Consider the following 56,404-nt stretch of genomic DNA (forward strand, 5'->3'; position numbering starts at 1 on the left):
GTCGTCACGGTGGCGCCCGCGCGCAGGATGCCGTGGAACACCGTCGCGAAGGCGGGAACGTTGGGGCAGAGGAGCCCCAGCACGGTCCCGACGCCGACGCCGCGGGCGGCGAGCGCGCCCGCGAAGAGGTCGATCTGCCCGCGCAGCGCGCCGTACGTGGTTTCGGCCCCGGTCGCGGGATCGATGAGCGCGATGCGCCCCAGCTCCTCGTCTCTCAGGCTCGCGAAGAGGTAGTCATAGACGTCGAGTTCGGGAATCTCGATATCGGCTTCGGGACTGGTGAACACCGGATCTCCTTCGATCGGGCGGCATGACGGTCGTCGTCGGCGGGCTGAGCCCGGCCGTGCGACCATCATGCCATCCGCATCGAGGATTGTGGAACGCGATTCCGCAATCGGTGGGACGCAGTCTCAGCCCGGCAACGCACCCGGCCATCCCCTCCGGCGGCCGGGCGCGTGCCGGTTCAGTGCGCGAGCGCGGGCTGGCGACCGCCGGCGGCCAGGCGCTCCGCGGCGAGGCCCTCGGCGGCCTCGAGCGGCGTGACGCCGCGCGAGGAGGCCTCGTCGAAGATGCGGCGCACGGTGTCGCCGATCTGGCCGACGCGATCCATGATCTCGGCGCGCGTGCCGACGTGCTTCGCCTCGAGGTCGAGGTAGATCACGCCGCCCGCGTTGACCACGAAGTCGGGGGCGTACAGGATGCCGCGACCGGCGAGGCGGGCGGCGCCGCTGTGGTCGGCGAGCGGGTTGTTCGCAGGGCCGCACACGGCCTTCGCGTCGAGGGCGTCGATGACCTCGTCGGTGAGCAGCCCGCCGATGCCGGCCGGCACGAACACGTCCGCGGGGACGAGGTGCTCCTCGCCCGGGGCGATCCACTCCGCACCGAGTTCGGTGGCGAGGTCGCGCTTGGCGGGGTTCACGTCGGTCACGGTGAGGCGCGCGCCCTCGGCCGACAGGCGCACCGCGAGACGGCTGCCCACCTGGCCGAGGCCGGAGATCGTGATGCGGCGTCCCTCGACGTCGGCGGTGCCTGCGACGCGCTCGAGCGTCGCGCGCAGCGACTCGTACACGCCGAGGCTCGTGGGGCCGGCGGGCTCGCCCGAGCCGCCCACGGCGTCGGGCAGACCCACGACGTGCTCGGTGCGCTCGCTGACGACGAGCATGTCCTCGGTCGTCGAGCCGACGTCCTCCGCGGTGCGGTACAGGCCGTGCAGCGACTCGACGGCGTCGCCGAGGTCGAGGAACGCGGCGCGGCGACGGTCGGTGTCGAGCGTGGTGCCGGGAGGCAGGGCGATGACGGACTTGCCGCCGCCGGCGTCGAGGCCGGCCGCGGCGTTCTTGAGGGTCATGGCGGCTGACAGGCGCAGCGCATCGCCGAGGGCGTCGCTCCAGTGCGGATACGTCCACAGGCGCGCGCCGCCGAGGGCGGAGCCGAGCACGGACGAGTGCAGCGCGACGGCGATGAACAAGCCGCTCCGGCGACCGGTGATCACCTCCACCCGCTCGTGTGCGAAATCGGGCAGGGGCAGGGTGTGCGTCATCGCGGTTCTTCCTTCGGCGGGCCTCGTGGGCAGTGCGCTGCGGACGCCTCGGCGTTGCGGCATCCACTCTCATTGGACACCGATTCTGCGAATTGTTCAACCGTGTCGACGGCGAGTGGGCACATTGCGTGGTCGACGGCGTGAGTTCTGCGCACGCCTCAGCAGTGTGTCTGCCGTCGATAGCATCGACGAATGCCAGACGCCTACACCCACGGCCACCACGAGAGCGTTCTGCGGTCGCACCGCTGGCGCACCGCCGAGAACTCCGCGGCGTACCTTCTGCCGCACCTTCGGCCGGGCGTTTCGATCCTCGATGTGGGCAGTGGCCCCGGCACGATCACGGCGGACCTCGCGGCCCGCGTCGCACCCGCTCGGGTGGTGGGGACGGATGCCTCGGCCGACGTCGTCGCGCAGGCGGCGGCCGACCATTCGGCGCCGAACCTGTCGTTCGAGGTGGGCGACGCGTACGCGCTGCCGTACGAGGACGGCGGCTTCGACGTCGTGCACGCGCACCAGGTGCTGCAGCACGTGGATCGTCCGGTCGACATGCTGCGCGAGCTCGGACGCGTCGCCGGCCCGAACGGCTTGGTCGCCGCGCGCGACGTCGACTACGAGGGCGTGATCTGGTACCCGCTGATCCCCGCGCTCGACGACTGGCTCGCGCTGTACCTGGCGACGCACCGCAGCGTCGCGGGCGAGCCGGCGGCCGGACGCCGGCTGAAGGCGTGGGCGCAGGAGGCCGGTCTCGCCGACATCCGTGCCACCGCCTCGCTGTGGCTCTTCGAAGACGAGGCCGACCGCGCCTGGTGGGGCGGGATGTGGGCGGACCGCGTGCTGCAGTCGGCGTTCGCCGATTCGGCGCGCGCGACCGGCGCCGACGACGCGCTGCTGCAGCGCATCTCGGATGGCTGGCGCGAGTGGGCGGCATCCGACGACGGCTGGCTCCTCATGCCCCACGGCGAGATCCTCGCGCGCGGGCCGCGTCGTTAGGCTGAGCCGGTGACCATCCCCGCCTCGCTTCCCGCCCGCAGCCGCCTCGTCCACGATGCGATCCGCGCCGCCGGCATCCCCGGCGACATCGTGGTGCTTCCGGATGCCGCGTCCACCGCGGTCCTCGCCGCCGAGGCGCTCGGGGTCGAGGTCGGTGCGATCGCCAACAGCCTGGTGTTCTCCAGCGACGGCGCACCGCTGCTCGTGATGACGAGCGGCGCGCACCGCGTCGACACCGCGGCGCTCGCCGAGCGCCTGGGCGACGGCAAGATCCAGCGCGCGACGCCCGAGCAGGTGCGAGAGGCCACCGGCCAGGCCATCGGCGGTGTCGCGCCGACGGGGCACCCGGCGCCCTTGCGCACGATCGTCGACGAAGACCTCGCCGGCTACCCCGAGATCTGGGCCGCCGGCGGCACGCCGCACACCGTGTTCCCGATGACCTACGACGAACTGGTGCGTCTGACGGGCGGCACCGTCATGAAGGTCGACTGAGCTCGCGCGTGCTCAACGGGCGGTTGCGGCAGGTTCGGGCGCCGCGGTGAGCGGCGCACCGCGGGGGAGCCAGAGCAGGGCGATGACTCCGCTCAGCAGGTAGAGGCATCCCTGCAGCTCGACCAGAGGCAGCAGGCCGATCGGGCCGTCGGAGAGGGCGCCGAGGAGGATGCCGGCCGCCTGCCCGAGCGCGCTCACGAGCCCGACCGCGGCGAACACGGCGCCGCGCTGCCACGGGTCGGAGTGTTCCTGCAGCACGCTCATGAGGCCCGCGATCATGATCACGCCTGGCGCGCCGACGGCGGCGAACAGCACGATGTAGGGCCAGATGTCGGTGGTGAGCGCGGGAAGGTTCCACGTCACGAGCGAGAGCGCGCCGAACGCGAACAGGCTCAGCGCCGTGAGCGCTCGCGGCGAAGACCCGCGCACGAGGAACCCGAGCACGATACCGGCGACGACGGCGCCGATCGCCTGGATGCCGCGCAGGAGGCCGACGTCGGCATCCGATCCGCGCAGCGGGCCGAGCGCGAAGAGTACGAAGAGGACGAGGAACATCCCCTGCGCCACGCTCGACACGAAGATCACGGCGAACGCGCCCCGCAGCCGGGGGAGGCGGAAGGCGGTGAGGAGTCCGGCCGGCCGTGCGGCGGCTCCTTCCTCGGGGCTGTGCGTCTCGGCCGGTGCGGCGACGGCCGGAAGGGTCGCGATGAGGATGGCCGACACGACGTAGGTCAGCGCGTCGACCGCGACGATCAGGCCGAGGTCGCCGACGGCCAGGAGCACGCCGCCCAGCGGGCCGCCGACCAGGCGCCCGAGGTTCTGGTTGAGGCCGATCAGGGCATTGGCCGAGACCAGGCGGCCGGTGTCGACCAGCTCGGGAAGGAGGGTGTTCTTCGCCGGCTCGAACAGTGTGCTGAGTGAGGCGTGCACGAAGATCACCGCGTACGCGAGGGGGAGATCGCCGAGCTCGTCGACCCAGAGCAGGGGCAGCAGCGCCAGCGCCTGCCCGACGTTCACGGCGACCATGATCCAGCGGCGGTCGAACCGTCCGACGAGCCGGGCGGCCAGGGGCGCGAGCGCCACGGCGGGGATGAGCTCGAGCAGGAAGGCGATCGAGGTGCCGAGCGCCGATCCGGTGAGCTGGAACACGACGAGCGGCAGCGCGATGAAGAGGAGCCAGTCGCCGGTGTCGGAGATGAGTCCGGCCGTCCACAGCCGCCGGAAGGCGGGGATCGCGAAGGCGCTGCGCGAGGTCATCGCGGTTCCTCCCCGAACGTGGGGCGCGGAAACGCCAGCAGGGAGAGACTGGCGACCGCGGCATCCTGGGGGGCATCGGCGCGGGTCGCGGCGATGTAGGGGCGGACGATCGCGTCGATGCGCTCCACGATCGACTGCAGCTCGCCGGGCGTCACGCGCAGTCCGTATTGGGCGTGGGCGTCGACGTCGCGCCACTCACCCTCGATGCGATCGCGCCGGCGGACGTGCTCGCGCGCCAGCTGGTAGTCGAGCTGGAGGGACGCCTCGAGCATCGCGGTCGCGCTCGCCGCCACCGACGGGTCCTCGGAGTCGAGGTCGAGGCTGAGTCCGGTGACCGTCGCCTGCCACGGCCGTTCGCGGCCGTCGTCGGAGGCGGTCGGTTCGACGAGTCCGTGCTTTGCGAGCACCCGCAGGTGGTAGCTGCAGTTCGACGGGTTGTCGTCGACGGCCCGCGCGCACTCGGACGCGGTGGCGGCGCCGTGCGACATGAGGAAGCTCAGCAGGTCGAGGCGCACCGGGTGGGCGAGCGCCTCGAGTGCCGCGGGGTCGCTGAGCGTGCGTCGGATCTCGGGTGCGGCCATCATCATCCAATCTGAAAGACAGTTTCAGATTAGATCGGATGATGAAAACCTGCAAGAGTCTTTCAGGGTTTCGACGCTGTCGGACGTGTGCCGCCGATGCGTCTGCCGAGCTCGGCCGCCACAGGGGCCACGATCTCCGCGATTTCCGCGGCCTCGCGTGCGCCGTCCTCGGGGAAGGTCACCGCGATCGCGGCGATCGGCCAGCCGACGTGGTCGAGCACCGCGACGCCGACGGACCCGAGCCCGAGGGTGACTTCCCCGTCCTCTGAGGCCCACCCGCGCTCCCGCACGCCGCGGAGCAGCTCCCGCAGCTCGCCGGGCCGCTGGGGGCCCCGGCCCGTGCGGTCCGCGAAGGCCGCGGCATCCGGGAACAGCGCCCGCACCTGCTCGCGCGGAAGCGCCGCGAGCATCGCCCGGCCCGTCGCGGTGAGGTGCGACGGGAGGCGGACGCCGACATCCGTCACCAGTGCGGGCCGGCGCGGCGCACGCTCCTCGACGATGTACAGCACGTCGCGCCCGTGCATGACGGCGAGGTGCGCGCTCTCGCCGGCGCGATCGACGAGGTCGGCGAGCACGGGGCGGCCGAGCCGCGCGAGCGGCTCCTGGCGCGAGTACCCGCCGGCGAGCTCGAACGCGGCGATGCCGAGCCCCCAGCGCCGATCCTCGGGCAGATGCACGACGAACTGGTGCTCCTGCAGTGCCGCGAGCAGGTGGTACACGGTGGAGCGCGGCAGGTCCAGCGCCGTCGCGATCGTGCGCGCCGGAACCGGCCCGCGCTGGCGTGCGAGGTACGACAGGATCCGCAGCGTCTGGTCCGCGGCGGGCACCTGAGGCCTCGTCTTGCTGTCTGGAATCACAGACAGAGGATGCCACGACCCGCTGTCGCGCGCCACGGCCCGGGTGTGGAATCGGAGCATGACCATCGTCACGCCCACCTCCGCCACCGACGTCGTCGTCGTCACCGTCGGCGCGGCGCCGCTGCGTCCCGACGAGGTCGTCGCCGTCGCCCGTCACGGCGCCCTCGTCGAGCTCGCCCCCGAGGCCGTCGCGCGCGTCGCAGCGACCCGCGCCCTCGTGGAGGGCCTCGCCGACGACCCCGAGCCGCACTACGGCATCTCGACCGGCTTCGGCGCCCTCGCCACCACGTTCATCGCCCCCGAGCGACGCCTGCAGCTGCAGGCCAGCCTCATCCGATCGCACGCCGCGGGCACCGGCCCCGAGGTCGAGCGCGAGGTCGTCCGCGCCCTCATGCTGCTGCGCCTGCAGACGCTGGCGACGGGTCACACGGGCGTCCGCCCGGTCGTCGTGGAGACCTACGCCGCGATGCTCAACGCCGGCATCACGCCGATCGTGCGCGAGTACGGCTCGCTCGGCTGCTCGGGCGACCTCGCGCCGCTGTCGCACGTCGCGCTCGCCGCGATGGGCGAGGGGCGCGTGCGCACAGCGACCGGCGAAGAGGTCGACGCGGCGGAGGCGCTGGCGGCAGCATCCGTGTCCCCGCTCGTCCTGCGCGAGAAGGAGGGGCTCGCGCTCATCAACGGCACCGACGGCATGCTCGGGATGCTGCTGCTCGCGCTCCACGACCTCTCGGTGCTGCTCGACACCGCCGATGTCGCCGCGGGCATGTCGGTCGAGTCGCAGCTCGGCACGGACGCCGTATTCGCAGCCGATCTGCAGGCGCTCCGGCCGCAGGTGGGGCAGGCCGTCTCGGCCTCGAACCTGCGGGCCGTGCTCGCGGGCTCCGGGATCATGGCGTCGCACCGCGACCCCGCCGTCTGCACCCGCGTGCAGGACGCGTACTCGCTGCGCTGCTCGCCGCAGGTGCACGGCGCCGCCCGCGACACCGCCGACCACGCGCTGCTCATCGCTTCGCGCGAGCTCGCCGCGGCCGTCGACAACCCTGTGATCACCGACGACGGGCGTGTCGAGTCGAACGGCAACTTCCACGGCGCACCGGTCGCATACGTGCTGGACTTCCTCGCGATCGCCGTGGCCGACGTGGCATCGATCTCGGAGCGCCGCACCGACCGCGCCCTCGACCGCGCGCGCAGTAACGGCCTGCCGCCCTTCCTCGCCGACGAGGTCGGGGTCGACTCGGGCTTCATGATCGCCCAGTACGCCGCGGCGGGGATCGTCTCGGAGTTGAAGCGGCTGGCGGTTCCGGCATCCGTCGACTCGATCCCGTCGTCCGCGTTGCAGGAGGATCACGTGTCGATGGGGTGGGCCGCCGCGCGAAAGCTGCGTCGGGCGATCGACGGGCTCTCGCGCGTGCTCGCGATCGAGGTGCTCACCGCCGCGCGCGCCCTCGACCTGCGGGCGCCGCTCGAGCCCGCCGCCGCCACCGGCGCCGTGCGCGACCTCGTGCGCACCGTCGCCGGAGGACCCGGCCCCGACCGCTATCTGTCGCCCGAGATGGAGGCCGTGACCGTGCTCGTCGCGTCCGGCGCCGTCGCGGCGGCCGCCTACCAGACCACCACGAAGGAGTGACGATGTCCGTTCCGACAAGCTCAACGACCGCGCCGGCCGCGCGCGGGCTCGGCGAAGGCGCCGTGCGCGCGCCGCGAGGCCCCGAGCGCACCGCCAAGAGCTGGGGCGCCGAAGCCGCCAAGCGCATGCTCATGAACAACCTCGACCCCGAGGTCGCCGAGCACCCGGAGGACCTCGTCGTCTACGGAGGCACGGGACGCGCGGCCCGTTCGTGGGAGGCGTTCGACGCCATCGTCCGCACGCTCGACGAGCTCGAGCCCGACGAGACGCTGCTGGTGCAGTCGGGCAAGCCGGTCGGGGTCTTCCGCACGCACGAGTGGGCGCCGCGCGTGCTCATCGCCAACTCGAACCTCGTGGGGGACTGGGCGACGTGGCCCGAGTTCCGTCGTCTCGAAGAGCTCGGCCTCACGATGTACGGCCAGATGACCGCGGGGTCATGGATCTACATCGGCACGCAGGGCATCCTCCAGGGCACGTATGAGACGTTCGCCGCGGTGGCGCGGTCGCTCGGGCGCGACGACCTGTCGGGCACGCTCACGCTCACCGGCGGTGCCGGGGGCATGGGCGGGGCACAGCCGCTCGCCGTGACCCTCAACGGCGGAGCGGTGCTCATCGTCGACGTCGACGAGTCGCGCCTGGCACGCCGTGTCGAGCACGGCTACCTCGACGAGTACACGACCGACCTCGACCAGGCGCTCGCACGGGTCATGGCGGCGAAGTCCGCCGGCGAGGCGCTGTCGGTGGGCGTCGTCGGCAACGCCGCCGAGGTCTTCGGCGACGTGCTGCTGCGCCACCGCGCGGGGGAGGTCGCCGTCGACATCGTCACCGACCAGACCAGCGCCCACGACCCGCTGGCGTACCTGCCGGTGGGCATCGCGTTCGAGGACTGGAAGGCCGAGGCGGCACGTGACCCCGAGGCTTTCACCGCCCGCGCGCGCGGCTCGATGGCCAAGCACGTCGCGGCGATGGTGGGATTCCAGGATGCCGGGGCCGAGGTCTTCGACTACGGCAACTCGATCCGCGCCGAGGCGCAGCTCGGCGGCTTCGACCGGGCGTTCGCCTTCCCGGGATTCGTTCCGGCCTACATCCGCCCGCAGTTCGCAGAGGGGCGCGGACCGTTCCGCTGGGTCGCGCTTTCGGGAGACCCCGAGGATATCCGCAAGACGGACGAGGCCGTCAAGGCCCTGTTCCCCGACAACGCGGGACTCGTGCGCTGGCTCGACAAGGCCGGCGACGCGGTCCACTTCGAGGGCCTCCCGGCGCGCATCTGCTGGCTCGGCTACAAGGAGCGCCATCTCGCTGGACTGAAGTTCAACGAGATGGTCGCCTCAGGAGAGCTGTCGGGACCGATCGTGATCGGCCGCGACCACCTCGACGCGGGCTCGGTCGCCTCGCCCTACCGCGAGACCGAGGCCATGGCCGACGGGTCCGACGCGATCGCCGACTGGCCGCTCCTCAACGCGCTGCTCAACACGGCGTCGGGTGCGGCGTGGGTGTCGATCCACCACGGCGGCGGCGTCGGCATCGGCCGCAGCATCCATGCCGGTCAGGTCACCGTCGCCGACGGCACCCCGCTCGCCGCGGAGAAGCTCGAGCGCGTGCTCACCAACGATCCCGGCACCGGCGTGATGCGCCACGTCGACGCGGGCTACGACCGCGCGAAGGAAGTCGCGCGCGAGCGCGGCCTGAACGTGCCCATGCTCGGTGACTGACGGACGGATGCTGTGACCACCACGCTCATCACGAACATCGGCGAACTGACCACCAACGTCGCCTCCGACGGCGATGCCCTCGGCACGCTGCACGACGCCGCCGTGCTGATCGTGGGCGACCGGATCGCCTGGGTCGGCCCCGCCTCCACCCTCGACCGCGAGAGTGCTTCTGGTGGACGAGAGGTGGGGAACCAACCCGCATCTCGGCGACCAGCTGTTCTCTCGCGGGAAGAGGGGGTCGAGGTCGTCGACGCCGGGGGCCGCGCGGTCATCCCCGGGTTCGTCGACAGTCACACGCACCTCGTGTTCGGGGGCGACCGCGCCGACGAGTTCGAGGCGCGCATGACCGGTACGCCGTATGCCGCAGGGGGCATACGGCGTACCGTCGGGGCGACGCGCTCCGCGAGCGACGAGGACCTGCGGGCGCGCCTCGCCGGCTTCGTGGCCGAGCTCCACGGCCAGGGGACGACGACGTTCGAGATCAAGACCGGGTACGGACTCACCGTCGCCGACGAAGAGCGACTCGCGCGCCTCGCCGCGGAAGTCACGCCCGAGGTCACGTTCCTGGGAGCCCACGTCGTGCCTGCAGAGTACAGCGAGCGACGCGACGAGTACGTCGAGCTCGTCTGCGACGCGATGCTCCACGCCTGTGCTCCTCACAGCCGGTGGATCGACGTGTTCTGCGAGCGCGGCGCCTTCACCCCTGACGAGTCGCGGCGCATCCTCGCCGCGGGCGTCGCGCACGGCCTCGAGCCGCGGGTGCACGGCAACCAGCTCGGACCGGGCGAGGGGGTGGGTCTCGCCGTCGAGCTGGGCGCAGCATCCGTCGATCACTGCACGTATCTGTCCGACGACGATGTCGCCGCGCTCGCGGGATCGACCACGGTCGCGACGCTGCTGCCGGGCGTGGAGTTCTCGACCCGCCAGCCGTACCCCGACGCGCGGCGCCTGATCGACGCGGGAGCGACCGTCGCCCTCGCGAGCGACTGCAACCCGGGGTCGAGTTTCACGAGCTCGATGCCCCTCATGATCGCGCTCGCGGTGCGCGAGATGGGGATGTCGCCCGCCGAGGCGGTGTGGGCCGCGACCGCCGGCGGAGCGAAGGCGCTGCGCCGCGACGACGTGGGCGCACTGGCCCCGGGGATGCGCGCCGACCTCGTGATGCTCGACGCGCCGACCCGCGTGCACCTCGCCTACCGCCCCGGTGTGCCGCTCGTGCACACCGTGTGGATCGGCGGCGGCGCGGTCTGAGCTCTCACGGCCCTGGTCGCCTGTCTCGAACTGTCGCGCGGTCGGGCATGTCGTGACAGGCGAGGGGCGAGCCCGACTGCTCACCTGTCATGAAATGCCCGGAGACACGGCACATCGTGACAGGTGAGCAGGCTCGCACGCGGCTCGCGGCTCGCGGCTCGCGGCTCGCGGCTCGCGGCTGCGGGCGCGTCAGCGGGGCGGCGTGTCGAACGTCCAGTTGTCGGGATCGACGGAGCTCGCGACGTCCCAGTCGTCCTGCGCCCAGATGAACGTCGCGACGGCGCACGTCGGCATGTGGTCGATGTCGTCGTCCGAGAGGCTCGCCGCGAGGGCGCTCATCCCGGGATCGTGCGCGACCACCATGACCGTCGCCGCACGCGTGGCCGCGGCCGCGGCGAGCAAGGTGCGCGCCGGGGCGCCGTACAGCTCGAGGTCCAGCGAGACCGCCACGCCGAGCTCGGCGGCGAAGGCTTCGGCCGTCGTCCGCGCGCGCACGGCTGTGCTCGAGAGGATGACGTCCGGTCGGAACCCGGTCGCCGCGAGCCGCGCGGCCATGCGCGGCGCATCGCGCCGGCCGCGATCGTTCAGCGGGCGGTCGTGGTCGTCGAGGCCGGGGTTGCCCCATTCGGACTTCGCGTGCCGCACCAGTGCGAGACGGATCATGACGTCACCTTTCCTGAGGCCTTGGCGGCGAGGAGTTCGAGTACGCAGAGCGCCGCGAGGCGCACGGTGCGCCCGTCGGGGGCATCCGCCGTGGCGTCGACCTCGGCGATGTCGGCGCTGTGCAGACGGGAGTCGGCGGCGAGGGCGCGCACGAGCGCCCGCAGCTCCCAGGCGGCCAGTCCGCCGGGGACGGATGCCGGGCACCCGGGCGCCACGGACCGGTCGCACACGTCCACATCGATGTCGAGGTGCACCGGGCCGCCGCCGGCGCCGGCGATCTCGAGCGCCTCGGCTGTGACGTCGGCGGCGCCGCGGCGGCGCAGGTCGTCCATCGTCACGACGGTGATGCCGTAGTCCGCCGCGCGCTGCGCGTAGGCGACGGAGTTGGCGAAGTCGGCGATGCCGAGCTGGACGATCCGCCGCCCGTCGAGGCCGTCCTCGACCAGCCGCCGCACCGGCGAGCCGTTCGAGACGCCGTCGCGAAGATCGAAATGCGCGTCGATGGTGATGAGCCCTGTCGCCCGGGCGCCCTGCGCCACCGCGTAGGTGAGTGAGTTGTCGCCGCCGAGCGCGACGACGAGATCTGCGCGCTCGCGCAGCTCCGACACCGTGGAGCGGACGGATGCCTCGCCCTCCGGTCCGTCGGGATCGGCGACGTCGCCCGCATCCGCGATGCGCAGCACGTCGTTCAGGTCGATCGGCGGAGGGCCCAGGAGCGTCGGGCTGTAGCGTCGCAGCGCCTCGCGGATCGCCGCGGGCGTCGCGTGTGCGCCGGTGGGGGACAGGGAGGTGCGGAATGCGGGAACGCCGAGGATCGCGGCATCCCAGCTCCCGTCTTCGAGCGGGGGCCACGCACCTGCGCGTGGCCACGAGGGATCGTGGGAAAGCGTCACGTGTCGACGCTACCGGGCGCTCACGCCGCGACGTAGACCCACGCGGAGCGACCGCTCGCGAGCACCACGGCGCAGCGTCGATACAACGCCACTTCGTACTCGTCGGCCGCGTCCAGCTCGTCCTCGGTCACGAGCAGCGCCTTGCCCACGACCTTGTCGAGGGGGTTCCCCGTCTCGCGCACGATCGGGTGAACGGTCAGACCCGACAGGTCGACGACGCGTGTGTCTTCGATCTCGGCGTAGTCGACGGTGTACCCGGGCAGCGCGTCGGGCTCGCTCTCGACCAGGCGGCCGAACGTGTCGAGCTGCACGTCGGCGTTCTGCAGCGTGCCGTAGCTGAAGAGGTACTGGGTGGGCTCGTCCGCGGACACGGCATCAGGGTAACTCTCGGCGGCCTCGATCGCCCCGGACTTCACGCACTCTTAACACGGGCCGCCGCCACGCGTCACCCGAGCAGCGCGTGCGCGATCGAGAAGATCGCGAGGCCGGCGAGCGCGCCGACGATCGTGCCGTTGAGGCGGATGTACTGCAGGTCGCGCCCGACCATGAGCTCGATCTTCTCCGTCGTCTCGACGGGGTCCCACCGCTCGACGGTGTCGGTGATGATCGAGGCGATGTCGTGGCGGTAGCGGTCGACGAGGAACACGGCGGCGTCCGTCACCCAGGTGTCCACGCGGCGCTGGAGCGCAGCATCCGTCGTCAATCGCTCGCCGATCTCGACCAGCGCCTCCACGCCCCGTCGCCGCAGTCCGCTGTCGGGGTCGGCGAGCGAGCGCAGCAGGCCGGCCTTGGCGGTCGCCCAGGCCTCGCCCGCCAGCTCGCGGACGCGGGGGCTGTCGAACACGGCGAGCTTCGCGTCTTCGAAGCGTCCGATCGTCGCGGGGTCGTGCTGCAGGTTGCCGGCGAGACGCGCAAGGTAGCCGTCGATCGCGACGCGGGCCGGATGCCGTGGGTCGGCCTGCACGGCGGCGACGAACTTCACGGCCTCGTTGTACACGGTGTCGTCGACGAAGCGATGCGCGACCGACGGCACCCACGCCGGCAGGCGGCGCGACACGACGCCGGTGAAGGCGACTTTGTTGGCGGCGAGCCACGCTGCGATGGTGTCGGCGGCGAGGTCGACGGCGCCGTGGTGCGCGCCGGCGTCGATGATGCGCTCGAGCCATTCGCCCAGCGGCGGACCCCACTCCGGTGCGATGAGGTGCTCGCGGGCGAGCTCCTCGATCACGTCGCGGACGTCGTCGTCGCTGAGCGCCCGCAGCACGCTTGCCGCCATCACGGATGCCTCGGCGGCGACCCGCTCCGCATGCACCGGCGCGCTCAGCCATTCGCCGAGGCGGGCGGCGATCGCGGTCTGGTCGAGCTTCGTGCGCACGACGTCGGCGCGCAGGAACTCGGTCTCGACGAACTCGCCGAGGTTGCGCCCGATCTCGTCCTTGCGGCTCGGGATGATCGCGGTGTGCGGGATCGGGATCCCCAGCGGATGGCGGAAGAGCGCCGTCACCGCGAACCAGTCGGCGAGAGCGCCGACCATGCCGCCCTCGGCCGCCGCGCGCAGGTAGGCGAGCGCCGGGATCTCCTGCTGGAACGCGAACGAGAAGGCGAACAGCACCGCCATGAAGATCAGCGCGCCGAGGGCGACGCCCTTCATCGTGCGCAGCCCTCGGCGGCGCTCCTGATCGGCGGGGCTGAGGAGGCGTGTCGGCGTCGACATGTCTCAGTCCTCGATCGGCCCGAGCCAGGCGGTCGCGACGGTCGAGTGCGCCGATTCCGGGTCGGAGGGGTGGAACAGGCCGGCCAGCACGTCGCGGTAGAGGCGGCTCAGCTCGTTGCCCGAGAAGTACGAGGATCCGCCGGCGACGAGCACGGCCTCGTCGACGATCTGCTTCGCGGCCGTCACGGCCCGATGTTTGACGCCCGCCAGCAGCGAGAACCACCTCGCCCCGTGGTCGGCGAGGTCGTCGACGTCGTGGGCGAGCGCATCGATCTGCGGCGGAAGGGCGTCGTAGGCGAGCGCCATGCCGGCGATGCGCCAGCGGATGTCGGGATCCTGGCTGTACGCCTTGCCGGTGCGCTTCGACGTGCGCGTGCCGGCCGCCGCGACCGCGAGGTCGAGCGCCCGCCGCCCGACCCCCGTGTACACCGATGCCAGGAGGATCTCGAAGACACTGAAGATGCCGAACACCAGCGGGTCAGGGTTGGGGCCCGGGGCGAGCCGCCGCACGATCCGGTCGGCGGGCGCCACGGCGTCGCGCAGCCGGGTCGTGCGCGATTGCGTGCCCCGCATGCCGAGGGTGTCCCAGTCGTCACGGACGACGACGCGCCCGGCCTGCACCTCGGAGCGCGGCACGAACGCGTAGACCATCTGCGGGGCGTCCTCTGACGACGTGTCGAGGCCATGGAGGCCCAGCTGCGTCCACACCGGCGCGAGCGACGTGAAGATCTTGGTCCCGGTGAACGAGTATCCGCCGTCGGGGAGGGGCGCAGCATCCGTCCCGCTCCCGAACAGCACGAGGTCGTTTCCGGCCTCGCTGATCCCGAACGCGAAGACCTCGCCGGCCGCCGCGCCCTCCTGTACGAACCTCAGCGCGTCGATCCCGCGGTCGGCGAGCACCTTCGCGACGCCCGTCCACACCAGGTGCATGTTGATCGCGAGGGCCGTCGCAGGGGCCGCGCCCGCGAGGCGCTGCTGGAGGACGGATGCCTCGGCCAGCCCGAGACCCGATCCGCCGAGCTCTTCCGGCACGAGGATCGCGAGGTACCCGGCAGCTTTCAGGTCGGCGAGGTCGTCGTCGGGGAAGGTGTTCTCCCTGTCGTGCACAGCCGCCCGCGCGCGGAAACGCTCCAGCAATTCGTCGTTCAGGATCTCGCTCGGTTCGAAGGACGCCACCACGCCATTCTTACGCGATGATGTGCGCATGGCGACGCTCTCGGAGATGCTCCAGGCGCTTATCCCACCGACGCAACGGCAGACCGCGGCCGAGGTGACCGAGGCGCTCGACCTCGGCTCGGGTGACCGCGCCGGCAAACGCAGCGGGTTCCTCATCATGCTGACCCTCGCCGGCATCATCGCGATCGCCGGCGTGCTGACCGACTCCACCGCGACGGTCATCGGCGCGATGATCATCGCGCCGCTCGGCACACCGATCCTCGCGATCGGGCTCGGCATCGTCACCGGGCACCTCAGCCTGGTCGTCCGGTCGATCATGTGGGTGCTGCTCGGGCTCGTCATCGTGATCGTGCTGGGCCTGGCGTTCTCGCTGTTCGTGGCGACCCCGGAGAGCCTCGAGACCAACTCGCAGGTGGTCGGCCGTACCTCACCCAGCTTCATGGACCTCGTGGCGGCGCTCGCCACCGGCTTCGCGGGCGGCTTCGCGATGTGCCGGAAGGACCTGAGCGCCATCCTTCCCGGTGTGGCGATCGCGATCTCGCTCGTGCCGCCGCTGGGTGTCGTCGGCGTCTGTGCGGGGCAGGGCCTCTGGGCCGACGCGCTCGGTGCGCTGTGGCTGTTCCTCTCCAACGTCGTCGCCCTCGTGATCGCCGGCAGCATCGTCTTCACCGTCGCCGGGTACGCGCGCGATCCGGGATCGTCGCCCGTCGCCAATCGGCGCCGCGCCTACGTGATCGTCTCGGTGCTCGCGGTGGTCATCGCCGTGCCGCTGGCGGTGAACTCGGTGGTGTCTGTGGGGCTGGCACGGTGGTCCGTGGCGATCCAGGACGCTGCGACCGACTGGCTCAGCGTCGACGACGGCGCTCGGGTCTACGGCGTGGACTGGACGGGCGCCACCGCCACCGTCGCGATCACGACGGACGACGGCCAGACCCCGCCGGTCGACGACCTGCGCGACGAGCTCGCGAGCGTGCTGCCGTCCTTCGTGGGTGTGGTCCTCGACGTCGGCCAGGGCGTCGAGATCACGGTGCAGTAGCCGTGCCCGCCGGATTCAGGCGAGTGCGGCGAACAGTGCCTCGATGGTCGATTCCGGCTGATCGCGGTGCGGGGAATGGCCCGCGTCGGCGACGACCGACACCGTGAAGTTCGGGTTGGGCGCTACCGCCGCCTCGGCCGGCTTGCCGCGGAAGATCGAATACACGCCCGGATCGGACGCGATCACGTGGGTCGGCACCGCTATGCGAAGCGCAGTATCCGTGACGTCCCATTCCGCGTTCTGAGCGCTCGTCTGCTCCACCGCCCAGCGGCTCGCCTGCTGCGCGGACAGCGCCTTCAGTTCGATGTCGTGCGGGTGCCAGTGCGGGTGCTCTGCGCGCACGGCCGCCTGCGACGGGTCGTCGAACGAGCGGGTCTGGCTGTCGCGGACGATGTCGCGGTCGTGGTCGGTGAGCAGGAGCGCGGGGTCGACGAGGATGAGACGGCGCGTCCACGACGGATCAGCTGCGGCGGCGAGAACGGATGCTGCGCCCCCGAGCGAGTGGCCGATCACGAGGTCCCACGGGCCGGCGTCGACCGGACCGGTCGCAGCGACGTCGGCGGCATAGGCCGCCAGCGTGTAGTCGAGCGTGCGCGGGGCCGTGCCGTGCCCGCGGAGGTCCACAGCATCCGTCCGCCATCCGGCATCCGCGAGAGCCGAGCCGTACCGCCACATCAGCGCGCCGTTGGACCCGAGGCCGTGGATGAGCAGCGCGCGACGATCGGCCGAGGCCGACCCCCACGACAGGCGGGGGAGAGTGACGGCAGTGGGCATACGCTCAAGCCTAGGAGGGCGACCCGGTGCGCCCGCGCGCACGGCAGGATGGGAGCGGAGGTTGGCATGATCTCGACGGAGCTGGCCCTGGAGCTGCGCGAAGCCGGCCTGGTGTGGCACCCGCACTCGGGCGACCGCTTCCAGCTCGACGAGCCGGAGTTCGAGGCAGACGTCTTCACCGTCAGCGAGATGACCATCGAGCCCCGCGAGTACCCGACCGGGCGCATCCTGGCCTTCAACGGCACGACCGAGTGGGCGCTGGATTCCGTCGCCCTCGAAGACGCGCTGTGGCTGCCGTACGAGCACCAGCTGCGCGAGATGCTGCGCGGTGCCTTCCGGTCGCTGCGGCGGCTTCCGGACACCCACGAGGTCGAGATCGTGCTCGGCGGCGAGCGGCGGGTGTTCGAGCACCCCGAGCCCGCCGACGCCTACGCGCTCGCGCTGCTGGAGATGCTCCGCCGACTGGCGTGACGGCGGCCCCGCGAGAATCGGAGGTCCCGCGACGATCGGCCGCTTCGCGCCCGATGGGCCGATTCTCGGCGGATCTCCGACTTTCCCGGGTCACACCCCGATCGTGAGGGCGGCGGTGTAGCCCGCGGTCACCGAACCCGACATGGTGGCGAGCTGGTGGACGGCGCCGTCGTCGCGGAACACGTTGTCGCTCTGCAGCGACACCTGTGATGCGTTGCGCACGCTCTGCTCGTACCCGCTCGTCGCGTAGACCGCGTCGTTGGTCTCGGGCGGCAGCGCGATCTGGCTCGTCTTCACGATCGGGCCGCTCGCGACGGCGGTCGCGATGTCGTCGTACACCTCGAAGTGGATGTGCGGCCAGCGCCCCGAGTAGCACGCCGGGTAGATCGACGTGAAGGTGACAGTGCCGTTCGCGTCGGTCTCCTGCACCCCGCGCAGGTAGTTCTCGTTCTCGACCCCACGGCTGTACAGCGAGTAGTCGCCGCCGCGGTCGCAGTGCCAGAGGTACACCCCGCGGCCCGCCAGCGCCGCGCCGGTCGCGGCGTCCCTGACGGTCAGCGCGATCGTGAGCGGCACGCCGTCGGCGACCGTCGTCGACGACCCGAAGCTCGAGCGGATGTCTGCCCGCACGATGCCGGAGTCGTCGAGCACGTCGATGCCGTTCGACCCGTCCGCCGGGTAGGGCCCGGCGGTCTCGTCGGGAACCTCATCGAGGGGGACGGATGCCTCGGCCTCGGTGGTCGCCGACGCAGACGGCGCCGCGCTCGGCGAGCTCGAGCCGGTCGATGACGGCGTGGCCGAGGCATCCGTGTCGTCCGTGGCGCCGCAGGCGGCGAGCAGGCTGGTGAGCGCGACGCCGCCGAAGATGCCGAGCGCGCGTCGCCGGTCGACGAGGGTGCGGATGTCGTAGACCAGGCCGCGGTGGTCCTCGTCGATCGGGTTGCCGTCGGCATCGAGCCACTCGCGATCGCGCCGGGCGGTGGAGTCGTCGGGGTTCATGCCTTCGAGTAGAGCGCGCGCGACTATGCGACGTCTATGACACGGCTATGCGTGTCGGGTCGGCTCAGCCGATCGTCGTGACCGGCTCGGTGTCGGGGATCGGGCTCGCACCGCGCACACGCAAGTCGGGAAGACCGCGCGCGAACACGATCGCGACGAGGAGTCCGAGTGCGCAGAACGCGGCGGCGGAGGTGTACGCGGCCGCCACGCCGCCCGGGCCGTCGATGAGGATGCCGGCGACGGCCGAGCCGGCCGCGGCGCCGATGAGCTGACCCGTGCCGACCCATCCGAACGCCTCGGCGGTGTCGCTGAACTTGACGCTCGCGGTGGTCACGGCCGACAGCACAGCCAGCGCCGGCGCGATGCCGATTCCGGCGAGGAACAGCGTGGCGCCGATCCACCACACGTTGACCCACAGCGCGGTGAGCGCGAGCCCGATGGCCACGACCGTCAGGCGGCGCGCCATGGCCCAGCGGCCCATCGGCAGGTGCCCGAAGGTGAGCCCGCCGGCGAGACTGCCGATCGAGAAAACGGCGAGCACGAGTCCCGCCTCCAGTCCGCCGTGATCGAAGGTCGCCACGACGCTCGCCTCGACGGCCGCGAACGAGCCGATGAGGAGGAAGCCGATCACGGTCGCGAGCAGGATCGGCGGACGGGTGAGCACGGTGCCGAAGGAGCGCTTGCTGCGCGGGATGCGCACGCGCCCGACCTCGGGGGAGAGGATGAACCAGGCCCCGCCGGCCACCAGGATCACCACGACCAGCATGAGACCGACGACGGTGCCGGCCTGCGTCGCCACGAAGGTGATGAGCACCGGCGCGAGGATCCAGATGAACTCCTGCAGCGAGGCGTCCAGGGAGTACAGCGCCGTCAGCTGCGTGGAGTTGACCATCTTGGCGTAGATCGTGCGCACCGCCGCGACGATCGGCGGCGTCGCGGCGCCCGCGATGAACCCCAGGACGATGTAGACCGGCACCGGGGCGACGAGGAGCGCGATCGCGGTGAGGGATGCCGCGGCCACGACGGTGGTGAGGGTCAGCACGCGGCGCATGCCCCAGCGCCCCATCCAGCGGCTCGTGACCGGACCGGCGAGCGCCTGGCCGATCGACACCGCCGCGAGGACGATGCCGGCGGCGCCGTACGAGCCGGTGATCCCCTCGATGTGCAGGAGGATCACGAGGCTGATCATCCCGTTGGGGAAGCGCGCGGTGAGCTGCGCCGCGATGATGCGGGCCACCCCGGGGGTGCGCAGAAGTTCCCGGTAGCCGGCCACCCGACAACGTTACGGCACGCCCGGGGATCTCCTCGCACGGCCCCGACGACGACCTCGACGCACACTCGTGCGCGACACGCCCGCGACACGCCCGCGACACGCCGGGAGCGTTGTCCACAGGCGAATCCGGTGTCGGAGGCGCTGGCTAGCCTGCACCCTGTGGACGGATGCGGCCGTGGCGTTCGAAAGCCCCGTGATCCTGGCCTTTTCCAGACCCTGGCGGCTGTGGATGAATCCGTGGACAACCTGTGTTGTACATGGGGAGAACGGTGGAAAATCACACCGATGTAACTACTAGCCCTTGTGGTGCTATCGAATGTCGGTACCCATATGTAGTATTGGACTCCCGGTGGGGGGACTGCCGGGAAAGAGCACCGGATGCCACCGGGGGAAGCACTGAGGAGACGGAATCGACATGGCGATCACGGTTTACACGAAGCCCGCGTGCGTGCAGTGCACGGCGACGTATCGAGCACTCGACTCCAAGGGGATCGAGTACGAAATCCACGATCTCTCGGAGGACCCCACGGCCCTCGAGCAGGTCAAGGCGCTGGGCTACCTCCAGGCGCCGGTCGTCATCACCGATGAGGACCACTGGTCGGGCTTCCGTCCCGACAAGATCGACGAGCTCGCCTCGCGTCTGGCCTGACATGTCGGCGGTCGTGACGCAGCGCGTCGCGACGGACGCGCCACTGCTGGTCTACTTCTCGAGCGTGTCGGGCAACACCGCACGCTTCATCGAGAAACTCGGCGCTCGAGCGGTCCGGATCCCACTTCACTCCACGGATCCGGCGCTCGTGGTCGACGAGCCGTACGTCCTCGTGACACCCACCTATGGCGGAGGCCAGGGCAGGGGAGTCGAGAAGGGCGCTGTTCCGAAGCAGGTCATCCGCTTCCTCAACGACGAGCGCAATCGGGGCCTCATCCGCGGAGTCATCTCCGCGGGGAACACCAACTTCGGCGAGCATTTCTGCGTCGCCGGCGACATCATCAGCCGCAAGTGTCACGTGCCGCACTTGTACCGGCTAGAGGTATTCGGCACGCCTGAAGATGTGGAACGCGTGAGCGCGGGATTGGAACGCTGGTGGGAACTCTGACGGAGACCGACTTCAAGACGCAGGCACGCTTCGAGGGCATGGACTACCACGCTCTCAACGCGATGCTCAACCTGTACGACGCGGACGGCAAGATCCAGTTCGACGCCGACAAGCGCGCTGCGCGGGAGTACTTCCTGCAGCACGTGAACCAGAACACGGTGTTCTTCCACTCCCTCAAGGAGCGTCTCGACTACCTCGTCGAGAAGGAGTACTACGAGCCCGCCGTGCTCGAGCGGTACTCGTTCGCGTTCATCCAGCAGCTCAACGACTTCGCGTACGGCAAGAAGTTCCGCTTCGAGACGTTCCTCGGCGCGTTCAAGTACTACACGAGCTACACGCTCAAGACCTTCGACGGCAAGCGCTACCTCGAGCGCTTCGAGGACCGCGTCGTCATGACCGCGCTCGCCCTCGCCGACGGCGACGAGCTGCTGGCCACCAACCTCGTCGACGAGATCCTCTCGGGGCGCTTCCAGCCTGCGACGCCGACGTTCCTCAACGCCGGCAAGGCGCAGCGCGGCGAGCTCGTCTCGTGCTTCCTGCTGCGCATCGAAGACAACATGGAGTCGATCTCGCGCGGCATCAACTCGTCGCTGCAGCTGTCCAAGCGCGGCGGCGGCGTGGCGCTGCTGCTGTCGAACATCCGCGAGGCGGGTGCGCCGATCAAGCAGATCGAGAACCAGTCCAGCGGCATCATCCCCGTGATGAAGCTCCTCGAAGACTCCTTCTCGTACGCCAACCAGCTCGGCGCGCGTCAGGGTGCGGGTGCGGTGTACCTCAACGCCCACCACCCCGACATCATGAAGTTCCTCGACACCAAGCGCGAGAACGCCGACGAGAAGATCCGCATCAAGACGCTGTCGCTTGGCGTCGTCGTCCCCGATATCACGTTCGAGCTCGCGAAGAACGGCGAGGACATGTACCTGTTCTCCCCGTACGACGTCGAGCGCGTCTACGGCGTGCCGTTCGGCGACATCTCGGTGAGCGAGAAGTACCGCGAGATGGTCGACGACCCGCGCATCAAGAAGACGAAGATCAACGCGCGCGAGTTCTTCCAGACCCTCGCCGAGATCCAGTTCGAGTCGGGCTACCCGTACATCATGTTCGAGGACACGGTGAACAAGGCCAACCCGATCAAGGGCCGGATCAACATGTCCAATCTGTGCTCCGAGATCCTGCAGGTGAACACGCCCACCACGTACAACGAGGACCTGTCCTACGCCCAGATCGGCAAGGACATCTCGTGCAACCTGGGCTCGCTCAACATCGCCCTGGCGATGGACGGCGGCGACCTCGCGAAGACCGTGGACACCAGCATCCGTGCGCTCACGGCGGTCAGCCAGCAGAGCCACATCGCCTCGGTCCGCTCGATCGAGGACGGCAACGACCGCTCGCACGCGATCGGCCTCGGCCAGATGAACCTCCACGGCTACCTCGCCCGCGAGCACGTCTACTACGGGTCGGAAGAGGGTGTCGACTTCACGAACATCTACTTCTACTCGGTGCTGTTCCACGCGCTGACCGCGTCGAACAAGATCGCGATCGAGCGCGGCGAGACCTTCGACGGGTTCGAGGACTCGACGTACGCATCGGGCGCGTTCTTCGACAAGTACATCGAGCAGGAGTGGGTCCCCGCGACGGCCAAGGTCGCCGAGATGTTCGCCGGCCACCACATCCCCACGCAGGACGACTGGCGCGCGCTGAAGGCCTCGATCCAGCAGCACGGCATCTACAACCAGAACCTGCAGGCGGTGCCGCCGACCGGCTCGATCTCGTACATCAACAACTCGACGTCGTCGATCCACCCGATCGCGGCGAAGATCGAGATCCGCAAGGAAGGCAAGCTCGGCCGCGTCTACTACCCGGCGGCGTTCATGACGAACGACAACCTGGAGTACTACCAGGACGCGTACGAGATCGGCTACGAGAAGGTCATCGACACGTACGCCGCCGCCACGCAGCACGTCGACCAGGGTCTGTCGCTCACGCTGTTCTTCAAGGACACCGCGACCACGCGCGACATCAACAAGGCCCAGATCTACGCCTGGCGCAAGGGCATCAAGACGATCTACTACATCCGCCTCCGCCAGATGGCCCTGGAGGGCACGGACATGAGCGAGTGCGTTTCTTGCACGCTCTGATCAGGATTCCGAGAGAAGAAGGACGATGAGCGAGAAGCTCCAGCTCCTGGACCACGTCCAGGCCATCAACTGGAACCGCATCCAGGACGACAAGGACCTCGAGGTGTGGAACCGCCTCGTGAACAACTTCTGGCTGCCCGAGAAGGTGCCGCTGTCGAACGACATCCAGTCGTGGAACACGCTCACCCCCGAGGAGCAGACCCTCACGATGCGCGTGTTCACGGGGCTCACGCTCCTCGACACGATCCAGGGCACGGTGGGCGCGGTGTCGCTCATCCCCGACGCCATCACTCCGCACGAGGAGGCCGTCTACACGAACATCGCGTTCATGGAGTCGGTGCACGCGAAGTCGTATTCGTCGATCTTCTCGACGCTGTGCTCCACGAAGGAGATCGACGAGGCGTTCCGCTGGTCGGTCGAGAACGAGAACCTTCAGAAGAAGGCTCAGATCGTCATGGAGTACTACCGCGGCGACGAACCCCTCAAGCGCAAGGTCGCCTCGACCCTGCTCGAGTCGTTCCTCTTCTACTCGGGTTTCTACCTCCCGATGCACTGGTCGAGCCGCGCCAAGCTCACCAACACGGCCGACCTCATCCGCCTCATCATCCGCGACGAGGCCGTGCACGGGTACTACATCGGCTACAAGTTCCAGCGCGGACTCGAGACGGTCGACCAGGCCAAGCGCGACGAGATCAAGGACTACACGTTCTCGCTGCTCTACGAGCTCTACGACAACGAGGTGCAGTACACGCAGGACCTCTACGACGGCGTCGGCCTCACCGAGGACGTCAAGAAGTTCCTGCACTACAACGCCAACAAGGCCCTCATGAACCTGGGCTACGAGGCGATGTTCCCCTCGACGGTCACGAACGTGAACCCGGCGATCCTGTCGGCCCTGTCGCCGAACGCCGACGAGAACCACGACTTCTTCTCGGGGTCCGGCTCGTCGTACGTCATCGGCAAGGCCGAGGCGACGGAAGACGAGGACTGGGACTTCTGAGACCCGAACCATCGAAAGCCCGCGGTTTCCGCGGGCTTTCGTGTTTTTCAGCCCGCCCCATCCTCGTGCAGCGATCTGATCTGTGACGCCGGCATCCTGCGGAACGCTGATCGCCGTACGGGTGTCACAACTGCGCGCTCTGCCCGGTCTTTGTGTTCAAGCCGGTGAATGCCGGCGGATCCGACGAACCGATCACCACACACAGATGGGCCTGCGACATGACTGAACACATCCTGCAACCGGAGGCACGCGCGTTCGCAGAGGCGGCTGCGGTTCCGCCCACGCTCGTCGAACGCGGCGTCGACGGGGCGCGAAAGCTGCTCGACGACGTGCAGTCGGGGCCGGTCGACCTTCCCGATGTCGAGGACGAGTGGATCACCGTGCCGGCTGCTGTCGGCGACGTCAGGGTCCGGATCGTCAAGCCGGCCGGCACGACGGGGTCGCTTCCCGTAGTGCTCTACGTCCACGGCGGCGGCTGGGTTCTGGGCAACGCGGGCACCCACGACCGCCTGGTGCGCGACCTCGCCACGGGCGCCCGCGCTGCGATCGTGTTCGTCGAGTACACGCGTTCGCCTGAGGCGCAGCATCCCGTCGCCATCGAACAGGCGTACGCGACCGCCCGATGGATCATGGACAACGGTAGGCAGAAGGGACTGGATGCTGCGCGACTGGCCGTCGCGGGAGATTCGGTCGGCGGCAACATGGCCGCGGTGCTCGCGATCCTCGCGAAGAAGCGCGGCGATGTCAGGTTCATCCACCAGTCGCTGTACTACCCGGTCACCGATGCGCGGCAGGATACGGCCAGCTACCGCGAGTTCGCGGAGGGCTTCCACCTGCGTGCCGACGCGATGGCGTGGTTCTGGGACAACTACCTCCCCGACGTGCGCAAGCGCAGCGACGTGACCGCGTCACCGCTTCAGGCGCCCGTCGACGAGCTCAAGGGGCTGCCCGAGACCCTGCTGATCGTCGACGAGAACGACGTGCTGCGCGACGAGGGCGAAGCCTACGGTCGCAAGCTCATCGAAGCGGGTGTGCCGACGACGCTCGTGCGCTACGACGCCACCATCCACGACTTCATGATGCTCAACCCGCTGCGCCCATCGGCCGCGACGACCGCCGCGATCGACCAGGCGATCCACACGCTCCGCACGGCGTTCGCCCGCGACTGACCCCACCGGACCCGACCCACCCTCCGAGGAGTTCCTCATGATCGATGCGAACGTCCAGATCCGCCATGTCCCCGCCGGCGTCCTCGACGTCGCCTACTACGACCTCGGGCCTGCAGACGGCGAACCCGTCGTGCTGCTGCACGGATTCCCGTACGACGTCCACAGCTACGCCGACGTGGCTCCGCTCCTCGTCGAGGCGGGCTTCCGCGTTCTGGTGCCCTACCTGCGCGGACACGGTCCGACGCGCTTCCTGAGCGCGGACACGCCCCGAAGCGGACAGCAGGGGGCGCTCGGAGCCGACCTGCTCGCCTTCCTCGACGCTCTCGGACTCCACGAGCCGATCCTCGCGGGGTACGACTGGGGTGGACGTGCCGCCGGGGTGGTGGCCGCCCTGCACCCCGATCGGGTCGGCGGGCTCGTCTCGGCAGGCGGCTATCTCATTCAGGACATCGCCTCCGCGAGCACCCCCATCGATCCGGACCGCGAAGCCGGCTTCTGGTACTTCTGGTACTTCGCGACCGCCCGCGGCCGGGCGGGTCTGGAGCACAACCGGCGCGAGATCGCCCGCGTGATCTGGCGACGCAACTCGCCCGAGTGGGACTTCGGCGAAGGGCAGCTGGTCCGTGCTGCTCGTGCGTTCGACAACCCCGACTACGTCGACGTCGTGATCCACTCCTACCGGCATCGACTCGGCCTCGCCGAGGGCGCCGATGCCTACGCGGACGTCGAGGCGCAGCTCGCCGCGCTTCCGCCGATCAGCGTGCCGACGATCACCCTCGACGGGACAGCGGACGGCAACTTCCCTGCATCCGACGGCAGCCACGACGCCCATCTCTTCGCCGGTTGGCGCGAGCACCGCAAGGTTCCCCACGCCGGTCATCACCTGCCCGCCGAGGCGCCGCGGGCGTTCGCCGATGCGATCCTCGCCGTCGCCGAGACCCCCGGTGACGGCGCGGGAACGCCCTGACCGCAATCGCAGGACACCGGTCCGCGTCAGCCTCGCAGCGGGGCGGTCGATGAGCGGACGACCAGCGTCGTAGACAGCTCGGTGCGCGCTGCGGGGTGGGGGTGGCGTCCGGCGCGCACGCGGACGATCACGTCCACGGCGGCGCTGCCCATCTGGGCGAGCGGCTGGCGGATCGTCGTCAGCGGCGGGTCGATCCAGGATGAGTGCGGCAGGTCGTCGAAGCCGATCACCGACATGTCGTCGGGGATGCGCAGGTCCGCCTCGCGGAGGGCGCGGATGGCGCCGAGCGCACTGTCGTCGCTCGCGGCGAAGATCGCGGTCGGCCGCGAGTCGCGGGTGAGGAGGATCCGCGTGGCGTCGTAGCCCTGGTCGATGCCGTAGTGCGTGCGGATGATCAGGTCGTCGTCCACGGGAACGCCGGCCTGCTGCAGCGCCGCCTGGAAACCGGCGAGCCGGGCGATGCCGTTGTCCTGATCGAGGGGACCGGTGATCGTCGCGATGCGGCGGTGGCCCAGTTCGATGAGATGCTGCGCGGCGTCGAAGGCTCCCTGGAAGTTCGTCGCCGCGATCGAGAACGTCCCCTCGGGCATCCGGTGCAGAGGGTCGACGACGACCAGCGGGATGCCGGCTTCCGCGAGCTGCTGACGTGCCTCGGGGCTCGGCACCGCGACCACGCTGAGCAACCCGTCGGAGCCCCGCTCCAGCGCGTGCATCACCCATTCGTCGCAGTCCTCCGGGTCGGGCTCGACGGCGAGGACGAGGTCCTTGCCGTGCGCCTTCGCCGCCTCGGCGGCACCGCGGACGACGGCCTCCGACCATGCCTGGTCCAGGTTGACGACGCGCATGTCGAGGAATCCGGTCGCCATCCTCGGGCGCATCCGGATCTCGTAGCCGTGGCGCTCGAGGACCGCCGCCACACGATCTCGGGTGGCGCGGGACACATCGGGCCGGGAGTTGAGCACCTTCGACACCGTCGGGATGGAGACTCCTGCCTCGGTCGCGATCTGGGCCAGCTGGACTGCCATTGTTCCTCCGGATCAACTTTCCGAAAATGCTAGCGGCAATCGACGACGATCGGTGGCCCATTCTGCGAACTTCGCTGGACTCGCCCCCATTCGTCGCTCTATAGTCTCACTCTGAGGCACGAAATTTCGAGCTTTCGTATCGAAATCACACGAAGGAGTGAGCATGCAAGGGATGCGAGTCATGGCGATCACGGCGATGGCGCTGGGCGCCGTCCTGGTCCTGTCCGGTTGCGGTCGCAGCGCGGAAGGCAGCGCCGAGGGATCGTCGGTCGCCCCGGCCGAGGAAGGCAAGGCGTCCGGCGTCGTCGAGATCTGGACGGCAGGCGGCCACGCCGACAACCTGGAGAAGCTCACCAAGGACTGGCTGAAGGCCAACCCGGACGCCAGCATCAAGGTCACGGACGTGCCGTGGGACCAGGTGATCACGAAGGCGCAGACGGCGACCGCCGCCGGCAAGGGACCGGACATCATCATGACCGGCGCCGACCAGACCGCGACCGTCATTGGTATGGGCGCCTTCGATGCCGTCCCGGACGGCGTCTACGACACCGAAGACTTCTACCCGGCCGCCGTGGACTCGGTGACCGGCGAGACGGACCTGTACGCGATGCCGTGGTACGTCGAGACCCGCTTCCTCTTCTACCGCGCCGACATCGCGGCCGAGCTCGGCCTGTCGGCACCCACGACGTGGGAGGAGACGCAGGCGATGTCGGCGGCGTTCGCCTCGCGCCCCGGCGGCACGTTCGGCTTCAGCCTGCCCAAGCCCACCGAGCAGCCGGCGCAGGTCATCGTGCCGTTCGACGCCCAGGCCGGCGGTTCGATGACCGACGGTGACGCGTGGACGATCGACACCCCCGAGTTCGTCGAGGCGCTCGACTATTACGGCGGCTACTTCCAGCGCGGCGAGGCGCCGATGGGTGACACCGACGCGACGTTCGAGAACGGCGGGACGCCGATGTTCATCTCGGGTCCGTGGATGCTCGACATCTACCAGGAGGAGATCGAGAAGGGCACCGCTCCCGAGGGCTTCACGATGGACTCCGTCGGCTACACCGTCTCGCCGACCGGTCCCGGCGGGAACAACGACCAGTACATCGGCGGTGGCAACCTGGGCGTGTTCTCGGCATCCGACAACAAGTCCGCGGCATGGTCGCTGCTGTCGTGGATGAGCGCGCAGGAGCAGCAGGAGGCCTGGTACGACCTGCAGGGTGAGCTCCCGGCCAACATCGCGGCGGGGGACTACGCACCGATCCAGGACAACCCGGTGACCAAGACGCTCACGCAGCAGCTGCAGAACACGGTGGCGACGCCGAACTACCCGGCGTGGTCGCAGATCTCAGACCTCATCAGCAAGTACTCCGAGCAGGTCGCGCGTGGCGAGATCTCGAGCGCCGACGCGGCGAAGGAGATCCAGGCGCAGGCCGACACGATCGGCTTCGGGTGGTGACATCCGTTCAGGCGGCGCGGCCGGGGAAGGTTCCTTCCCTGGCCGCGCAGCGGCGGCGCTCCGCCGCCATCGCCTGGGTCTTCGTCGCCCCGTTCGTCCTGACGTTCGGCGTCTTCGGGCTCATTCCGCTCGTCAGTTCGCTGGCGATGGCGTTCACGGATCTTCGGGCGCGGGACATCCGCAACCCGTTCAACGTCGACTTCGTCGGATTCGAGAACTTCGTCGCGGTGCTCACCGACCCGTCCTTCCAGCGGGCGCTGTTCAACACGCTGATGTTCGTCGTGGTCGGCGTCCCCGCCACGCTGTTCCTCGCGCTCGTGCTGGCCGTGCTGCTCAACTCGGTGAGTCGCCGGGCCGCCACCTTCTTCCGCGTGGGCTACTACACGCCGGTCATCACGACGATCGTCGCGGTGGCCGTCGTGTGGCGCATCATGTACCAGAACACGGGCGTCCTCAACACGATCCTCGGCTGGGTCGGCATCTCCGGGCCGAATTGGCTGAGCGATCCGAACACCGCGCTGCTGGCGATCACGATCATGGCCATCTGGCGCAACATCGGCGCGTCGATGGTGATCTTCCTCGCGGGCCTGCAGGGCATCCCCGCCGATGTCAACGAGGCCGCGTCGATCGATGGTGCGAACGCCATCCAGAAGTTCTTCCGCATCACGATTCCGATGATGATGCCGACGATCCTCTTGAACACGATCCTCGTGACCACCGGCTACATGCAGTTCTTCGACGAGCCGTTCGTCATGACGAACGGCGGCCCGCTGGAGTCGACCACCTCGATCGCCCTCCAGGTCTACAACCAGTTCAAGTACGGCAACTACTCGGTCGGCGCCGCCGGAGCGTATGTGCTGTTCGCGCTCGTCGGCATCCTCGCGATCATCCAGTTCCGCTTCTTCCGTCAGAGGACCTGACATGACGACAACCCTCGAAAGACCCGCCGCGACCGAGGCTGTGTCCGCGCCGCCGCGGACGTCCCGCAAGCCCGTACGGTGGGGCAACCTCGCCGTGCTGGCCATCCTCTCGGTCGGCCTCGCAGCCACGGTCCTGCCGTTCGTCTGGATGGTGCTCGGCGCCTTCAAGACCAAGGCCGAGATCATGGCACGCCCGGTCACCTGGTGGCCGCAGCATCCCACGCTCGACAATTTCCGGGCGTGGCTGTTCGAGTTCGACATCCTCCGGCCGTTCTTCAACTCGGTGTTCCTCGCGGTCGTGACCGTCGCCACGACGCTGCTGTTCTCGTCGATGGTGGGCTGGGCGCTCGCGAAGATGAACTTCCGGGGCAAGAACGTGATCATCGTCGTCGTGCTGGCGACGCTGTTCGTGCCCGGCATCGTCACGCTGATCCCGCAGTTCGTCCTGGTGGCGAACCTCGGCATGGTCAACACCTACTGGGGGCTGATCCTGCCGGGCATGGTCGGCGCCTTCGGCGTCTTCCTGATGCGGCAGTTCATGCTCGAGATCCCCGACTCGCTCCTGGACGCGGCACGGATCGACGGCGCGGGGGAGTTCCGCACGTTCTTCCAGATCGTGCTGCCGCTGTGCAAGGCGCCGCTGGCGACCCTCGCGATCTTCACGTTCATGGGGTCGTGGAACAGCTTCCTGTGGCCGCTGATCATCTCGCAGGACGACTCGATGTACACCCTCCCCGTGTCGCTCGCGCTCTTCTCGGCCGAGGCCGGCGGGCACGGATCCGACTACGGACTGCAGATGGCGGGGTCCTTCCTCATCATCATCCCGGTGCTCATCCTGTTCATCGCGATGCAGCGCCATTTCATCCAGGGCATCGCGCTCACCGGGATCAAGTGACCCGATCCCGCCACCTCCACAAGAAAGGAACAGCATTCATGAGCAGTGTCATCGCCGCACCCGAGGGGTTCATCTGGGGAGCGGCCACCGCCGGTCACCAGATCGAGGGCGGCAACGTCAACACCGGACACTGGGAGAACGAGTACGCGCCGGGTACGCAGATCCCGGAGCCGTCGGGTGACGCGTGCGACTCCTACCACCGGTATCCCGAGGACATCGCGCTGCTGGCGGATGCCGGGCTCACCGCGTACCGCTTCTCACTGGAGTGGTCGCGCATCGAACCCGAGGAGGGGGTGGTCTCGCGGGCGCAGCTCGCGCACTACCGTCGCATGATCGACACGTGCCGCGACCACGGCGTGCAGCCGATCGTGACGCTCCACCACTTCACCTTCCCGCGGTGGTGGGACCACTCCGGCGGCTGGTACTCGGAGCAGAGCACCGACCGGTTCCGGCGCTTCACCGAGATCGCCGCCACGATCCTCGACGACGTCGACCTCGTCGTCACGATCAACGAGCCGAACATGATGGTCAATCAGACCGAGGCGCGCATCGACACCGAGAACGGGGTCAACTTCCCCGGGCCGTCGCCGTTCGTCGCCCAGGCGATCGCCGACGCGCATCACGCCTCGACCGAGGTCCTGCGCGGGGTCGGCGGCATCCGCTCGGGATGGACCGTGGCGAACCAGGTGTTCCAGGCGGTGCCCGGGTGGGAGAAGCAGCGCGACGAGTGGCAGTACTGGCGTGAGGACTTCTTCCTCGAGCAGTCGAGGAACGACGACTTCATCGGCGTGCAGTCGTATCTGCGGACGATCATCGGCCCGACGGACGACGAGCTGGGCTACGGCCCCCAGGAGTGGCCCGAGGGCACCGAGCGCACGCTCACCGGGTGGGAGTACTACCCCGAGGCACTGGGTCACGCCCTCCGCCACACCCGCGAGGTCACCGGCGGCGTCCCCATGATCGTCACCGAGAACGGGATGGCGACCTCCGACGACGCCCGGCGCATCGATTACACGACGGGTGCACTGGCGGGAATGGCCGAGGCCATCGCGGACGGCTGCGACGTGCGCGGGTACCTGCACTGGTCGCTGCTCGACAACTACGAGTGGGGGTCGTTCCGGCCCACGTTCGGGCTCATCGCCGTCGATCACGAGACGTTCGCCCGCACTCCGAAGCCGAGTCTCGGCTGGCTGGGCGGGCTCGCGCAGCGGAACGAGATCCCCGCGACGCCTCGAGTGGAGCTGGCCGTCTGAGCACGGTTCCCACCGGACCGGGAGGACGGATGCCGCGGGCCGCGGCATCCGTCCTCCCGTTGCCGTCGAAATCAGCCCGGATCAGCCATTCACTCACGGCGCGACGTGGCGCCGGTGAACCCGTTCCAGAAAGCCGCCCGAAACTCGCGTAATAGATTCCCTAGGGCGTTGTCTCTTCAGTGGGGGATAGCGCCGGAGCCCCGGTCCGGCACCCCGGCCGTGGGTCCCGAGCTCGCGGCTACCGGGGGCGCCGGCATTCTCGCGTCGGCCCCCCGGTCAACCCCCGCGTCATGCGCCCGGGTCACGCAGCGCCTTGAGGGCCATGAGCCACTCCTTGCTCGCATCGTGCAGCTGGGACCGCGCCTGCTCGGCGGCCGCGTCCTGACGATCCAGCTCCGCGCGGGCTGACTCGATGCTCGTGCCGAGTTCGGGCACGCGTCGCGCCGCTGCCCTGAGCTCACGGGAGCCGAGCAGTCCGCGGGCTGACTCGGCGCGAGCGCGGCGGGCCTCCTCGCCGCGTTCGAGAACTTCGGGCAGCGCCGCGACGCTGTCGGTCAGCACGTCGAGCAGCGCGCTGACGGCCGCATCGTCGGCGACGCGATCCTCGCGCGGCGCCTCGTCAGCCTTCGACCGGCGGCGGGGCTTGGGCTGAGGCTTGGGCTTGGACGTGGGAGTCATGATGCTGCCTCTCTCAGATGCCGATGACGTTGAGGGCGTCCCAGGGCGGGGGGACGGGCGCGCCGTTGAGGAACAGGATCCCGGTCGAGATGTTGCCGAGGACCGACGCCCCCGAGAGGAACAGGTCGGCCGTGGGCTCTCTGCCGCCCCAGAACCGGTTCTGGGCGACGGCGCCGGTCTCCGCGCGCAGGCGCAGCGCGGTCGTACCGAACTCCCGGTTGCCGCGGATCTGGTTCGAGGTGACGATCGCATCGCCGCGCAGCCCGACGATCATCGCGGGGGGCGCATCGGCGGCTCCGCCGGCGACGATGTTCGCGTCGACGGTCACGAGCGGGGCGACGATGCGGGCCGATCCGACCGCCGCCGCGGCGGCGACTCCGAAGACCAACGGGCCGAGTCCGGTCACGATGCCGCCCGCTTTCGTGAGGCCGAAGTCGAGTTCGCGTTCGTCGCCGCTGCCGACGAGCAGCCCGATGAAGCGACCGCCGTTGGGGTCGAAATCGGGGTCCGCGGGGTACCTGCGCGACGCGTTGCCTTCGATCTGAGAGCGGGCGAAGCCACGCACGGCGATGCCGATCTCGCCGCGGCCGCCGTCCACCGGACCCACGCGCTCCACGGTGTTGCCTGCGACGCGCGACTCTGCGACGGCGACGACGTCGATCCCGATCGATTCGCCGCCCATGCTGCGCGCCGTGCCGACACCGCGCACGGTGTTCGATTCGACGGAGGCGTGCGCGGTGTTGACGACGCGGATCGCGAAGACCCCCGCCGCCTCGTCGGTGTCGCGGGAGCCGATGTCCATCAGCGTGTTCCCCGAGACCGTGGCGATCTCGACCGCGGCCTTCTCGTCGATGACGATGCCGTGCTGGGCGAGCTCCACGCGGTTGTGGGTGACCTCGAGCGTCTGCACCGACGCGTAGTCGACGATGCCGTGGCCGCCCACGCCGCGGACGTGATTGCCGTCGATGCGCACCACGTCGCGCACGAGCTCGCCCGGGGGTGTCGGCACGATGGCGATGCCGTCGGTGCGAGCCGGCTGGTCGGAGCGCGGCGCGCCGATCTGGTTGCGGGTGATCGCGAATCCGCCCTCCGAGACCGAGATCCCGGTGCCGCCGACGATCACCGTGTTGTCCTCGATCGCGAAGGAGCTGCCGGGGAGGACCGTGCCGGGATAGACGAAGCCGGTGGCGACGATGCCGCCTTCGCGCGCCCGGATGACGGTGTTGTCGGCGACGCGGTTGGCGAGCAGGAACGCGGTGGTGCCATCGAGCCGCATCCCGAAGTCGCGGCCGATGACGATGTTGTCGCTCGCCTCGAACTCGGCGACGAGCAGCACACGTCGCCGATCCTCCGCGCCGGCGCCTGCATGGCCGATGCCGGTCGGACCGGCGACGATGTTGTCGCGCAGGGTGGTGAGCAGCGCGGTCCCGGCGAGCGCGATGGCGGATCGCGACGGGCCCTCCTGTGCGAGGACGAGGGCGGTGACGCGCTCCACCCTTGCCGCGACCGTCGTGTCGAGCACCACGGCGGAGTCGTTCGCGGCGAGGACCGCGAGATCCTCGATCGTGACGAACCTGCTCTTGGTGACGACGAACCCGTCCGAGGCCGACGCCACGACGATGGATCCGGCGCCCTGTCCGCGGATGCGCAGCGACGTCGCACCGTCGACGCGCACCGGCTCACGGAGCGGGTACAGCCCGATCGCGAGGCAGACGGTGCCGCCGCCGGCGGCCTTGACCTTGTCGACCGCGTCCTGGATGGTGAGCTCGCCGCTGACGTGCGACACCGGCGTCACGCAGACGGTGCACTCGCAGCCGCACTCGTCGCAGTTGCCTTCACCGGGCGTCGGCCAGGTCGGCCGGCAGTCGGTGACACCCCCTGAGGTGAGGATGCCGAGGCGGACGTAGTGGTGATGGATGCCGAGCGGCGGCGCCGCATCGAGCAGCGGGTCCGCACCCGAGATGTCGCCCGCGCCATCCGCCGCTCGTGCGGGCACGATCCAGTGGTCGCCGGTGCGGAACGCTCCGCCGGCGGAGGAGAACCCGACGACGAGCCCGTGCTCGAGCACGATCCGATCGGCCGCCGTCGCCGGAACCGGGATCGCGCCGGTCGCGGCGGCCTCGTCGAGGTCGACGACCGTGCCGCCCGCGGTGTTCTTGACGACGCCTACCTGATCCCAGCGACGCACGCGGAGGTGGCGCTCGGCCGCCTCGTCGATCGTCAGCTGGAGGTCGGCGGGAAGCGCCGACCCGGCGAAGGCGATCGTCCCCTCGGCGTCGTCGACCTCGATGCGGCGCAGCTCGCCGGGCTCGCCCCGCAGCTCGCGGTGGTCGTCGACGACCTCGACCCAGTCGCCGTCGTGGAAGCCCAGCACGTCGTCTCGGCCCAACGACGCGGGGCGCACCGCGGCGCCGGCGTCCAGGACCTCGACGACGGCGCTCGCCACGGACCCGTTGTCGCGCGACCACTTGAACGACGCGGTTCCCGGTTCGCCGGGGTCGTGGATCTCGAGCCGGTATGTCTGGTGCTCGAGCCCGCGGTACCCGCCGGTCGGCGGCAGCTCGCACGGGTCGTCGTCGGCGACCGAGATCGTCTCCACCGTGAGCCGTGCGCCGGAGGCGGCGGTCAACGCGGTCCACCCTTCGATGTCGTCGTCGGGGGTCCCGCACGTCGTGCCCGCGGGGACGGCGAAGTGCTTCACCTGCCACACCGTCTGCGTGCGCGCCGTCGTGTCGACGCCGATCGCCGGCTCGATCAGGCCCGGCTCCTCGAGGTGTGTGACCTCGCGCGGCCACACGTCGAGGTACACGAGGTGGGTGCCGTCGGCGGGGAGATCCGGTGGGTCGGGCAGGTACGGCTGCGCCGAATAGGTCACGGTGTCGGGCCCCACCGATTCGGCGAGGATCGGATCGAACGTGTCGTCGGGTTCGGCGCCGTGGTTCTCGGCGACGAGGCCGTCGACGTACAGCCGCCCTCGGCCGATCGCGAGATCCCCGCCCGCGATCGCCAGCCTGAAGGCGTCCGGCGTCACCTTCGACACCGCGGCCGTCCCTTGGATGCCGGTCTGCGGCCCGGGTCCGTCCAGGTCGGCGACGTTCGCGCGCAGCCGGCGTTCGAGGATGGCGACGAGCTCGTTCCAATCGCCGTCGAGCAGCAGGCGCCCTTGCTGGAGCACGACGCCGGAGTGATCCTTGCGTGCGTCGAACGGCACGCTGCTCAGGTCAGCACCCATCAGTTCGTCCCCTTCCCGGATTCATGTCGCGAAGATGCGGTCGGCCGCGAGGCCGAATCGCAGGTACTCGTCGAGTCGAACGCGCAGGTTCGCCTCGCGCTGCGGCGCGTAGAGGCGGTGCGTCGCCCCCATCTCGCCCTCGTCGTCGGCGCCGAGACGGATGCGGTCGGGCGTGCCCTCGTGCAGCCGCAGGTAGTCGTGGTCGCCGTACCGCATCGAGCCGAAGCGCGGGCGAGAGGCCCGCTGCACCGCGAGGGGGTCGTCGGGTCGGGGCGCGCAGTGGAAACGACGGCCCGTGCGACACCCGTCCGGCAGGAACGAGCACCGCACGCACCCTTGCTGCTTCCGCTCCGCGTGCACGGGGTGCGGCCGAGGGTCGCCCTCGGCCACTGCCGCGAGGAGCAGCGAATTCGAGGCATCCAATCGGATGCAACGGATGCTGCCGACGACCGTGGACGCGACGATGTCGAGGTCGCCGGAGGCCGCGGTGCCGTCGCCCGTCTCCCAATCGGCGACCGACGACACCGTGCGCGGCGACGTGCCGTCCCGGCCCGCGATGGCGACGCCCGTCCGCGACGAGGCGTCGACGACCGAGTCGACGATCTCGATCGTCGCGCCCTCGACAGCGATGATCGGGCCCACGACGCTGCGTTCGATCCGCACGCACGCGAACGGGTCGAGCACGATCAGGCTCGCCCGGGTGGGCGAGGCCGGCGCCCCGGTGGTCGTTCGCGTGATGCCCGGCACGAGCGTCGTGTCGCGGATGACGATGGTGCGGCGCTCGCGGTCAGGCGGGTCGATCTCGTCGAGCACGACGGGGGCGCCCGAGACGAGCAGGCCGTCGAGCACCACCGTGCTCTTCGCCGCCATGTCGAGCCTCAGCGGCGACGAGAGCTCCAGGGAGGGTCGCGCGCCCCCGTCGGCGGCGAGGCACACCGACGTGTCGTCGCCGGCCGTCGGATCCGGCGCGAGCGCGGTGATGGTGACACTCTGCGCGTAGCGGTCGGAGTCGACGACGAGCACGGTGCCCGCCTCTTGCGAGAGGTCGAGCTCCGCCTGAAGGGATGCGCCGGCCGACACGGTGCGGCGGGGGAAGGGGAGCGGGTCGTCGCCGCGGCGGCGATTACCCGCGCCGACGGGTACCGCCATGCCGATCGAGAAGGTCGCGAGCACCCGTTCACCGGCGGCGAGGGCGTCTCCGAACCAGACGCGGCCGAGCGAGGGGTCGATGTGCACGTCGCCCGCCGCGGGCTCGTGCGCCCACGCCCCGCCGCCGCCCGGCACATCGGAGAGGTCGGCGAATCGGACCACCGCGAGCGGGATGGCCGCAGGCTCCGCGCCACCCGTCTGCCGCTCGAGCAGGATCGACCGGCGCGCCCGCGACATCGTCGGACCGTAGACCGCGGGCGCGTGGTCCGCGGCCCACCGCACGGTGAGAGGCTGCGGCACGTCGGGCGGCTCCGCGAGATGCGCGATGTCGGTCTCGACCCGCGGCTGGCTGAACAGCCGCACATCGGCGCCGAGCGGGTCGAACCGGAACCTGCGGCCATCGGCGGACGGGTCGGGGGCGAGCGGCGAGCGTTCGACGAGCACCGGCTGCGTGCGCCAGAGGAAGATCGGCACCTTCACGATGCCGTAGCGCCCCCGCCGCTCCCGCCACGTCGAATCGAGGGGACGGGCGTGCGCCGTGTGCGCGAGGTCGTCGAACGCCGCGCCCTGCTGCACGACGTGGTGGAGGGCTTCGTGGTCGCGCAGGCCCGCGCTCGCCGCCGCGTGCGGACGAGTGTGGTTCAGGTACTGCGTCGTCGCGACGCGTTCGAACGACTCGTACACGCGGGCGGGCCACCCCGTGACATCGCGGGCGAGCTGCTCGATCACCGCGGCGGTCCCTTTGCGACGGCGATAGGCCACCGTGTTCGCGACCTCGGCGCGCGGCGAGACCACCTCGGGCACGACGCCGTGGATCGGCCGGTACCCGACGACGCCCCCGACGTACGGCGTCGCCCACGGCGCGGCCGTCTCGACGAACTGGTCGTCGTAGAGCTGCGCCAGCTCTTCCGCGAGCACCTCGAGCTGATCGCCGAAGACGTCGAGCAGCTCGGCGAGCACGCCTCCGGCCTCGCCGTCGCGCAGGCGATAGACCGCCGGCAGAAGCTGCCAGAGGTGCGCGGCGGCCGTTCCGGCCTCGGGCTCGGTCATGGCATCTCCTGGAGGGGCGGGAACGGGTCGGGCGAGAGCGCCAGCAGCTCGGCGCCGAGCGGTTCGGGCACCGCGGGAGCAGCGGATGCCGCGACCAGGCGCGGGGCGAGACCCGGTCCGGTCCCGCGGTGGAACTGGTCGAGATCGATCCCGACGACACCGACGACGGATGCGGCGACCGCGACGAGCTCGGAGGCATGGACCGGATCGCCCAGCTCGCGGGCGGCCGCGCCGAACGTGTCGCGCAGGGCGCGCTCGAGCGACACGAGCACCTTTCCGCGCTCGCGATCCGGGTCGGTGTCGACCTTGAGCGCGATCCGGAAGTCCACGGGCCGGACGGGCACGACCGCGACCCTCACGAGCGGATCGCCCCAGCGCCGGAGTTCGCGCTCGAGGCGCTCGACGATCTGGGTGGGCGGCGCCGCGCCCGCCGCATCCGTCACCGTCACGACGATGAGCGGTCCGCCGTTCGTGGGCAGCACGTCCGCCCGGGCCTTGCCGATGCCGGCGAACGCGAGCGAGAAGTCGGCGTAGTCGAGGAGCGAAACCGTGCGGCCGAGGGTGCGCACGGGGATCGGGATGGCCCGCCGTGCGTCGGCTTCGGTCTCAGGGTCGACGCCGCCGACGGCGGGCGCGGGGTTCGTCACACCCCGCAGTCCGAGCGGTCGGTCGAGGGCGATTCCCAGCTGGTCCTTGCGGACGTTGCCCGCCGCCCCGACGCCCTTGCGGTGGCGGGCCCGCACGTTCGTCGATCCCGACGACGGCCGCGCGCCGTGGACACCGTCGCCGAACACGACGCTGATGCCGCCGTCCGGGTCGTCCCGGGTCTCGTACACGCGATCGGTCGCGCCGGCGGTGGCTGTCGTCGGCACCTCGGTCCAGCGCACATCGTCGACGCGCACTTCGAGGGTCGACGCGGTGCCGCGCGGTGTCTCGGCACGGACGAAGGTGAGGGGGGACTGCTGCAGGCGGTACGCGGCGAACGGCACTCGGGCGTCACCCGAGCCGAGCAGCTGCGTCACGGTCTCGCCGTGCGTCGCGCGGGCGGCGTTGCCGAACACGACGGCGGAGGAGCGGGTCGGGGCGATCGTCGGCGCGGCGGCCAGGGTCAGGAGCGTGCGGCCGCGCGCGACGGGGTCGGCGGATGCCACCACGACCGGCTCGCTGACCGCCGCGCCCGCAGCATCCGTCCCCGACAGGATCACGGTGCGTCCCGCGACCATCCCGGTCGCGTCCCCTTCGACGAGCAGCGTCGTGCCGGCGATCGCAGCGGAATCGGGAACCTCGGCCAGCGCGAGCGGCTCCGGGACCGCGAGCACGGTCACATCGCGCGGGGAGAGCGCGACCCCGATCGCCGGACCTGTCAGGCCGAGCGCCGTCGTGCGTCCCGAAACACCCCAGATCGCGAGCGACGCCTCCCGCGCGGTCGCGACGCGGAACCGGCCGTTGGTAGCCGCCGCGTCGAGCACGAGCCACGACCCGATCGGGATCTCGGGGTGGGCGCCGTCGAGGAACGTCGAGGTCGTGTCGCCGGACGACGTGGTCGCGAGGAAGCCGCTGTCGGTGTCGGGATTGAGGTACGTCGGCGGGTCGGCCTCGGGGTCGGCGAGCACCCACACGGGGGCGTTGTGGGCGAAGACGGCGAGTCGCCGGCGGAAGACGAACACCCGCAGGTCGGTGATCGGCATCGAGGGCGGCATGGTGGACGCGACGCCGCCGGTCCACGTGACGTGAGTCACGCCTGCCTTCTCGACGACCTCGACGGAGTCGAGGGCGCGCAGGTCCCACTCGGTGCCGAGTTCCGGCCCCGTGAACAGGAGCGCGTCGCCGCGAGCGAGCCCGAGCGTAGTTCCTTCGAACCACGCCTCGGTCGGCGCGGCGGCCTGGGGGAAGGGGACGGTCGGCACGACGGGCAGGGCGTTCCACTCGGGGCGCGCCTCGATCTCTTCGACGGTCTCGAACGTCTGCGGCTGCTCATCCGGCCCCGGCACGCTCTGCACTCGCAGTCCGACGGGCAGCGTGAGCGCGGTGGGCACGGCCGGTGGCGCGATCCCGGGATCCTTCATCGACGCGGGGAGGGGTGCCGGCGGCTTCTCGAGCGAGAACGCGAGGGCGGCCTCGGCGGCCGCACCGCGGCCGAGGCGATACGCGACGAGGGCGCCGAGCTCCTGCAGCGACGTGCGCTCGGTCGCGGTGCCGAGATACGCCTCGTTCGCGAGGCGCTCCGTGTAGAAGGTGAGGATGTCGGCGGTCACGGCGAACGCGTCGAGGAGCGCGATGGTCGCGTCGTCGGCGTCGCGGGTGCGGAGCCCCCGCAGTGCCGGCCGCGCCTCGTGGGGCTGCGGCGGGTCGATGGCGGGAGGGATCGCCTGCGTCGGCGGACTGGTGTCGTGGGAGAGCCCCGCGATCATCGCGGAGAGGAAGTCGCCGTGCGTGCCCGAGCGGTACCGGATGGACCCGAGGCCCGGACGATTGGCGACCGGCAGCGGCGGTGCGGCCGCCGCACGGCACGCGGCGCAGCCGCAGGCGGAGCGGTGGGCGCTCATGATCCGCCTCCGTAGGTCAGCGCGAGCACTCCGCGTTCGGGGAAGTCGGGGTCGTCGTCGAGCCTCGCGATCTCGAGGCGCCCCATCGGGAGGACGCCCGAATCGATGCCGCTCGACCAGGGCTCGTGCTGCCGCTGGAAGCTCAGGACCTCCACGGACTCCACGCCGGGCACCGCGTGAGCGGCCGCGAGGATCGTCGAGAGGTAGACGGGACTGCCGAACGTGAAGCGGTCGGGGTGGAACAGCCCCAGCCGCCCGTCGGGCAGAACCGCGTCCGACAGCGCCGCCCGCAGCTCGCGGGCGACCGAGGAACGGTGGTGGCCGTGCTCGACGCACACGAACAGCGAGACGTCGAGAGGCACGAACGCCGGCCCGTCGACCTCGAGATCGTACCCGGCCATGCGATAGCGCTCGAGCTGCGCGCGCAGCGCCGCCTCGAACCCGGCGTCGACTCCGCGTCCGCCTCGGCGATCCGCCGTGACGAACACCGTGTGCCACGACCCGGTCCAGCGGAAGGTCGCCTCGGCCTTCTCGACCCCGGGATGCAGCTGCGCCTTGGCCGCATAGTCCGAGGTCGTCACGGCCCGCTCCTGGATCGACAGGGTCGCCGGGGCGTCGCGCCGGATCTCGTCGCCGGTCTCGGCATCGACGCCGCCGAACGCCGCCAGCGGGTTCACGACGCCGACGAGATCGGTCTCATCGCCCACGAGGTAGGCGAGGCTCTCGCGCCCGATGTTGCCGGCGACGCCGTTGCCGACGCGGTAGGTCGCACGGAACGCGGTGCCCTCCGGCGGCCGGGCGCCGTGCTCGTCGTCGCCGAACCGCAGCAGCACCGTCCCGTCGTGCTCCTGCTCGACCACGAACGCGCGGTGCTCGCCGTCGCTCGCGATGAGATCGGGGCTCGGGTGCCAGTCATGTTCGGCGTCGCCGGGCTCTTCGCCCGTGAGCGTCAGCGCCGGCGCCGCGGAGCGGAGATCGCCGGAGCCGACCGCGGAGGCCGACTCCCACTCCTCGAGCACCTCGAGCGTGTTGTCGGTGACGTTCTCCCGCAGCGGCCAGGCGCGTCCGCCGAAGCTGAGGGCGTGCAGCGTCCCCGATCCCCGCACGACGGCCTCGTCGCCGATCTGCGCGATGCCCGCGGCGGCGAAGAGCGCCTGCAGTTCGTCCTTCGACGCGCTGCCCTGCAGCTCGGCCTGCAGCGCCGCGGTGAACGGGGCTGTCGCGAGCACCTCGCGATCACGGACGACCGTGCGTGTGAGCGGCGACTGCGTCAGCGAAGGGCGGTATCGGGCGGGAACGCGCTCGCCCTCGTCGTCGCAGTCGGAGGCGGCCCGCACGAGTCGTGAGACCGGCACGGCGCCGAGCGGCTCGCCGTCGCCGGATTCGCCGGCGACGGTCGCCCCGTGGTCGGCGAGCACGATGTTGCCCCACGCGGCCGCGGTCTCGATCCCGTCCACGGCGAGGCACAGCGCTGCGGGAAGGGCGTCCTCCTCGTGCCAGCGGATCTCGGTGACGTCCTCCTCGCCGCCGTCGAAGAGGGTGCCGGAGGGATCCTTCGACGCCCGCACCTCGACCAGTCGCACCGCGAAACGGCGGCTGGGGTCGGCATCCGCAGCGACACGCGTGGAAGGCGAGACGGTCTCCGCGAGCACGAGCACCTCGCCCGCGCGCAGGGCGGGGTGATCGCCGCGAAGAGTCGCCGATGTCGTCCCCGGCTTCAGGGTCTCGTCGAGGCGCCCCCAGGTCCAGAAGCGCAGCTCGGCGAGGTCGTGGTCGAGGAGTGCGCCGTGCACGGTCTGGAACTCGACAGGCTGCGCGTCGATGACCCGCTCGTAGTCGCGCGTGTCCTCTTCCAGGCGCTGGTCGTCGACTCCGGGAACGCGGGTGAGCAGCCGCGTGCCCGCCGCGAGGGGGACGTCGACGGCCCCCTCGCCCACGAGGACCCGCGCCCATACCCGGGCGCTCGCACCGTCGTGCACACGGTAGTCCACGAGGCGCGCGTGGCGGCGCAGCGAGATACGACTGCGGGCGGTGCCGAGGTAGGCCTCTGTCGCCACGGCGTCCTGCCGGTACGACAGCTCGTCGGCGGCGTAGGCGAGCAGCTCCACGAGCATGACGCCGACGTCGGCCGACGACCTCTCCGTCCATCCCGGGGCGAGCAGCGCCATCCGCTCGAGCATGACCCGGCGGAAGCCCTGATAGTCCTTCGCGAGGTAGTCGATCGGCGGCGGGTGGTGCACGCCCGCCGGGCAGGTGCACGGCTGAAGGCAGTCGAGGTCGCTCGGGCACTCCACCTTGAACGAGAACGGCACCGCGGCGAGCAACGGGTCGAAGCCCGCCGGCGGGTCGGTGGTTCCGGGCGTGCGCACCCGGAGCGTGTAGAGGGAGAAGTCGCCCCAGCGCGCCGTGCGTACGACGAGCAGCGTCGCCGGGTCGTCGTACCCGTCGATGAGGTCGAGCTCGGAGCCGGTGAGGTCTGTGCCGGCCTTCGCCCACTCCACCGCGACGGGGCGGATGCGCTCGCCGCCCTCGAGCGCGATCCACGTGCGGTCGAGACCCGCCGGCACCGCCAGCAGCAGGCGGACGACGAGCGTCCGCTGGCGCAGGGCGGCCACGGACTCCTCGTGGTCGCGCACCTCGAGGAACTCGATGCCGTTGAGCAGCCCCGCGAGCTTCACCGCCATGAGGCGGCGCTCATCGCCGCACGTGTAGCAGCTCATGGCGACACCCCCGGCGGGGTGCGGAAGGTCTGCACCTCGTGCGATCCTGTCGCCCGCACGACGTACGCGATCGTCGCGACGAGGGCTGCGTCGCGGGCTTCGACCTCGACCGACTCGATCGCGATGGCGTTCGCGAGCTCGCGCTCGAGCGACGCCTGGATCAGGAACTGGGATGCTGCGGCCGTTTCCGGTCCGCCGGGTGCGAAGACCTGCGCGAGCAGGCCCGCACCGAACTCGGGTCGCATGACGCGCTCGCCGGGAGAGGTGAGCAGCACCTGCTCGATGAGGTCTCGCACGTGCTCGTCGCGCCCGGTGGTCGCCGTGCGCCCAGTGCCGTCGACGGCCCAAGGGAAGTCGAGGGTGCCGCTCATGACGCCACCACCCTCGGCTGCACGGCGCCCGGGATCAGCGGCGCGCCGGTCGCGACGCTGAGGGACGATCCGGTGGCGATCGCGACGGGGATGCCGCCCGCCAGCACCCGGACGGCTCCGGCGACCCATTGCCCGCTGACGTCGAACGGGCCCGACGACGTCGAGAGGGAGCATCCCGCGATCGCGTACTGCGTCGCCAGTGTGACGACGGGCGCGCCCGCCACCAGCACCCGCGGGAAGGGTGACACGGCCGTCGCCACCCCGCCGTGCGAGCACAGCACGGATGAGGCCTGAGTGAGCACGGGTCCCGGCATCCTTCCTCCTACGTCACCGTGAGGGCGCCCGCGTTGATGCTGACGGTCGGACCGACCATCGAGATCACCGCGCCCTTGCCGTTGCTGATCGTGATGCCGACGTCGCTGACCGAGATCATCGCGCCGGTCGTGGTCTTGATGAGGATGCCGCCGGTGGGCCCGGGAGTATCGCTGATGGTGATCGAGTTGCTCAGCAGCGTCTGGAAGGTGAGCCCCGACACTCCGGGCGGCACGATGCGCGCGGCTGCCGGCACATCGGCGGGGGAGTAGAACCCGCCGACCCATACCGGGTAGTCGGGATCACCGCCCTCGAACTCCACCCACACGCCCGCCCCGATGGCCGGGACGGTGAAGACGCCGGTCTGGGTGCCGGTGACCGGCAGGCACGGCATGGCCCACGAGCTCGGCGGAATGCCGATCGACGGGACGAGCACCTGGATGCGCCCCATCTGCATCGGATCGATGTTGTTGACGCACGTTCCCCGGTATTTGCCGAAGAGCTTCTTGGTGGCGACGGCGGTCTCTGTGTCGCTCATACGGGCACCTCCGGGACGGTGGACAGAAGGGCGTTGCGGGCGAGGGTGAACGACTGCGTGTAGCTGCCGCGCGCGATCTTGTGGGTGACGCTGCTCACGTAGTACAGCCCGTTGAACGCGTCGCCGGCGCCGCGCACCCCCACCAGCCCGCGCGATCTGAGCACGCGGCCGTAGCGGGCGACGTCGAGCTGGCCGGTGCCGGTGACCATGTCGTCGTGCTGCCCCGCGTACGCGATGCCCTTCATGATCGCGGCCGGTGCGCTGAGCTTCGCCGTGCCGGGGAGGAACGTGAGCTTCGGCGGCAGCGGCGGCACGAGCCCCAGCATGGGTCTCAGCGGATTGATGTCGGGGATGGGGATCGGGATCGGCGCCTTGCTCCACGGCTCGTGCACCGTGACGACCGGAAGCTCCTTCGCCTCCTTGTTGAGCGTGAAGCTCAGTGCGGTGACGTTGTCGTGCGGGCCGTCGAGCCCACCGTCGAGCGCGCGCTGCGGGATGCCGAGACGCACCTCCGGGCCCCAGTACGCCTTGCTCATGCCCGGGATCGGACCAGGGTCGATGTAGAACACGTAGCCCGCCTCGTGCGCGAGGTTCTTGAGGTACGCGTAGTCGCTGCCCTGGTGGCGGGGGATCTTCTCGGTGGGGATCGGCGGGTCCTCGACGAGCGCCGGGATGACCAGGGGGGCGACGCCGAGCGCCGCGTACTTGGCAAGGACGGCGAGCGCGCGCACGGCGACCGGCATCGCGGGGTAGGGGATGCCGTCGAGCTCGAAGATGTCCATGACGGCGGTGAGGTCCTTGCCCTTGACGTGAAGCGTCGCGGTCGTCCCGTCGGTCTTGAACTCGTGGTCGGTCATGACGCCGTCGGCGAGGACCTCCGTGGTGCCGCCGATCGTCACGGCGAGCACGATGCGGAAGAGGGGGATCGAGACGCCGCCCGTGAGGAGGAACAGCGTCGACAGTGGCGACTTCTTGGGCACGTCGAAGACGAGCTCGAACCCGCTCTGGGTATCGCCCGAGCCGTTCTCGATCGTCACCTCGCGGAGCGCCTCGACGAGCGCCTGCGGCGCCGGCACGGCGATCGCGGGTCCCGCGTACAGGTGCAGCCGAACGGGCTGCGGGGGCAGGTCAGCCATCCGCCGCCCCCCTCATGTCGACAGGCAGGGTGATGCGCACGACGTGCCCGGGAGGGCCGGCCATGCCGGCGGGGTCGATGACCCCGTTGGCGTCCGCGAGGCGCCACCACAGCTCGGGGTCGCCGTAGTGCCGTGCCGCGAGGAGGTCGCGCCGGTCGCCTTCGACGCACCGCACCTCGTACAGGGTGCTGAAGCGTTCGGGCTTCGGCACCAGCCGTCGCCGGAGGAACGCGACGGGCACGGGTTCGACGCCGGGCTTCGCCGGCGGCACGTGATGGGCGATGCCGACCTCGGCGTAGCGGCTCGTGGGCGGCAGCGCGTTCTGCGGCACGACGCCGGCGGAGAGCAGCTGCTGGAGCGGATCGACCATGTCAGAGTTCCCTCACGCCGAGCGCGGACAGTGGGGCCGAGGCGGCCTTCTTGGCGAGCGCCTCGCGCGAGCGCAGATGCGCCATGAAGAGCTGGCCGCCGCGGTGCTCGAACCCGAGGTCGTCGACGGTGAGCACCCTCATGCCCAACGACACCGTCGCCCGGATCGGGTTGAGCTGGGCGTCGAACGCGTCTTCGGTGATGGAGAGGTCGGTGATGCGCACCGGCACCACGCGGTTCGGTCCCCACACGAAGAGCAGCAGGGGCGTTTCGATGGCGAGCACCTCGAGCGCGCCGCCGCGGGCGATCGAGTCGTTGCCCTGCAGCGCGTCGCTCGTGGGCTGGACGAGCAGCTCGAGCGCGGCCAGCTCCGGATGGATGCCGACCTCGGCCGCCGTCCGGTTCTGATCGGGGTGTTCCAGCCGATCGGTCGCGTCGATCTCGGCCTCGACCTTGATCGTCTCGGCCGCTGCGCCCTTGATGCGCAGCGCTTGGGATTTGTCGCCCCCGGACTCGCCCGCCGCCTGCACCTGCATCGTGCGGCTGAGCGAGTCGGGGTTGTACTGCAGGGCGATCGTGCGCAGCGTCCGCCCGCTCTTGACGTCGACCTGCACGAGGCCGCCTTTGATGAGCCGGGGTGATGTCATGGCCGCTTCGCCGCCTTGTCTTTCGGGAGCGTGTTGTCGAAGTATGCGTAGGTCGCCGGACGCAGGGACTGCAGCAGCTCGGGGGACGAGACGTACAGCGCGTACGCCTCCGCGTAGCTCTCCTTCCACGCGGTGGTGCCGTACTGGGTCGCCGCGCCCCCGTCCTTCTCCGTCGCCTCCCGGAAGGGCTTGCCCTTGGCGTCGCCGCCCTCGTCGACGTTCGCGGTGGTGCCGCTGAAGCTGACGGTCGACCCGGACTCCGTCGTCGTCGCGGCGAGGGCATCGCGTGCGGTCTTGGTCGCGCCCTCCGCAGCCTCGATCGCCTTCTCCGCAGGACCGCCCAGAGGGTAGCTTCCGGCGGCGTCGGCATGCTTCGCGAGCGCGGCCGCCTGGGCTGCGCCGGCGGATGTGTACTTCGCCATCGCCTTGCGCATGTTGCGGTCGTCGATCGCGTGCCCGATCTCGTGGAGGATCACCTGCGACGCGTATGAGAGCGCGGAGCCCTTGCCGGCGAAGCGCACGTCGGAGACGTCGAAGGCGGTCTTGCGGATGGTCACAGTGTGCGTTCCCGCGTCGTATTCGCCGTCCTCGCCTGCGGGCGGGTCGCCGACCACGACGGTGATGCCCTGCACGAGGGAGAGGTGCGCCGCGGGGACACGCGACACCGCGCCGCGCAGGGCTTCGAGCTGGCCGCCCGTGAGGGAGTGCGTGATGCCGGCGGTCTTGATCTTCCCGGCGACCGGGTCGGGCGGGGGCTTCTTTCCGGGTTCGGGCGGTCCGGGCACTGCTTGGCCGGGCGGGGCGGTCGCGGCGCCGAGCTGCTCGACGAGCACCCTCGTCGTCGCCGTCCCACCGGCGGGCGCAGGCGGCGCGGTGTGGGTGAAGCGGTAGAGCCCGTCGATCCCGCCGTGCTTGGCGAGGTCGAGCTTGAGGGTGATCGTGCTGTTCTCCGGCAGCACCGTCGGCGTGGCATCCATCAGCTGCCCGACGAGATTCTGCATGCCCATCGCGGGCACCGCGCTCGCCGAGCCGTCGATCGTGATCGTCGTCTTCGCGGGGGGCGTGTACGGCGTGGCGTTGGCCTGGAACGACGTGTCGGGCGACGGGATGCTCACCGGCATGTCCGCCGTGATCTGAATGCGCTTGCGATCGGCCTCCGGAAGAGTCATGAGCGTCGTCGCCGGCGTGACAGGAGCCTTCGGCTGACGGCGCACGATCGGAGGATCGCCGATCCGGTGCTGGGCGACGTGGGCGAGCTCGTGCGAGAGCCTCCGCCGGCCCTCCTCGGTGCCGCGCTGCTCGCGCCCGGGCGCGAATGCGATGCGACGGCCGACCGTGAGCGCCTCCGCACCCGCACGCTCGGCGGTGTCGGCGGCCGCGGCATCCGTGTGCACCCGCACGTCCCGCGCGTCGAGGTCCGGTGGCGCAGCCAGCCGCTCGGCTGCGTCGAGGGCGCGCCCCTCGCCGTCGAGCCGCACGTCGAGCTCTGTCGACGCCGACGGCCCGTGCGTGGGCACGGCCGCGAACGACCATCCGGTGAGGGACGCAGCAGGGGCGACGGATGCCTCGGAGAACTGCTCCGCAATGCGCTCGGCGGGCGCGTCCGCATGCCCGACCGCGTGCACGCCACTCGGGCGATCGGCGGCGGGAGCAGCGGAGGGGGCGTGGGCGAGGCTCACGGCGCACCCCCTTCCGCGAGACGCAGTTCGGGCACCGGGACGGGGCGCAGCAGCCTGCGGTAGGCCTCGGGTGTCGTCGGCGCGTACCCGCGCACCCCAAGCAGCACCCCGCTCTTCGGATTGACGCAGACGGCGAGGCCGCGCGCGGCGTAGACGCGCTCGCCGCCGGTGATGGTCAGAGGCCCGAACACGTGGTCGAGCTCGGCGTCGGGTTCGCCGAGCTCGGGGATGGCGAGGAGACCTCCCTCATCATCGACGGGCATGACGCCCTCGATCAGCACGACGCGGCCCTCCCGGACCCACGCGCGCAGGCCGTCGGTGAATCGCCGGGTCGAGAGGGGGACCCACGAGGTCATCGCGGGGGGATCGCCCAGCAGACCGTCGAACGCCGGCGCCGCGCCGGCCTCGATGCCGAGCGTCTCCGCCGCGTCGGCGGGCAGACCGGTCCACCCCGACACGTCGGCGGCGTCGAGGAGCCGTGACAGCGCATCCGTCATGGCCGCCTCCCGCCCGCGGTGCCGCCGATGCGGTCGACTTTGCCCAGGAAGTAGGCCGTCCACACGTTGTCGGCGCCCACGACGTCGACGAGGCGCTGCGCTTCGGTGATCGACGTGTACGCGCCCGGTGGGGTCACGGTGATCGGCGGCAGCGCCGCCCAGGACTTGCCCTCGACCAGCTCGCGCGTCGGCCGATGTGCCAGGAGCCGACGGCCGCTCTTCGACCAGACGACATCCGTCAGCAGGCTGTCGACGCCCTCCATGAGGGTGTTCCACTCCCGCTCCGACTTCTCCTTCAGCTTCACGGCGTACCGCCGGTAGTCCGCGTGCGCGAGGGTGTGGCCGTACTCGTGGATGAGGGTCTGGAACATGTCCCACCGCGCGGCGCGGTCCTCGTCGACGTCGCCGGTCTGGAACATGTCGACGTAGATCTGCCCGCCGACCTGTGCTCCGCCCCAGTTGCGGTCGATGTAGATGAGCTTGTCGGCGGTGGTCTGGGGATCGTCCTCCCACTTCTCGCTCACCCCGTCGACCACTGCGGCCTGGGCGACGTCCTCCAATGCCTGCGCCTCGTCGTTGCGCTTGTCGCCGATCGTCTCGGGCCGCGCGTCGCACTCGGCGTTGATGGCGTCGAACGCGGCGTCCGACCGGAAGTAGTAGCGGATCTGCTGCAGGGCCCACGAGACGCGGTCGGCAGGATCGGCGGACTTGACGGCGGTGGTCTGGCGGTGGTGCCAGGAGAACAGCGTCTGCGGTCTGCCGTCGCCGCCGAACGTCAGTTCGGGCCGCGCGCCGGGGTTGTAGAAGGTGCCGAAGACACCGTCGGTCGCGTCCTTCGCCGGCTTCGCCATGCGCTCGATCTCGGAGGGCTTCGATGCGCTGCCTGCGGCGCGGGCGCTCTCGTAGGCCTTCTCGACCTTCACGGCCAGCGCCGCTGCGACCAGCGTGCGGTACTTGCCGCCGGGGGCGAACATCGCCTTGCGCTCGGCCTCCTCCTTCGCCTTCGCCTCGGCTTCCGCCTTCCTGCGAGCGGCCTCCTCCTTCCGCTTCGCCGCTGCTTCCTTGCGGCGCTCGGCGGCCGACTTCTTCGGCTTGGCCGACGCCGTCGTCGGCGCGGCCGTCGGCGGGGTCGCCGGGTCGGGTGGTGTGGTGGGCGGCGTCGGCTTCGGCTTCACCGGGCGAGGCGGGGTGAGCGCTTCGCGCGCTGCCTTCGCCTCGTCGCCGGTGACCGGCGAGGTCGCGGCGAGGGCGTCGGCGGCCGATGCGGGCAGGTCGCGATGAAGCGTGTCGGCGATGAACAGGTCGAGTGAGCGGACTCTGTGACGGAGCTTCCGCTCCTTCTTCGCGAGCCGGCGGCGCTCGGCGGCGTCCGTCGCCGCGACGCGCTCGCGGGTGACGGCCTCGAGCTCGCCCTGCCACCGTGGGCGCGTCGTGTGCAGCACATGGTCCCGCGCCTTCGTGCGGTCGGCGGGGGAGAGCCGGGCGACGACCGCGGCGGGGTCGTCGCCGTAGTAGTCCTCCTCGAACCGGGCGTCGAACCGGGCGCCGTCGAACGCGAACGACGGCGACCCGGCGGGCAGCTCGGGGCCGACCACTTCGACGGTTCCGCGGGAGAGGGCCGTGCCTCCTCCGGCGAAGCGCCGGGCGACGACGTCGTCGAGGCGGTCCTGCTGCGCGCCGTGGAGGTTGTCGTTCAGAGACGCGTAGCGCTTCGCCGGTTCGCGGAACACCACGAGCAGCTCGTCGGGGGTGGCGAGCTCCACGAGGTCGAGGATCGCGTCCTCGTCGTCGTCGAGTGTGGGTCCGTCGATCATCTCGTCGATGAGCAGGCCCATCTGCGTCCCCGTGAGCTCCCACCCGGGGCTCCCGGCCTTCCATTTGCGCACGACCGCGCGGGCCTTGTTGTCGGCGTCGTACGAGCCGTCGTGCGACCCCGCCTTCGTGATCGCCTTCACGTATGCGAGGAGCTCGGCGTCGCTCCACGAGCCCTCGGCGCCGAAGAACACCGCGAGCTTCTCCCAGAAGCTGCGCCGCTGCACGCGAGCCGGTGCCCCGGTGGATCGCGGTGAGGCGCCCCCACGCTGCTGCACGACGTGGGCGAGCTCGTGGGCGATGAGGTGCCGACCCGCCGGGCTCGACGGGTCGAATCGGCCCGAGCCGAACACGATGTGCTCACCGACGGTGAACGCCGTGGCGTCGACTCCGGCGGCTGCGCTCGCCGCCTGGGGGTCGTCGTGCAGCCGCACCGACGAGAAGTCGTAGCCGAAGCGCGCCTCCATCGAGTGCCTGAGGCTCGGATCCAGCGCCCGGCCGCCGCCTCGGGTCGCGGCATCCACTCCCGTCGTGTCGAAGGCCTCCGCGGGCGCAGCGTCGCTCGTGGTCGCCGGGGCGCGCTGCACCTCTTCGCGCTTCTTCTGCTCCTCCGCCTTGACAGCGTCCTCGGGCTTCTTCTGCTGTTCGGTCCTCGGCGTGGCGAGCGGCGGAACGAGGGGGAAGGGGAGACCCGGCACCTGACCGGCCGGGGCGAACTTCTGACGGGCGACGACGGATGCGATCGCGGCGTCGCTGAGCTCCTTGTCCTGCTGAGCCTGCATGCCCTTGATGATCGGGTCGTTCCTCAGTCGTGCGGTGTCGGCGGCGATCGCCGCCGTCTTCCTGTCGGCCGCGCTCTGTCGCTTCTTGCCTCCTTTGGGCAGCTGTTCCGTGTAACCGAGCGTGAGTCCGAGCCCGACATCGCCGAAGCCCACGCCGCGGCCGCCGGGGCGCGGATCGCCCGCGAGCAGCCCGGGGACGCCCTCGGCCCGCACGCCGACGCTCAGACCGGGCGGCACGATGTCCTTGACCTTCGGAATCGATCCGAGCGGCAGCGGCACGTCCTTCCCCGAGAGCGCGAGGCCGCTCGCCGCCGCGGCGGACAGCACGGGGCTGTCCTCGATGACTTCGCGGACCTTCTTGCCGCTGGGCAGCTCGGTCTCGGTCGCAGCCTCCACCGCCTTGCCCGCGCCCTCCTTGTACGCCTCCGCCTGTGGTCGCGGCTTGTCCTCGAGCTTCTTCGGCTGGTCCTCGTCACGATGGACGGATGCCTCGGCCGGCACGTTCGCGAACGACCAGCCCGTCACGCTCCCGCCGCGGGCGACGATGTCGGCGGCCCGGTCGGCCTGGCGCTCCGTCGCGTCGTGGCGATGCGACACGCGCCGCGGAGGTGCGGCGTCCGTGCCCTTCGCCGGGGGAGCCGGAGTCCTGCTCATCGCGACGCCCCCTCCCGGATCCGGTCACGGGCCGTCGCCCACGTGTCGCGCGCCACCTGGGCGGCGAGGCCTTCGCGATCGGTCACCGGCCGCGCGCGGCGCGGTGCGGCGGCCCAGCGCGGCTGCTCGTCGCCACGCCGGTCGGCGGTCGCCAGCTCGCTCAGGCGCTCCGCGACGAGCGGGCCGATGCAGTCGGCGAGCTCGGCCGGAACGCCCCGCAGCACGAGGTGCTCGATGTCGATGTCGATGCGCGTCATCTCGCACCGCCTCGGAGCAGCCCGGTCTCGGCGGCGGTGAGTGCGCGCTCGGACTTCGCAGCCTCGCGCGTGGCAGCGAGCAGCAGGTGTCCGGGGCCGATCGCGACGCCCTCGTCGGCGGCGGCGAAGGCCGCCGAGAGGGCGATCTGCCGGATTGCGCCGCCGCTGAGCTGGATGCGGGCGAGCGCCGCAGGATCGACCTCCGCCAGCGGCGTCGCCGCCGGGAACACGCGCCGCCAGATCTCGGCGCGCGACGCCTCGTCGGGGAAGGGGAACTGCACGACGAACCGGATGCGGCGCAGGAACGCCCGGTCGACGTTGCCCCGCAGGTTCGTGGTGAGGATCGCCAGGCCTCTATAGGACTCCATGCGCTGCAACAGGTACGCGACCTCGAGGTTCGCGTAGCGATCGTGGCTGTCCTTGACATCGCTGCGCTTGCCGAACAGCGCATCGGCCTCGTCGAAGAGCAGCACGGCACCGGATGCCTCGGCAGCATCGAACACGGTCGACAGGTGCTTCTCGGTCTCGCCGATGTACTTGCTCACCAGCGCGGAGAGATCGATGCGGTAGAGATCGAGGCCCAGGGAGCCGGCGAGCACCTCGGCCGCCATCGTCTTGCCGGTGCCGCTCTCGCCCGCGAAGAGCGCGGTGACGCCGAGTCCGCGGTCCGACCGGCTCGCGAACCCCCAGTCGTCGAGCACGGTCGCGCGGTGACGCACGTGCCGCTCGATCTCGCGCAGCAGCTCGCGCTGGCCCTCGGGGAGCACGAGGTCGTCCCACCTCGCGCGCGGCTCGATGCGCTGTGCGAGCGCACCGAAGCCCGTGCGCGAGCGTTCGCGCACGAGACGGCGCAGGGTCGCGACATCGCGGTCGGGAAGGGAGAGCCACTCGGCCGCGACCGCCGCGACGACCCCCGCGGGCAGGCGGAAGTGCTGCGACAGCTCACGCTCCGCGACGACGATCGCCTCCGCGTCACCGGCCGGCTCCAGGGCTGCGCGCCACAGCGCCGCCTCCTCGCCCGCGGTCGGCAGGGGCACCGTCCGTGCGAGCGTGACCCTGCCGGCGATGTCGCCGGGTCCGTCGGTGACGACGACTTCGGCCTCCAGCAGCGCGAGCAGCCGTGCGTCGTCGGTCGCGATCAGGCGCCCGTCGAGGACGGCCTCGCGGTCGAGCACGGCGGCGGTGTCGGCGGGGTCGCGCTCGGCGGCCGCCGCATCCCGGACGGAGAGCACCCCGCCCCCGAGGGCCGCGGCCACGCGGGCGACGACGCCCCCGCGAGTGTCGGCATCGGCGCCGTCGAGCCGTACGAGCACGCGGCCGTCGACCGCGCGCACCGCGGCGGCGAGCTCGTCGGCCAGTGCCGTCTGCGCCGCGGTGAGGCCGCCCGCGAGTGGGTCGGCGATGAGCCCGTCGAGGTGGCCGGGCCCGAGGTCGGTGAGCCGATGCAGCACGGCCTCGTCGATGCGGAGGGGCCGGAGCGCGAGGATGTCGCCCGCGCCGAGCCTCACGAGCCGCCGACGTCGCAGGGGCCGGTCCGGCGAGAGTGCATCCCAGTGCGCAGCGGGCAGCACCGAGAGGGCGAGCCCGAAGGTCGGCGACGGGGTCCCTCCCTGTGCCGCCGCAACATCCGCCGCCACCTGCGCGTCCAGCTCCACGGCGGCGGCGAGCATGAGAACGTCGCACTCGAACGCGGAGAGCCCGAGCCGGTGGCCGAGATCCGCGAGCGGCGAGCCGTCGCCCTTCGGCCGGGGCGCGTCGTCGCCGCGCAGCAGCGCCGCGATGCGTGCGAGCTCCGACACGAGCCGGTCGCGCGGCGCGTCGCGCAGCCGGCCCGGCTCGTCGAAGGCGGCGGTGGTGCTCATGGGACCGTGATCCTCTGCACCGGATCGAACGCGGGCGGGTCGGGCGGGGTCTTCGGGCTCAGGAGGATGAGCCGGCTCTCGGCTCCGTCGACGGCGAGGCGCACCCACTGCGGTCCGCCGGGGACGTCGCCGTATTCGAAGACCAGCGTGTCGGTCACCGTTCCGTGAGGCTCCGCCTGCGCCACATCTCCGCCGAGCGCGAGGGTCGCCCGCTGGCCGGGCCGGACCTCGGGCGAGACCTCGATCGTCGCGGTGACGTCGCCGGTGCCTCCGTCGCGGACCGCGCCGGTCGCGCCGCCGAACCGGATGACGGGGGCGAGGAGCATCGCCGCGGTGTTCGTCTCGCGGGGGATCGTCTCGGTCGGCGGCGTCAGCGAGACCCGCACCGTCCACACCCCCGCGGGCCATGCGGCGTCCGCGCCGGGGCTCGCCGGGAGGGGAACGTCGACGACGTCGCGGCGGGTGTTGGCGCCGATCGGCACCACGATCGGAGCAGTGAGCGAAGGGTGGGAGAAGCGCACCTCGACACCGGTCCCGTCGAGGTGCGCGCCCTCGACGCGCACGCTCTCGCCGAGGGCCGCAGCGGGCTGGGGCGCCGGCGGCACCACACGGAACACCGTGGGGACGGGTGGCAGCAGATCAGGGTGCACGAAGACACCCGGCTCCCGCCCGCCGTTCGCCGCCGGATCCCCGCGCGTGAGCACCGGCAGCCCGCTGCGGACCGGCTTGGTCGCCTCGATCAGCACCACTGTCACGAGATAGCCGACGCTCGGGCGGTAGTTCGCCTGGATGGCCGACCACAGCCGCGACATCTCCTCGGAGTCGATCGGCTCGGTGGTCACGGTGATCTCCGCCGCCTGATCGGCGAGGTCCGCGGCCGCCAGCGCCTGGTAGGCGGGCGGGAGGATGCTTCCGCTCACCACCCCGGCCTGCAGCGCCGTCCTGATCGACACGCGATCGAGCACGGGCTGGTCGTGCAGGATCGACATGGCGTACCCGAGCAGGATCTCGGCCTCGAAGTCCGCGGTGCCGTAGGCGGTGAGGAGATAGTGCAGGTCGAGCGCCAGCGGCGGGTTCGCCGTGCGCGTGCCCGCGGCGTCGAAGCCGGGCAATCCCGCGTTGCGCCAGCCGGCGTTGGGACTCACGCGGTACAGGAAGAGGTTGAGGCTCGGCTCCGTGTCGGGCTCGTTGAGCTTGATCGCGTCGGGCGCGAGCGCGGTCACCTTCACCGTGCCCACGGCGGGCCCGGCTTGGACGATGCCGTTGTCGAGCAGGTTGCGCAGTACGGCGCTGACGCCCCCGATCGCGAGCGGGCCGCTCATCGTGGCCTCCCCGTCAGGTAGTCGTGCAGCGTGCGCTCAGGGTCGCGCGCCGGGCGCGCGCTGCGGGGAGCGGCGGCGGGCGGCGCGACGGTGGCGCGCACCTCGATGCGCCCGATCGTGACGTGCACGACATCCGGCTCCGGAACGGGGGTGGATGCCTCGTCCCTCGTGCTCGCACGCACCGCCGGCGTGGTGGCGGTCGGAGGTTCCGCGCGCCGCGGCGGCGCCGCCTCGACGCGGCGGGTGGCGGGAGCGGGAGCCGGCGCGGCAGCGGCGTCGCTGGGCTCGGCGTCGACGTCAAGAGTCCCGCGCTCGGGCGTGGGCTCCGCGGTGACGACCTCCGGTGCGGTTCCCGCGGCCTCGCCGCGACCGGCCCTGTCCGAGGGTGCGGCGACGGCGCGATCGTCCTCGCCGCGCGCCGGTCCGGCGGGCTCGACCCGCACGGGGGCATCTGACTTCGCCGGGGGACCCGGCAGCTCGGTCCGGGCGGGAGCGTGCGCAGCCGTCGCGATCGGCGGGGGAGCCGCAGCATCCCTCGATCCCTCGCCGCTCATCGGTTCGAAGCGGGAAGGCAGTCGCGGACCCGCCGCGGCGGGAGCGCCGCCCGCTCGGGCGGCGAGACGAGCGAGGTAGCCGCTCATGCTCCCTCCCGCACGATTTCGAGGTACGCGGTGCGGCGCTGCTCCGGGAGCGCGAGCACCTCGGCCTCGGTCCAGCCGTAGGCACGTGCGAGCACATCGACCTCGCGCAGCACCCTCCGGGCGCGCGTCTCGACCTCACGCCACACGAAGGCGATCGGGTCGACATCGGCGTCGAAGAACGCACCGCACTCCGGGCACTCCAGCCCGACGGCGACCTCGGCGAGCGGGTCGGCGGCGGCGAGCGCGGCCTCGATGCGCTCGACCACCTCGACCGGGGCGAGCGCCGCGTCCTCGCCACCCGGGCCGGTGACATCGCAGCACCGCGCGAGGAGGGCGGTGGCAGCATCCGCTCGTCCGGCGACGTCCGCGAGATCGCCCGCCGTCGGCACCCGCCAGCTCACCCGCCACGCGCCGTCCTCCGTCGACACGGTCAGGTCGCCCGAGGCCGCCGCGCCGCCCAGCCCGCGCAGGGAGTCGGCGTCGAGAGCGAACTCGACGGCCGACGCGCACGCCGGGCACGTGACGACCGCCTCGAGACGCGGGCCGGCAAGCGCCGTGTGGAAGCCGAGGGCGGCGGCGTGCAGGTGCCCGAGCGGCGCGGCGCGCAGCCCCACCGCGTCTTCGCCGGCCGCTGCCGCGACCCGGAGCGCACGCGCGATCGGCGCCTCGCCCTGCGCTGCGTCGGCGAGGTCGAGGATCGTCTGGGCCCGCACCGGAGAGGCTGCGGCGGCGGCCACCGTCGGCTCCTAAGGTTCGGCGAAGACAGGTTCGGACGGCTCGACGACCGCGTAGTCCCGCTCCCAGCCCTCGTTCTCGAGCTTGAGCGTCTGGATGGCGACGGCGTTCGCGTTGGCGTCGAGGTCGGGGAGTGCCTGGTACTCCGAGACCCACGCGCGGAACACCTTGTACGCGATGACGAGCTGGCCCGCC

The 56,404-nt window shown here is 71.1% G+C and carries 51 protein-coding genes (2 of these 51 only partly in view); 17 read left to right on the forward strand and 34 right to left on the reverse strand.

Features of this window, described 5'->3' with window-relative positions; all coding sequences use genetic code 11:
* Positions 1-287, reverse strand: partial view of an AMP-binding protein gene (locus ACFC1K_RS17435; protein ID WP_375872569.1) — the 5' end (the start) only. Its footprint begins 1,306 nt before the window's first position; only the first 287 of its 1,593 coding nucleotides appear in the window; the start codon lies at positions 285-287; the stop codon falls past the left edge of the window.
* Between the two features lie 176 nt (positions 288-463).
* The gene (locus ACFC1K_RS17440; protein ID WP_375872570.1) at positions 464-1,540 is read right to left on the reverse strand and encodes a Glu/Leu/Phe/Val dehydrogenase dimerization domain-containing protein; all 1,077 of its coding nucleotides are present in this window, start codon (positions 1,538-1,540) and stop codon (positions 464-466) included.
* A gap of 192 nt (positions 1,541-1,732) precedes the next feature.
* On the opposite strand from ACFC1K_RS17440, the gene ACFC1K_RS17445 reads away from it, so the two are divergent.
* Both ACFC1K_RS17445 and ACFC1K_RS17450 read left to right on the forward strand, forming a co-directional pair.
* Positions 1,733-2,530, forward strand: coding sequence for a methyltransferase domain-containing protein (locus ACFC1K_RS17445; RefSeq protein ID WP_375872571.1), 798 nt, complete (start codon positions 1,733-1,735; stop codon positions 2,528-2,530).
* Positions 2,531-2,545: 15 nt separating this feature from the next.
* Entirely contained in the window at positions 2,546-3,022 is a 477-nt protein-coding gene (locus ACFC1K_RS17450; protein WP_375872753.1) for a YbaK/EbsC family protein, read from the forward strand.
* 12 nt (positions 3,023-3,034) lie between these two features.
* On the opposite strand, the gene ACFC1K_RS17455 is transcribed toward ACFC1K_RS17450, so the two are convergent.
* From ACFC1K_RS17455 to ACFC1K_RS17465, 3 genes are all read right to left on the reverse strand, one after another.
* Positions 3,035-4,279 carry an MFS transporter gene (locus tag ACFC1K_RS17455; RefSeq protein WP_375872572.1) on the reverse strand — a complete coding sequence of 415 codons (1,245 nt, stop codon included), beginning with the start codon at positions 4,277-4,279 and terminating at the stop codon, positions 3,035-3,037.
* On the reverse strand, positions 4,276-4,860 hold the full coding sequence (locus ACFC1K_RS17460; protein WP_375872573.1) for a helix-turn-helix domain-containing protein: 585 nt from the start codon (positions 4,858-4,860) through the stop codon (positions 4,276-4,278). The genes ACFC1K_RS17455 and ACFC1K_RS17460 overlap by 4 nt, the downstream gene beginning before the upstream one ends.
* Before the next feature lie 62 nt (positions 4,861-4,922).
* Positions 4,923-5,723, reverse strand: a complete 801-nt coding sequence (locus ACFC1K_RS17465; protein WP_375872754.1) for an IclR family transcriptional regulator — start codon at positions 5,721-5,723, stop codon at positions 4,923-4,925.
* 52 nt (positions 5,724-5,775) lie between these two features.
* Between ACFC1K_RS17465 and hutH the strand changes: the two genes are divergently transcribed.
* The 3 genes from hutH to hutI are packed head-to-tail and all read left to right on the forward strand — an operon-like array spanning position 5,776 to position 10,310.
* Positions 5,776-7,347 carry a histidine ammonia-lyase gene (gene hutH, locus ACFC1K_RS17470; RefSeq protein ID WP_375872574.1) on the forward strand — a complete coding sequence of 524 codons (1,572 nt, stop codon included), beginning with the start codon at positions 5,776-5,778 and terminating at the stop codon, positions 7,345-7,347.
* Positions 7,348-7,349: 2 nt separating this feature from the next.
* Entirely contained in the window at positions 7,350-9,059 is a 1,710-nt protein-coding gene (hutU, locus tag ACFC1K_RS17475) for a urocanate hydratase (protein WP_375872575.1), read from the forward strand.
* 12 nt (positions 9,060-9,071) lie between these two features.
* Entirely contained in the window at positions 9,072-10,310 is a 1,239-nt protein-coding gene (gene hutI, locus ACFC1K_RS17480; protein ID WP_375872576.1) for an imidazolonepropionase, read from the forward strand.
* A gap of 189 nt (positions 10,311-10,499) precedes the next feature.
* On the opposite strand, the gene ACFC1K_RS17485 is transcribed toward hutI, so the two are convergent.
* The 5 genes from ACFC1K_RS17485 to ACFC1K_RS17505 all read right to left on the reverse strand — a co-directional run bounded on the left by ACFC1K_RS17485 (position 10,500) and on the right by ACFC1K_RS17505 (position 14,756).
* Positions 10,500-10,973, reverse strand: a complete 474-nt coding sequence (locus ACFC1K_RS17485; protein ID WP_375872577.1) for a histidine phosphatase family protein — start codon at positions 10,971-10,973, stop codon at positions 10,500-10,502.
* Positions 10,970-11,866, reverse strand: a complete 897-nt coding sequence (locus tag ACFC1K_RS17490) for an agmatinase family protein (protein WP_375872578.1) — start codon at positions 11,864-11,866, stop codon at positions 10,970-10,972. Before ACFC1K_RS17490 ends, ACFC1K_RS17485 begins: the two co-directional genes overlap by 4 nt.
* 20 nt (positions 11,867-11,886) lie before the next feature.
* Positions 11,887-12,237 (reverse strand): gamma-glutamylcyclotransferase family protein, encoded by a 351-nt coding sequence (locus tag ACFC1K_RS17495; RefSeq protein ID WP_310292197.1) that lies wholly within the window; start codon positions 12,235-12,237, stop codon positions 11,887-11,889.
* Between the two features lie 74 nt (positions 12,238-12,311).
* Positions 12,312-13,580: a DUF445 domain-containing protein gene (locus ACFC1K_RS17500; protein ID WP_375872579.1), complete on the reverse strand. Its 1,269-nt coding sequence runs from the start codon at positions 13,578-13,580 to the stop codon at positions 12,312-12,314.
* Between the two features lie 3 nt (positions 13,581-13,583).
* On the reverse strand, positions 13,584-14,756 hold the full coding sequence (locus ACFC1K_RS17505; RefSeq protein ID WP_375872580.1) for an acyl-CoA dehydrogenase family protein: 1,173 nt from the start codon (positions 14,754-14,756) through the stop codon (positions 13,584-13,586).
* Between the two features lie 28 nt (positions 14,757-14,784).
* Here ACFC1K_RS17505 and ACFC1K_RS17510 point away from each other — a divergent pair, with 28 nt between their 5' ends.
* Positions 14,785-15,792, forward strand: a complete 1,008-nt coding sequence (locus ACFC1K_RS17510) for a TIGR00341 family protein (protein WP_375872581.1) — start codon at positions 14,785-14,787, stop codon at positions 15,790-15,792.
* 15 nt (positions 15,793-15,807) lie between these two features.
* Here ACFC1K_RS17510 and ACFC1K_RS17515 read toward each other — a convergent pair whose 3' ends face one another.
* A complete protein-coding gene (locus ACFC1K_RS17515; protein ID WP_375872582.1) occupies positions 15,808-16,566 on the reverse strand; it encodes an alpha/beta fold hydrolase in 759 nt (252 codons plus the stop codon).
* A 66-nt stretch (positions 16,567-16,632) separates the two neighbouring features.
* Here ACFC1K_RS17515 and ACFC1K_RS17520 point away from each other — a divergent pair, with 66 nt between their 5' ends.
* On the forward strand, positions 16,633-17,037 hold the full coding sequence (locus ACFC1K_RS17520; RefSeq protein WP_375872583.1) for a pilus assembly protein CpaE: 405 nt from the start codon (positions 16,633-16,635) through the stop codon (positions 17,035-17,037).
* A gap of 90 nt (positions 17,038-17,127) precedes the next feature.
* Here the strand turns inward: ACFC1K_RS17520 and ACFC1K_RS17525 are convergent, their stop codons facing one another.
* Together ACFC1K_RS17525 and ACFC1K_RS17530 are read right to left on the reverse strand one after the other, a co-directional pair.
* Positions 17,128-18,036: an intradiol ring-cleavage dioxygenase gene (locus ACFC1K_RS17525; RefSeq protein WP_375872584.1), complete on the reverse strand. Its 909-nt coding sequence runs from the start codon at positions 18,034-18,036 to the stop codon at positions 17,128-17,130.
* Between the two features lie 64 nt (positions 18,037-18,100).
* Entirely contained in the window at positions 18,101-19,309 is a 1,209-nt protein-coding gene (locus ACFC1K_RS17530; protein ID WP_375872585.1) for an MFS transporter, read from the reverse strand.
* A gap of 415 nt (positions 19,310-19,724) precedes the next feature.
* Here ACFC1K_RS17530 and nrdH point away from each other — a divergent pair, with 415 nt between their 5' ends.
* From nrdH to ACFC1K_RS17560, 6 genes are all read left to right on the forward strand, one after another.
* Entirely contained in the window at positions 19,725-19,958 is a 234-nt protein-coding gene (gene nrdH, locus ACFC1K_RS17535; protein WP_045299982.1) for a glutaredoxin-like protein NrdH, read from the forward strand.
* Position 19,959: 1 nt separating this feature from the next.
* Positions 19,960-20,406: a class Ib ribonucleoside-diphosphate reductase assembly flavoprotein NrdI gene (gene nrdI / locus ACFC1K_RS17540; RefSeq protein ID WP_310292185.1), complete on the forward strand. Its 447-nt coding sequence runs from the start codon at positions 19,960-19,962 to the stop codon at positions 20,404-20,406.
* A 38-nt stretch (positions 20,407-20,444) separates the two neighbouring features.
* Positions 20,445-22,544, forward strand: coding sequence for a class 1b ribonucleoside-diphosphate reductase subunit alpha (nrdE, locus tag ACFC1K_RS17545; protein ID WP_375872755.1), 2,100 nt, complete (start codon positions 20,445-20,447; stop codon positions 22,542-22,544).
* 25 nt (positions 22,545-22,569) lie between these two features.
* A complete protein-coding gene (gene nrdF, locus ACFC1K_RS17550) occupies positions 22,570-23,544 on the forward strand; it encodes a class 1b ribonucleoside-diphosphate reductase subunit beta (RefSeq protein WP_045299980.1) in 975 nt (324 codons plus the stop codon).
* 218 nt (positions 23,545-23,762) lie between these two features.
* Positions 23,763-24,713: an alpha/beta hydrolase gene (locus ACFC1K_RS17555; protein WP_375872586.1), complete on the forward strand. Its 951-nt coding sequence runs from the start codon at positions 23,763-23,765 to the stop codon at positions 24,711-24,713.
* A 37-nt stretch (positions 24,714-24,750) separates the two neighbouring features.
* The gene (locus ACFC1K_RS17560) at positions 24,751-25,680 is read left to right on the forward strand and encodes an alpha/beta fold hydrolase (protein WP_375872587.1); all 930 of its coding nucleotides are present in this window, start codon (positions 24,751-24,753) and stop codon (positions 25,678-25,680) included.
* A 26-nt stretch (positions 25,681-25,706) separates the two neighbouring features.
* Here the strand turns inward: ACFC1K_RS17560 and ACFC1K_RS17565 are convergent, their stop codons facing one another.
* Positions 25,707-26,705: a LacI family DNA-binding transcriptional regulator gene (locus ACFC1K_RS17565; protein WP_375872588.1), complete on the reverse strand. Its 999-nt coding sequence runs from the start codon at positions 26,703-26,705 to the stop codon at positions 25,707-25,709.
* 163 nt (positions 26,706-26,868) lie between these two features.
* On the opposite strand from ACFC1K_RS17565, the gene ACFC1K_RS17570 reads away from it, so the two are divergent.
* From ACFC1K_RS17570 to ACFC1K_RS17585, 4 genes are read left to right on the forward strand one after another with little or no spacing between them, the layout of a single operon-like run.
* Entirely contained in the window at positions 26,869-28,152 is a 1,284-nt protein-coding gene (locus ACFC1K_RS17570) for an extracellular solute-binding protein (protein WP_375872589.1), read from the forward strand.
* Entirely contained in the window at positions 28,149-29,072 is a 924-nt protein-coding gene (locus ACFC1K_RS17575; RefSeq protein WP_375872590.1) for a carbohydrate ABC transporter permease, read from the forward strand. Before ACFC1K_RS17570 ends, ACFC1K_RS17575 begins: the two co-directional genes overlap by 4 nt.
* A 1-nt stretch (position 29,073) precedes the next feature.
* Positions 29,074-29,967 (forward strand): carbohydrate ABC transporter permease, encoded by an 894-nt coding sequence (locus ACFC1K_RS17580; RefSeq protein WP_375872591.1) that lies wholly within the window; start codon positions 29,074-29,076, stop codon positions 29,965-29,967.
* A 38-nt stretch (positions 29,968-30,005) separates the two neighbouring features.
* Complete coding sequence (locus ACFC1K_RS17585) at positions 30,006-31,220, forward strand: glycoside hydrolase family 1 protein (protein ID WP_045299971.1); 1,215 nt, start codon at positions 30,006-30,008, stop codon at positions 31,218-31,220.
* A 288-nt stretch (positions 31,221-31,508) separates the two neighbouring features.
* Here the strand turns inward: ACFC1K_RS17585 and ACFC1K_RS17590 are convergent, their stop codons facing one another.
* The 20 genes in view from ACFC1K_RS17590 to ACFC1K_RS17685 are tightly spaced (at most 21 nt apart) and all read right to left on the reverse strand, a layout consistent with a single transcriptional unit that may run on beyond the window.
* A complete protein-coding gene (locus ACFC1K_RS17590) occupies positions 31,509-31,898 on the reverse strand; it encodes a hypothetical protein (RefSeq protein WP_375872592.1) in 390 nt (129 codons plus the stop codon).
* Between the two features lie 13 nt (positions 31,899-31,911).
* A complete protein-coding gene (locus tag ACFC1K_RS17595; RefSeq protein WP_375872593.1) occupies positions 31,912-35,130 on the reverse strand; it encodes a DUF6519 domain-containing protein in 3,219 nt (1,072 codons plus the stop codon).
* 21 nt (positions 35,131-35,151) lie between these two features.
* Positions 35,152-37,329 carry a hypothetical protein gene (locus tag ACFC1K_RS17600; RefSeq protein WP_375872594.1) on the reverse strand — a complete coding sequence of 726 codons (2,178 nt, stop codon included), beginning with the start codon at positions 37,327-37,329 and terminating at the stop codon, positions 35,152-35,154.
* Positions 37,326-39,875: a putative baseplate assembly protein gene (locus ACFC1K_RS17605; RefSeq protein ID WP_375872595.1), complete on the reverse strand. Its 2,550-nt coding sequence runs from the start codon at positions 39,873-39,875 to the stop codon at positions 37,326-37,328. Before ACFC1K_RS17605 ends, ACFC1K_RS17600 begins: the two co-directional genes overlap by 4 nt.
* A complete protein-coding gene (locus tag ACFC1K_RS17610; RefSeq protein WP_375872596.1) occupies positions 39,872-42,595 on the reverse strand; it encodes a putative baseplate assembly protein in 2,724 nt (907 codons plus the stop codon). Before ACFC1K_RS17610 ends, ACFC1K_RS17605 begins: the two co-directional genes overlap by 4 nt.
* Complete coding sequence (locus ACFC1K_RS17615) at positions 42,592-42,966, reverse strand: GPW/gp25 family protein (protein ID WP_310292167.1); 375 nt, start codon at positions 42,964-42,966, stop codon at positions 42,592-42,594. The genes ACFC1K_RS17610 and ACFC1K_RS17615 overlap by 4 nt, the downstream gene beginning before the upstream one ends.
* A complete protein-coding gene (locus ACFC1K_RS17620) occupies positions 42,963-43,280 on the reverse strand; it encodes a hypothetical protein (protein WP_310292166.1) in 318 nt (105 codons plus the stop codon). Before ACFC1K_RS17620 ends, ACFC1K_RS17615 begins: the two co-directional genes overlap by 4 nt.
* An 8-nt stretch (positions 43,281-43,288) precedes the next feature.
* Positions 43,289-43,816 carry a phage baseplate assembly protein V gene (locus ACFC1K_RS17625; protein WP_045299955.1) on the reverse strand — a complete coding sequence of 176 codons (528 nt, stop codon included), beginning with the start codon at positions 43,814-43,816 and terminating at the stop codon, positions 43,289-43,291.
* A complete protein-coding gene (locus tag ACFC1K_RS17630) occupies positions 43,813-44,952 on the reverse strand; it encodes a hypothetical protein (protein ID WP_375872597.1) in 1,140 nt (379 codons plus the stop codon). The genes ACFC1K_RS17625 and ACFC1K_RS17630 overlap by 4 nt, the downstream gene beginning before the upstream one ends.
* A complete protein-coding gene (locus ACFC1K_RS17635) occupies positions 44,945-45,322 on the reverse strand; it encodes a hypothetical protein (RefSeq protein ID WP_375872598.1) in 378 nt (125 codons plus the stop codon). The genes ACFC1K_RS17630 and ACFC1K_RS17635 overlap by 8 nt, the downstream gene beginning before the upstream one ends.
* A gap of 1 nt (position 45,323) precedes the next feature.
* Positions 45,324-45,968 carry a hypothetical protein gene (locus ACFC1K_RS17640; protein ID WP_375872599.1) on the reverse strand — a complete coding sequence of 215 codons (645 nt, stop codon included), beginning with the start codon at positions 45,966-45,968 and terminating at the stop codon, positions 45,324-45,326.
* A complete protein-coding gene (locus ACFC1K_RS17645) occupies positions 45,965-47,647 on the reverse strand; it encodes a DUF4157 domain-containing protein (RefSeq protein ID WP_375872600.1) in 1,683 nt (560 codons plus the stop codon). Before ACFC1K_RS17645 ends, ACFC1K_RS17640 begins: the two co-directional genes overlap by 4 nt.
* Positions 47,644-48,144 carry a hypothetical protein gene (locus ACFC1K_RS17650; RefSeq protein ID WP_375872601.1) on the reverse strand — a complete coding sequence of 167 codons (501 nt, stop codon included), beginning with the start codon at positions 48,142-48,144 and terminating at the stop codon, positions 47,644-47,646. The genes ACFC1K_RS17645 and ACFC1K_RS17650 overlap by 4 nt, the downstream gene beginning before the upstream one ends.
* Positions 48,141-51,392, reverse strand: coding sequence for a DUF4157 domain-containing protein (locus ACFC1K_RS17655; protein WP_375872602.1), 3,252 nt, complete (start codon positions 51,390-51,392; stop codon positions 48,141-48,143). Before ACFC1K_RS17655 ends, ACFC1K_RS17650 begins: the two co-directional genes overlap by 4 nt.
* Positions 51,389-51,649 carry a hypothetical protein gene (locus ACFC1K_RS17660; RefSeq protein WP_375872603.1) on the reverse strand — a complete coding sequence of 87 codons (261 nt, stop codon included), beginning with the start codon at positions 51,647-51,649 and terminating at the stop codon, positions 51,389-51,391. Before ACFC1K_RS17660 ends, ACFC1K_RS17655 begins: the two co-directional genes overlap by 4 nt.
* Positions 51,646-53,511, reverse strand: coding sequence for an AAA family ATPase (locus ACFC1K_RS17665; protein WP_375872604.1), 1,866 nt, complete (start codon positions 53,509-53,511; stop codon positions 51,646-51,648). Before ACFC1K_RS17665 ends, ACFC1K_RS17660 begins: the two co-directional genes overlap by 4 nt.
* The gene (locus ACFC1K_RS17670) at positions 53,508-54,833 is read right to left on the reverse strand and encodes a DUF4255 domain-containing protein (protein ID WP_310292152.1); all 1,326 of its coding nucleotides are present in this window, start codon (positions 54,831-54,833) and stop codon (positions 53,508-53,510) included. The genes ACFC1K_RS17665 and ACFC1K_RS17670 overlap by 4 nt, the downstream gene beginning before the upstream one ends.
* Positions 54,830-55,474 (reverse strand): hypothetical protein, encoded by a 645-nt coding sequence (locus ACFC1K_RS17675; protein ID WP_375872605.1) that lies wholly within the window; start codon positions 55,472-55,474, stop codon positions 54,830-54,832. The genes ACFC1K_RS17670 and ACFC1K_RS17675 overlap by 4 nt, the downstream gene beginning before the upstream one ends.
* Positions 55,471-56,211 carry a hypothetical protein gene (locus ACFC1K_RS17680; protein ID WP_375872606.1) on the reverse strand — a complete coding sequence of 247 codons (741 nt, stop codon included), beginning with the start codon at positions 56,209-56,211 and terminating at the stop codon, positions 55,471-55,473. Before ACFC1K_RS17680 ends, ACFC1K_RS17675 begins: the two co-directional genes overlap by 4 nt.
* Positions 56,212-56,220: 9 nt before the next feature.
* On the reverse strand, positions 56,221-56,404 hold the 3' portion of the coding sequence (locus ACFC1K_RS17685) for a phage tail protein (RefSeq protein ID WP_056369810.1). It continues 338 nt past the right edge of the window; the window shows 184 of its 522 coding nt (coding positions 339-522); its start codon lies beyond the right edge, outside the window — the gene reads right to left on this strand; it ends in the stop codon at positions 56,221-56,223.

The sequence above is a fragment of the Microbacterium sp. NPDC056057 genome, assembly GCF_042266945.1.
Lineage (GTDB): Bacteria > Actinomycetota > Actinomycetes > Actinomycetales > Microbacteriaceae > Microbacterium > Microbacterium trichothecenolyticum_C.

What these genes read in the sequence shown, in the direction of transcription:
- ACFC1K_RS17500 (WP_375872579.1), bottom strand. Translation starts at nt 13,580, where the DNA reads ATGTCGACGCCGACACGCCTCCTCAGCCCCGCCGATCAGGAGCGCCGC.
- ACFC1K_RS17565 (WP_375872588.1), bottom strand. Translation starts at nt 26,705, where the DNA reads ATGGCAGTCCAGCTGGCCCAGATCGCGACCGAGGCAGGAGTCTCCATC.
- ACFC1K_RS17555 (WP_375872586.1), top strand. Translation starts at nt 23,763, where the DNA reads ATGACTGAACACATCCTGCAACCGGAGGCACGCGCGTTCGCAGAGGCG.
- ACFC1K_RS17660 (WP_375872603.1), bottom strand. Translation starts at nt 51,649, where the DNA reads ATGACGCGCATCGACATCGACATCGAGCACCTCGTGCTGCGGGGCGTT.
- ACFC1K_RS17670 (WP_310292152.1), bottom strand. Translation starts at nt 54,833, where the DNA reads ATGAGCGGCCCGCTCGCGATCGGGGGCGTCAGCGCCGTACTGCGCAAC.
- ACFC1K_RS17610 (WP_375872596.1), bottom strand. Translation starts at nt 42,595, where the DNA reads ATGAGCTGCTACACGTGCGGCGATGAGCGCCGCCTCATGGCGGTGAAG.
- ACFC1K_RS17640 (WP_375872599.1), bottom strand. Translation starts at nt 45,968, where the DNA reads ATGACATCACCCCGGCTCATCAAAGGCGGCCTCGTGCAGGTCGACGTC.
- ACFC1K_RS17455 (WP_375872572.1), bottom strand. Translation starts at nt 4,279, where the DNA reads ATGACCTCGCGCAGCGCCTTCGCGATCCCCGCCTTCCGGCGGCTGTGG.
- ACFC1K_RS17515 (WP_375872582.1), bottom strand. Translation starts at nt 16,566, where the DNA reads ATGCCCACTGCCGTCACTCTCCCCCGCCTGTCGTGGGGGTCGGCCTCG.
- ACFC1K_RS17485 (WP_375872577.1), bottom strand. Translation starts at nt 10,973, where the DNA reads ATGATCCGTCTCGCACTGGTGCGGCACGCGAAGTCCGAATGGGGCAAC.
- ACFC1K_RS17605 (WP_375872595.1), bottom strand. Translation starts at nt 39,875, where the DNA reads ATGAGCGCCCACCGCTCCGCCTGCGGCTGCGCCGCGTGCCGTGCGGCG.
- nrdI (WP_310292185.1), top strand. Translation starts at nt 19,960, where the DNA reads ATGTCGGCGGTCGTGACGCAGCGCGTCGCGACGGACGCGCCACTGCTG.
- nrdH (WP_045299982.1), top strand. Translation starts at nt 19,725, where the DNA reads ATGGCGATCACGGTTTACACGAAGCCCGCGTGCGTGCAGTGCACGGCG.
- ACFC1K_RS17635 (WP_375872598.1), bottom strand. Translation starts at nt 45,322, where the DNA reads ATGGTCGATCCGCTCCAGCAGCTGCTCTCCGCCGGCGTCGTGCCGCAG.
- ACFC1K_RS17525 (WP_375872584.1), bottom strand. Translation starts at nt 18,036, where the DNA reads ATGAACCCCGACGACTCCACCGCCCGGCGCGATCGCGAGTGGCTCGAT.
- ACFC1K_RS17445 (WP_375872571.1), top strand. Translation starts at nt 1,733, where the DNA reads ATGCCAGACGCCTACACCCACGGCCACCACGAGAGCGTTCTGCGGTCG.
- ACFC1K_RS17570 (WP_375872589.1), top strand. Translation starts at nt 26,869, where the DNA reads ATGCAAGGGATGCGAGTCATGGCGATCACGGCGATGGCGCTGGGCGCC.
- ACFC1K_RS17620 (WP_310292166.1), bottom strand. Translation starts at nt 43,280, where the DNA reads ATGCCGGGACCCGTGCTCACTCAGGCCTCATCCGTGCTGTGCTCGCAC.
- ACFC1K_RS17675 (WP_375872605.1), bottom strand. Translation starts at nt 55,474, where the DNA reads ATGAGCGGCTACCTCGCTCGTCTCGCCGCCCGAGCGGGCGGCGCTCCC.
- ACFC1K_RS17600 (WP_375872594.1), bottom strand. Translation starts at nt 37,329, where the DNA reads ATGACCGAGCCCGAGGCCGGAACGGCCGCCGCGCACCTCTGGCAGCTT.
- ACFC1K_RS17655 (WP_375872602.1), bottom strand. Translation starts at nt 51,392, where the DNA reads ATGAGCAGGACTCCGGCTCCCCCGGCGAAGGGCACGGACGCCGCACCT.
- ACFC1K_RS17560 (WP_375872587.1), top strand. Translation starts at nt 24,751, where the DNA reads ATGATCGATGCGAACGTCCAGATCCGCCATGTCCCCGCCGGCGTCCTC.
- ACFC1K_RS17520 (WP_375872583.1), top strand. Translation starts at nt 16,633, where the DNA reads ATGATCTCGACGGAGCTGGCCCTGGAGCTGCGCGAAGCCGGCCTGGTG.
- ACFC1K_RS17440 (WP_375872570.1), bottom strand. Translation starts at nt 1,540, where the DNA reads ATGACGCACACCCTGCCCCTGCCCGATTTCGCACACGAGCGGGTGGAG.
- ACFC1K_RS17510 (WP_375872581.1), top strand. Translation starts at nt 14,785, where the DNA reads ATGGCGACGCTCTCGGAGATGCTCCAGGCGCTTATCCCACCGACGCAA.
- nrdF (WP_045299980.1), top strand. Translation starts at nt 22,570, where the DNA reads ATGAGCGAGAAGCTCCAGCTCCTGGACCACGTCCAGGCCATCAACTGG.
- nrdE (WP_375872755.1), top strand. Translation starts at nt 20,445, where the DNA reads ATGGACTACCACGCTCTCAACGCGATGCTCAACCTGTACGACGCGGAC.
- ACFC1K_RS17630 (WP_375872597.1), bottom strand. Translation starts at nt 44,952, where the DNA reads ATGGCTGACCTGCCCCCGCAGCCCGTTCGGCTGCACCTGTACGCGGGA.
- hutU (WP_375872575.1), top strand. Translation starts at nt 7,350, where the DNA reads ATGTCCGTTCCGACAAGCTCAACGACCGCGCCGGCCGCGCGCGGGCTC.
- ACFC1K_RS17615 (WP_310292167.1), bottom strand. Translation starts at nt 42,966, where the DNA reads ATGAGCGGCACCCTCGACTTCCCTTGGGCCGTCGACGGCACTGGGCGC.
- hutH (WP_375872574.1), top strand. Translation starts at nt 5,776, where the DNA reads ATGACCATCGTCACGCCCACCTCCGCCACCGACGTCGTCGTCGTCACC.
- ACFC1K_RS17625 (WP_045299955.1), bottom strand. Translation starts at nt 43,816, where the DNA reads ATGAGCGACACAGAGACCGCCGTCGCCACCAAGAAGCTCTTCGGCAAA.
- ACFC1K_RS17650 (WP_375872601.1), bottom strand. Translation starts at nt 48,144, where the DNA reads ATGACGGATGCGCTGTCACGGCTCCTCGACGCCGCCGACGTGTCGGGG.
- ACFC1K_RS17665 (WP_375872604.1), bottom strand. Translation starts at nt 53,511, where the DNA reads ATGAGCACCACCGCCGCCTTCGACGAGCCGGGCCGGCTGCGCGACGCG.
- ACFC1K_RS17460 (WP_375872573.1), bottom strand. Translation starts at nt 4,860, where the DNA reads ATGGCCGCACCCGAGATCCGACGCACGCTCAGCGACCCCGCGGCACTC.
- ACFC1K_RS17585 (WP_045299971.1), top strand. Translation starts at nt 30,006, where the DNA reads ATGAGCAGTGTCATCGCCGCACCCGAGGGGTTCATCTGGGGAGCGGCC.
- ACFC1K_RS17580 (WP_375872591.1), top strand. Translation starts at nt 29,074, where the DNA reads ATGACGACAACCCTCGAAAGACCCGCCGCGACCGAGGCTGTGTCCGCG.
- ACFC1K_RS17595 (WP_375872593.1), bottom strand. Translation starts at nt 35,130, where the DNA reads ATGGGTGCTGACCTGAGCAGCGTGCCGTTCGACGCACGCAAGGATCAC.
- ACFC1K_RS17590 (WP_375872592.1), bottom strand. Translation starts at nt 31,898, where the DNA reads ATGACTCCCACGTCCAAGCCCAAGCCTCAGCCCAAGCCCCGCCGCCGG.